We start from the raw sequence: 54,701 nt of genomic DNA, 5'->3' as shown, positions 1-54,701 counted from the left end.
GACGTGACCCAGTCGGAGACTTCGCGACAGACGCGGGCATGAACCTCAGGGTCGCGCACCACCCCGCCCTTACCGACTTCCTCGCGCCCCGCCTCGAACTGCGGCTTGATCAGCGCCATCAACCGGGCGCCCGGCCGGGTGAAACCCAGCGGCACGTCGAGCACCTTGGCCAGACCGATGAAGCTCGCGTCGCACACCACCAGGTCGATCGGGTCGGGGACATGCGCCTGCGTAAGGATACGCGCGCTGGTCTGTTCGTGGACGATCACCCGCGGGTCCTGGCGCAATTTCCAGGCGAGCTGGTTGGTGCCCGAATCGACGGCATAGACCTTCGCCGCGCCCCTGGTCAGCAGGACGTCGGTAAAGCCGCCGGTCGACGAGCCGACATCGATCGCCACCGCGCCGCTCACGTCCCAGCCGAAATGGTCCAGCGCGTGCGCCAGCTTGATCCCGCCGCGCGAGACCCAGGGATGGTCCCGCCCGCGCACCTCGATCGCGACATCCTCGGCCAGCGTCTGGCCCGCCTTCTCGACCTTGCGGTCGCCGGCGAACACCAGCCCGGCCATGATCAGTGCCTGCGCCCGGGTCCGGCTTTCGACAAGCCCGCGATCGACGAGCATCTGGTCTGCGCGCTGCTTGGCCATCGCCGCGCTGTAGCGGATCGGGCGCACGGCGCAATCATCGACCCCCATCTCGTAGCTGAAGTCTCGTAGCTGAAGCCTCGTATCTGCAACGATGTGATGCTATCATCCGCCCACACCCCGGGTCGCGCCGATCATTGACTGTCACGGGGGCACAGCATGCGCGTCTATTTCAAGGACTTCAGCAGCAAGATTTCGCCGGCCGATCCGGCATCGGGGCTCAAGGCGAAATATCTCATCTGGGGCGACTGGCTCGACGTCGATCCCGATCCCGCCAGCGCCGCGCATTACATCGTCAACTGGAAGAGCTTCGACGCGCGTACCAACCGCGTCGGCGTCCAGCACTACCGGATCGAGCGGGCTAGGTGCCAGGACGAGGCGCTGCTGGAGATGATCTTCCTCGACGTCGGCCAGGGCGATGGCTGCATCGTCAGCGTGCCCGATGGCAACCGCCAGCGCACGATCATCGTCGATGCCGGTGAAGGTACCAACATGCACCGCTTCCTGAAGTGGAAGTTCCGCTACACCGGCGCGAGCGCCGACTTTGCCGCAGCGGTGATCACCCATCCCGACAGCGATCATTATCAGGGTTTCCAGCCGCTGTTCGACGATTCCCGGATTCGCTTCGACACCGTCTATCACAACGGCCTGGTCGAACGGGTCTCGACCGCGCGCGACGATGTGCTGGGTCCGCGCCAGTCCGGCTATTGCATACAGCTGTTCCCGGATCGCGCCGGGCTGGAAACCTTCCTGTCCGATCCGGCGACGCGCGGCTCGAAACGCTATCCCAAGCTGCTCTGGACCGCACTCCAGTCACCGGCCCGCTTCGCCGATGTCCACATGGCCGCGATCGGGATGGGAGATATGGGCGCCGACGGCCGCACCTATCTGCCCGGCTTCGCCCCCGGCGCCACCGACGCATCGATCGAGATACTCGGACCAGTGCCGGAGGCGGGCCCGGGCGGCGCCCCCGCGCTTCCGACCTTCGGCGCGGCGCCCGGCGATGGCGGCTATGATGTCGGCAAGACAAAGAACGGCCATTCAGTCATCCTGAAGCTCCAGCACGGCAATCTGCGCGTGATCTTCGGCGGCGATCTCAATCGCCCGGCGGAGGATCGGCTGCTGCGCCACTATGGCGGCATCGCCCCCGGCGCGCCGCTGGGCGATGCCGTCCAGCAGGCACGCGGACGGCTGGGCGCCGACCTGCTCAAATGCTGTCATCACGGATCGGCGGACGTGACCGACGAGTTTCTCGATGCGGTCCACCCCTTCGCCTTCGTCGTCTCCTCGGGCGACGAGGAAAGCCATGTCCATCCCCGGCCCGAGATCCTCGGGCTGCTCGGCAAGAAGGGGCGCGGCGCCCGGCCGCTGATCCTGTGTACCGAGATCCTGCGGTCCACCCCCGAAAGCCGCAAGCTGAGCGCCGCCGAAGTCGCGAAGCAGGCCGAACTGCTCGATGCCGAACGCGACGCCGCAACCCCGGCCGAGCGCAAGGTCGCGCGGCAGCGACTGACCGACTTCTTCAACGAACGGTTCCGCCGCCTGGTCAATGTGTATGGCGCGATCACCATCCGCAGCGACGGCGACCGGATGATGGTGGCATTTCGCAAGGAAGCGGTGGCTTCGGGCTCGCCCTGGCAGTTGTACGACTATCGGTTCGAGGGAGGCGAATGGGTCGGCAAGGAGTTGAAAAACAAGGGTTCGCATTGAACGAAGGACAGGCGCATCGGTCCGGCGCACCGGCTCTGCATTTCGTCGCAGGCCTATTGCCTATCGATCGAGTGGGAATTACTTCAATCCTACCGGCCAAGCCCCTCCACACGGAGAACGGATATGTCCATCTTTACCCCGATCGAAAGCGGTTCGCCGCTGATCCTCACGGTTCCGGGCCTGGGTGGTTCGGGCCCGTCGCACTGGCAGACCCTGTGGGAGCAATCGCGTCCCGATACCAGCCGGGTGGAACTCGGCATGTGGAACACGCCGCATCGCAATGCCTGGGTGACCAAGCTCGACCAGGCGATCCGCAATGCCCAGGCGCCGGTGGTGCTTGCGGCGCATTCGCTGGGCTGTCTCGCGGTCGCCTGGTGGGCCGAACTGACCAACCAGCCCTTCGGCTATCCGGTCGTCGGCGCGCTGCTGGTCGCCCCGGCCGATGTCGAGCGCAGCGACGCGCCCGAGCTCGCCGCCTTTCGCCCGACCCCGCGCAAGGCGCTCCCCTTCCCCTCCATTCTGGTGGCCAGCACCGACGATCCCTGGATCTCGATCGACCGCGCCCGCGCGCTGTCGCGTGACTGGGGAAGCCATTTCGTCGATGCCGGACCGCAGGGTCATTTGAACGCCGCCAGCGGAATCGGCTGGTGGGAGGAAGGCCAGGTGCTGCTCGACCGCGTACTCGATGCCTCGTCGGATCGCGGCGGCGCCCGCCCGCGTTCGGCATCGGAGGCCCGCACCTTGCTCGCGGTCAGCGCGACCGAGGCGGCCCAGTCGCACTATCTCGGTTCGGGCTGAGCCCGCACAAGTTGCCCCTCGGGGGCAGGCCGGATGCTGTACCCTAGAGCAGCATCCGGCCCACCGTCGCCGGGTCAGGCCAGCTTCGTCATCAGCGTGCGCGCCGCGGCCTCGCTGCTGCCCGGATTCTGACCGGTGACCAGCTTTCCGTCGGTCACCACGAATTCGCCCCAATCGGGCCCCTTGCGGTAATCCGCGCCCTGGGCGGTGAACTCGTCCTCGATCAGGAACGGGACCACGTCGGTCAGCTGGACCGCCGCCTCCTCGCTATTGGTGAAGCCGGTGACCGTGCGGCCTTTCACATAGGGGTCGCCATTGGCCGCCTTGACGTGGCGCAGCACGCCCGGGGCGTGGCATACCAGCCCGATCGGCTTGCCGGCGCGGTCGAAGCTTTCCAGCAGCGCGATCGATATGGGGCTTTCGGCGAGGTCCCAGAGCGGGCCGTGGCCGCCGGGATAGAAGACCGTGTCGAAATCCTCCTGCCGCACCGAATCGAGCCGGACCGTGTTGGCCAGCACTGCCTGCGCGTCGGCATCCGCCTTGAACCGCTCGGTCATCTCGGTCTGGGCATCGGGCGCATCGCTCTTGGGATCGAGCGGCGGCTGCCCGCCCTCGGGCGAGGCGACGACGATCTCGGCGCCGGCGTCGAGAAAGGTGTAATAGGGCGCGGCAAATTCCTCCAGCCAGAAGCCGGTCTTCTTGCCGGTATCGCCCAGCTGGTCGTGGCTGGTCAGCACCATCAGGATCTTCATGCTCGTCCTCCTGCGACGGTCATCATGGAAACGATGCCGCACAGATGGGCACCGGGCTGCGATAACGCCAGCCCACCCCCTTCCGGTCCTCTCAGCTGCGGGTTTCGTCGCACCCCCGCCCTGTTCCGCCCCATTGCCCTGACGCCCCCGGCGACGCAGGATGCCAAGATGACACCGGTCGACCGACGCACGCTGCTCGGAGCCGCGCTCACCGCGCCACTCCTCCCGCACCCCGCCAACGCGGGCGCGCCCGCCCATGCCCCCTTTCCCGAGCCCGCATTCAGCGTGAAGCTCTGGCCCGGCGAGGCGCCCGGGCTCACCAACCCGTCGCTGCGCGACGAGGTGCTGGAACGGAGCAAGGATCCCGCGATCCGCGACCGGGCGATGGTCAAGGTCCGCACGCCACGCCTCGACGTCTTCCCGGCCGCCAATCCCAATGGCGCAGCGCTGCTCATCACCCCGGGCGGCGCCTATCACCGGGTGGTGATCGACAAGGAAGGCTATGAGCTCGCCGCCTGGCTGGCCGCGCGCGGGGTCACCGCCTTTGTCTGTTTCTACCGCCTGCCCGATCAGGGCTGGGCCGATCCGCGCAACGTCGCGCTCGCGGATGCGCAGCGGGCGATGCGGCTGATCCGCCACCGCGCAGCCGACTGGAAGATCGACCCGAAACGCGTCGCCGCGCTCGGCTATTCCGCCGGCGGCCATCTGTGCGGCGACCTTGCCACCCGGCATGCGGTCAAGACCTACACGCCGGTCGATGCTGCCGATTCGCTCGACGCCAGACCGCTGGTCGCGGCGCCGCTCTACCCGGCGATCGCCATGGACCCGTTCCTGGCGAAGGGCGTCGCGACCTCCGGCGTCTATGCCAGCAGCGGCACCGACTGGCAGATGCTGGATGCCCAGGTCACCGCCGACACCCCGCCCTGCTTCCTCTGCCACGCCGAGGATGATGCGACCCTGCCGGTCGACTTCACCCTCAGGATGCGCGCGGCGCTTCGCGCGGCAGGCGTCCCGACCGACATGCACCTGTTCGAGGAGGGCGGCCATGGCTTCGGCCTCCGACTCGCGGCGGGCAAGCCGGTCGCCGCCTGGCCTGAGCTGTTCATGGCCTGGGCCGCACGACACGGCTGGCTCGGCTGATCGCGTATCGGCATCGCGTCATTTCGGCTGCGATGTTATGTTGTAACTTCATGCCGGCCGGTCTATATCGCGATTCATGGCGACGACTCTCCCCCTGTCACGCGTCTGGAGCGGACTGGACGGTCGACTCGATCGTATCGCGATCGGGCTCAGCGGCCTGTGTCTTGCGCACTGCGTCGGCACGACGATCCTGTTTGCACTGTTTTCGGCCGCGGGTTCGCTGTTGCACCCGGCGATCCACGAGGTCGGGCTGGTCCTCGCGATCCTGTTCGGCATCATCGCGCTGGGTCGCGGGATCGTCACCCATGGCTATATGATGCCGGCAGCGGTCGGCGCCTTTGGCATCGGCGTCATGGCGGGCGCGCTCAGCATGCCGCATGGCGGGGACGAGATCCTGTGGACGCTGGTCGGCATTTCCTTCGTCGCGCTCGGCCACGACCTCAACCGCCGCGCCACCTACTGATCCGCTTGCGGGGGCGTCCCCGCGCGCCTAAATTGATGTCATGGCCATCCACGATCATCACGAGCACGCGGGCAATGACCTGACGCGCGCAGCCCAGACCACGCTGGAAAAGTCCGGCGAGCAATGGACCAGCATGCGCGAACGCGTGTTCGAGGCGCTGGCCGGATTCGACAAGCCGGCATCCGCCTATGACATCGCCGAGGCGGTATCGAAGGCGGAGGGCCGGCGCGTCGCCGCCAACAGCGTCTATCGTATCCTCGACCTGTTCGTCGGCGCGAATCTGGTGCGGCGGGTGGAAAGCGCCAACGCCTATGTCGCCAACGCGCATCCCGACTGCCTGCACGATTGCATCTTCCTGGTGTGCGACAGCTGCGGCCAGACCACCCATATCGATGACGACGCGATCACCAAGACCGTTCGCTCGGCGGCGAAGAACACCGGATTCTCGCCGGTTCGCCCGGTGATCGAGGTCCGCGGCAAGTGCGCCGACTGCGACTGACGCTACGGCAGGCGAGCCTGGCGGCTGCACCAAATCTGCATCACGGCTGCTGAATCACAATAATCGACTTGGATCAAAGGCTGGTCTATCACCTGCCGATGTCAGAATTTCCTCGAACGCCCCTGCTCGATACGGTCAAGACGCCGCACGATCTCCGCAAGCTGAAGCCTGCCGACCTGCGACAGCTCGCAGATGAACTGCGCGCCGAGACGATTTCGGCGGTCGGCCACACCGGGGGCCATCTGGGTTCGGGTCTGGGCGTGGTCGAACTGACCACCGCGATTCACTATGTCTTCAACACGCCCGAGGATCGTCTGGTCTGGGACGTGGGTCACCAATGCTATCCGCACAAGATCCTGACGGGTCGGCGCGATCGCATCCGCACGCTGCGCCAGGGCGGCGGCCTGTCGGGCTTCACCAAGCGCAGCGAGAGCGAGTATGACCCGTTCGGGGCGGCGCACAGCTCGACCTCGATCTCGGCAGCGCTGGGGTTCGCCATCGCCAACAAGCTGTCGGGCAAGCCCGGCCGCGGCATTGCGGTGATCGGCGACGGATCGATGTCGGCCGGCATGGCCTATGAGGCGATGAACAACGCCGCCGCCGCGGGCAACCGGCTGGTCGTGATCCTCAACGACAACGACATGTCGATCGCACCGCCGGTCGGCGGCCTGTCCGCCTATCTCGCGCGACTGATCTCCTCGTCCGAATATCTCGGCCTGCGCAGCCTGGCCAAGCGCGTGACCCGCAAGCTCTCGCCCCGCCTGACCGCCGCAGCGGGCAAGGCAGAGGAATTCGCGCGCGGCATGGCGACCGGCGGCACGTTGTTCGAGGAACTGGGCTTCTATTATGTCGGCCCGATCGACGGCCATAATCTCGAGCATCTGATCCCGGTGCTGGAGAATGTCCGCGATGCGAAGGAAGGCCCGGTCCTGGTCCATGTCGTAACCAAGAAAGGCAAGGGCTATGCCCCGGCCGAGGCCGCGGCGGACAAATATCACGGCGTCCAGAAGTTCGACGTCATCACCGGCGCCCAGGCCAAGGCCCCGCCGGGACCGCCCGCCTATCAGAATGTCTTCGCCGACCAGCTGATCAAGGATGCGGAAAAGGATCCGCGGATTTGCGCGATCACCGCCGCCATGCCCTCGGGCACCGGGCTCGACCGTTTCGGTAAGGTCTATCCCGACCGCACCTTCGACGTCGGCATTGCCGAACAGCATGCGGTGACCTTCGCCGCCGGCCTGGCCGCGCAGGGCATGCGCCCCTTCTGCGCCATCTATTCGACCTTCCTCCAGCGCGCCTATGACCAGGTGGTCCATGACGTCGCGATCCAGAACCTGCCGGTTCGTTTCGCGATCGACCGCGCCGGGCTGGTCGGTGCCGATGGCGCCACCCATGCCGGCAGCTTCGACGTCACCTATCTCGCCACCCTGCCCAATTTCGTGATCATGGCGGCGGCGGACGAGGCCGAACTGGTCCATATGACGCACACTGCGGCGCTCTACGACGATGGCCCGATCGCGGTCCGCTATCCGCGCGGCAACGGCACCGGTGTCGAACTGCCCGCGGTTCCGCGGCAGCTCGAGATCGGCAAGGGCCGCATCGTGCGCGAGGGCAAGAAGGTCGCGATCCTATCGCTCGGCACCCGCCTGGCCGAGGCGCTCAAGGCAGCAGACGCGCTCGAGGCAAAGGGTCTGTCGACCACCGTCGCCGACCTCCGCTTTGCTAAGCCGCTCGACGAGGACCTGATCCGCCGCCTGCTGACCAGCCACGAGGTTGCGGTCACGGTCGAGGAAGGCGCGGTCGGCGGCATGGGCGCACATGTCCTGACCATGGCCAGCGACCAGGGCCTCACCGATGCCGGCCTGAAGCTGCGCACGATGCGCCTGCCTGACATCTTCCAGGACCAGGACGCACCGCAGAAGCAATATGACGAGGCCGGCCTGAACGCCGAGCAGATCGTCGACACGGTGCTCAAGGCGCTGCGCTGGAACGAGACCACAGTCGAAGGCGAAGCGCGCGCCTGATCGGAGGAGCGCCCTTCCGCCGCCGCCCCGTCATCCCGGCCGTAGTGCCGGGATCCACCGGGAGGCACATCCCGGAGGTTAGGGGCTCGGATCGACCGTTCGTCCGGGCAAGCGTAGCCCTCCTCCCTGAGGGTGGGACGGAGGGAGGGTGGACCCCGGCACTGCGACCGGGGTGACGATGTTTAATCGGGACAGGTGATCTCGCCGGCAACCGCCCGACGGTAGCAAGCCCCTTTCACACATAGCTTTCCGCCCCCCGGCGGAGTAGATCGCTGGCCATGCTTCAGGCGACTCCCCTGCCCGCCAGCGCGCGTCCCCGCGCCATCGCCAACTGGTTGTACGCGGTCGCCGCGCTGATCGTGCTTATGGTCGTGGTCGGCGGCATCACCCGCCTCACCGAATCGGGACTGTCGATCACCGAGTGGAAGCCGATCAGCGGCACCATCCCGCCGCTGACCGATGCCCAGTGGCAGGCCGAATTCGACAATTACAAGCGCATCCCGGAATATCAGCAGCTCAACCAGGGCATGACCCTGGCCGGGTTCAAGGCGATCTTCTTCTGGGAATATACCCACCGCCTGCTCGGTCGGCTGATCGGCGTCGCCTTCGCGCTGCCGCTGCTGTGGTTCGCGGTGAAGAAAGCGATTCCGCGCGGCTATGGCTGGAAGCTGGTCGCGCTGCTCGTCGCCGGCGGGATGCAGGGCGTGGTCGGCTGGTGGATGGTCACCTCGGGCCTCAGCGAGCGCACCGATGTCAGCCATATCCGGCTGGCAACCCATCTGCTGATGGCGCTGGCGATCCTCGCCGCGCTGGTCTGGGTCGCGCTCGACCTGCGCGGGCTCGCCCGCAGCGCGGCGGCCCGCCCCGCCCGGCTGACCGCCATCGGCGTCGCCACGACGGCGATCCTGTTCGTCCAGCTGCTGTTCGGCGCGCTGGTGGCCGGTCTCAACGCCGGGCTCGTCACCGACGAATGGCCGCTGATGAACGGCCGCTTCTTCCCTGGCCTGACGACCGCCGGGGAGAGCGTCGGCTTCGCGATCTTCAACGATCCGGCGATCGTCCATTTCATCCACCGCTGGTGGGCATGGGTCGCCGTCGCCGCGCTGGTGATGCTGTCACGCAAGGTGCGCGCGATCGATCGCCGCGCGTCGATCGCGATCCACAGCGCGTTCGGACTTCAGATCCTGCTCGGCATCGCCACCGTCATGAGCGGGATGAACATCGTGCTCGCCGCACTCCATCAGTTGGTTGGCGCGCTGCTGGTGGTCGCGACCATCCGGGGCGCGCATTCCGCCGGGCGCATCCGGTGAGCGATATCGCGCTGCTGTGGTCGACCTTTGCCGACCGCGACGAGGCGGAACGGATCGCGCGGAGCGTGACCACGGAGAGACTTGCCGCCTGCGTCAACATCCTGGCGCCCTGCACCTCCATCTATCGCTGGGAGGGCGAGGTCGAGCATGGCGAGGAAGTGCCCGCCCTGTTCAAGACGACCACCCTGCTCGCCGCGCGCCTGCGCGACCGCATCGCCGAACTGCACAGCTACGACCTGCCGGTGATCGAAGCCTGGCCCGTATCCGCTTGCGCAAACGTCTGGACCTGGATCGACCGCGAAACGCTCGCGCCGTGACGGTTTCTCCGCCCGAACGGGACGGCAAAAGCCTCATGGTATTCTGATACCCGCCAAGAAACCCGCGCATTTGCTTGACTTTCTGCCCCCTGTGAGTCAGATGCCCATCAACCGCGCTGCCCGAGAGGGTGGCGCGATTGCGTTTCAAATCGAAAGGTCCCCGGCCCCATGAAGGCGCTGATGAAGACCACCAAGTCGGTGAAGCCGGCCGAGGTGGAGAAGAAGTGGCATATCGTCGACGCCCAGAATCTGGTCGTCGGTCGCGCTGCCGTCGTGATCGCGAATGTGCTGCGCGGCAAGCACAAGACCAGCTTCACCCCGCACGTCGATTGCGGTGACAATGTCATCGTCATCAACGCCGACAAGGTGCGCTTCACCGGCAAGAAGCTGGGCCAGAAGGTCTATTACAAGCACACCGGCTATGCCGGCGGCATCAAGGGCATCACCGCCGCCAAGGTCCTCGAAGGCCGCTTCCCGGAGCGCGTCCTCGAAAAGGCTGTCGAGCGCATGATCCCGCGCGGCCCGCTGGGCCGTCAGCAGATGCGCAACCTGCGTATCTATGCGGGTGCGGAGCATCCGCACGAAGCGCAGAACCCCGAGGTCCTCGACATCGCCGGCATGAGCCGCAAGAACAAGGTGGGCGCATAATGTCCGATAACCGCCAGTCCCTCTCCGATCTCGGTGCGATTGCCGGTGGCGCTACTGCCGACGCGCCGACCAGCGCCGACGAGTATCTGAACGCACCGGCCGCGCCCGTCGAAAGCACGATGCCGCTGCGTCAGCAGGAGCTCGACGCCTATGGCCGCGCCTATGCGACCGGCCGCCGCAAGGACGCCGTCGCTCGCGTCTGGCTGAAGCCCGGCACCGGCAAGATCACGATCAACGGTCGCGATCAGGAAGTCTATTTCGCACGTCCGACGCTGCGTCTCGTCATCAACCAGGTGTTCGGCATCACCGAGCGCGACGGTCAGTATGACGTGATCTGCACCGTCAAGGGCGGCGGCCTTTCGGGCCAGGCCGGCGCGGTCAAGCACGGCATCAGCCAGGCGCTGACCAAGTACGAGCCGAAGCTGCGCGCGCCGGTGAAGGCAGCGGGCTTCCTGACCCGCGACAGCCGCGCGGTCGAGCGCAAGAAGTACGGTAAGGCAAAGGCTCGCCGTAGCTTCCAGTTCTCGAAGCGCTAAGCACTTCGCGATGCGATCAAAGGGGCGGTCCGGCAACGGGCCGCCCTTTTTCGTTGCCCCGACCCGCCGGCCGGCCCTAGCATCGCGTAATGAGCTTCAACGATCCGATCGTCGCCCGCATCGTGCCCTTTCTCGAACGCATCGGCATTGCGGTGATCGCCGAGCCGGTGGCGGACGATACGCTGCTTCCCGGCGCGACGGTGCGGCACGGCGCGCTGATCTTCGATCCCGATCGCCTGCCCTGGCCGGGCGACCTGCTGCACGAGGCCGGGCATATCGCGGTGACGGACCCCGCGCATCGCCAATCCCGCCCCGAGGTCGATGGCGACCCCTCCGAAGAGATGGCGGCGATGGCCTGGTCCTATGCCGCGGCAATCGAGATCGGCATCGACCCCGCAATCGTTTTCCACGACGGCGGCTACAAGGGTGGCGGCGCGACCTATCTCAACTCCTATCGCAGCGGCGGCGGCATCGGCGTCCCCATGCTGCAATATTACGGCATGACCGCCGAAACGCATCAGGCGGCATCGCTGGCGCGCCCTGCCTTCCCCGCAATGGCGCGCTGGCTGCGCTAGCCGGTCGTCGGGATCAGCCACCCGGTATAGCGGACGATCATTCCGATCAGCGGAACCCGCACCTCGACCTCGAACCGGAACCGGCCCTCCTGCTGCGATTCGCGCGCATCGATGCGCGGACCGAGCCAGCGCGGCAGGCGGATGCCAAAGACGCTCCAGCGGACGAATTCCATCCGCAATCCCGCGGCATCCGACGGCAGTGCGAAACCGAAGCGAAGCGGCCCGAACCGCTCGGCCAGCACCCCGCCCCAGTCGCTCAATTCGCTGCGAAAGCGATGCCCGCCGAAATCCCGCGTCCAGGTTTCGCGCCCGTCGCGTACGTCGAAATGGACATGGACCGGATACGCACCCGCGGGCGGCATCCGCATGATCGCGCCGATCAGCCGCGCGATGCGGCCGCGGCCGCGCTCGACCCGCCCCTCGCCCGCTGACCCCTGATCCGCCTGCACCGAATGCATCGCCTGCAGCGTCTGCGGCAACTCAGCGAAGCGCCAGCCCATCAGCCGGATGTACAGCGGGGAAGGCGCCGGACGCTCGACCGCCTCGTGACGGATCGACAGCGCGGCGAACAGCGGCTGGAACCGGTCCAGCGTCAGCGCGTCCCAGGCATCCCGCGCACCCGGGGCGACCTTTCCGGCAAGCATGTCCTCGGCCAGCAATTGTGCGGCCAGCACCGGGATTTCCGGACCATCGCCGTCGCTCGCAACCAGCGTCCAGCGCCGTTCGACCCCGTCGCCCTCGACGGTCACGCGCATCGCCGAACAATCGCTGCCCAGCCCCAGCGTAATCCGGTAGAGCGGCATCAGCCACCGCTCCCAGCGTAAAAGCGACGGGACCCAGCCCCAGCGCACCGCCCAGCCCAACAGCCACAGCGCCACCATCTGGAAGCCGAGTTCGGTCCCTGCGCGAAACACGACCGACGGGCGCCCCGGCAGCCGCTCGGGCACCAGCGCCGGGTCGGGCACGTCCGCAAGCGCGACCAGCCGCGGCCCCAATCCGCTCCCGTCCGCCAGCCTGAAATCCTCGCGCCGCATCTCGTGCCAGCCACACCCGCTCGTCCAGCGTCCGCCGCGCCACAGCCTTACCGGGAGTCCGACATAGGACAGGATCGCTACCGCCACCGACACCCCGGCGCTGGCGCGGTTCGACGCGCTGATCGCCATCTCCACCCGCTCGACCCGTTCCATCCCCCGGGCCAATTCTCGCACGACCGCGCCCGACAGCGCCGGCACGCTCGACGCCCCCGCGATCACCGCGATTCCGCCAGCCCGAGCATCCCGGTCGAGCGCGCCGATCCCTGCAACGAAGTCGCGACCATCGGCCAGGTCGAGATAAGGGATGCGCATCGCGATGCACGCTTCGGGCACGGTCAGCCCGCCGGTCTGGAACGGTCCGGCGGCGTCGATCACCAGATCGGGCCGTTGCCGTGCCAGCACCATGCCGATCCCTTGGGCGCGGTCCGCCACCACCGGCTCGGCGCGATCGATCCCGACGCAAAAGGCCGCCGCCTTCTCCATGCTCCGCCCGGCCACCAGCACCTCATGCCCCGCGGCCAATAGCCGCCGGCTCAACCGCGCCCCGAACCCGCCATAGCCGCCGATGACCAGAACGCGGCTCATCGCGCCGATAGCTCAGCAGCGACGCTGACCCCGGTCATGCGTGCTTCTGCGGCGTGGGCTGCCGGGATCAGGTTCACAACAGCCGCTCCCGCTGTTCGGCCGTCGGCATCCAGCACTGCTCGCTCCGCCCGAACAGCCGATAGCGATTGCGCGCCACCCAGCGATAGACCGGATCGCGAAGCCCGCGCGGCACGAGGGTCATCACCCCCGCCGCGCGCCACGGCCATCCCAGTCCGCGCCACACCGCCAGGACCGCGTCGCTGTCGCGAAAGACCCGGTCGCCCTCGACCACGAGCATCGTGTCCGGATCCGCCGGGTCGATCCCGAACCGCCGGTACAGCGCCGCGCCCGCCTCGCCCTGCATCGACGCCAGCCGGAAACGCCCGCTCCGGTCGTTCGCCAGCACGAACCGGGCATGGGCTGAGCACAACACGCATTGCGCATCGAACAGGATGATCGGGTGGGTTTCAGTCATGTGCCGTCTCCGCAACCGCGTCCGCGAACACCGCGACCTGCCGCACCATCCGTCCCATCAGCGGGTGATCGAGGTCGAGGGTGAAGGCAAACCGGCCGCCGCCCAGATCGACATGGCCGATCGTCAGCCGCCCGATCGTCCAGTCGGGAATGCGCACCCGCACTACGCCCGCGCGCAGGAAATAATGGTCGCTCTCGAACAGCAGCGCGCCGCCCTCCACTCTCAGGCGCAGCGCGATGCCCATCCCCAGCCCCAGATATTCCTCCAGTCCGGTCGGGCCGGCAAACTGCTTGGCGCTGTGGATAACCTGTGGAAAACCGCTGCGCCGGCCATATTGCCGCGTCCAATATTGCCCGCGCCCCTCGACATCGCCGGTCACGCTGACGCTGGCGGCAACGCCGGTGTCGCGCGTCAGCGGCAGCGGGCCGCCGACCAGGCGGGCAAGCTGCGCCAGCACCCAGCCGGTCCGGCTCATCCGGCATTCGACCACTTCGCCGACATAGGCGACGCAGGCGCCGGCGCCGATATGCCGGGCGAAACGAGTCCGAACGGCGGCGGGAAGCTCGTGCCAGGCATCCCCCAGCAGCCGGCGGAACGGCCCCTGCGGCTCCGCCGCGGCCTCGGTGCGGCGCCACCCGGCACAGCGCCGCCGGACCCGTTCATCCCGCCATGCCAGTGCCTGAGCCGTCATCGCCGCCTCCTATTTCCCGATCTTGCCCTTGGGGAGAAACGCCAGCACCCGCTTGCCCATCGCCACCAGCATGGCCAGCCGGCCGGGCGGGATCGCGATCATCTGCTGATACCAGTCGTCCATCGTCCGGACGAAATCGTGCATCGAATCGATCCGCCCGCGCGCAGTCTCTGAAATGCGCGGATCCTGCTTCGCCTCCGCAGCACAGACCTGAAGCGCGGCGACCGCGGGATCGATCTCGCGCGCCTTGCGGCCTTGGGCAATCCGCGTCAGCATCTGCCACAGATCCACCTCAGCCTCATAATGGTCGCGCCGGTCGCCCATTACCGGCGCGCGACGGATCAGTTTCCACGCAAGCAGTTCCTTCAGGCTGTTGGACGTGTTGCTCCGCGCGATCCGCAGCGTATCGCTGATCTCCTCAGCGTGCAGCGGCCGGTCGCTCAGGTACAGAAGCGCATGAATCTGCGCGACCGAGCGGTTGACGCCCCATTGCCCGCCCATCTCGCCCCAGTGCAGCACGAATTGCTGAACCGCCGTCGGGAGCATATTCGTATGATCCGTAATTTCTGTCATGACAGAAATATAGGAATGCGCCTGTCCGGTGTCAATCCGCCGCGAACCGGCCTTGTCCTTGCCATAACCGGCTGTCATCACTGCGCCGTGCCCGTGGGAAGGCACGCCAACGCGTTCGAGGGGACGGCGTAATGAAGTTGATCGTCCGGGGCAGCCTGCCTGAAGGCCGGCCTTTCGCGCGCGCAAATCCCATCAGCATCATCGTATCCGCGTCTGCGCGCTGCCGCAGCGCCTGGGGAAAGACCATCCATGACGTCGCGTGAACTGACTTCCTTCCTTCCCCTTGCCGATGACGGCGCCTGGCCGGCCGATGCGCGACGCTCGGTTTCCGACATCCTCCACGTCATGGCCTATGGTGCGATCGGCTGGCCGTGGCTGCTGCGCAGCCTGTCGGGCGGATCGCGCGAGGAAAAGCTGCGGCTGACGCAGCGGCTCGGCCTGGCCCACGACGCCCTGCCCTATCTCGGCAGCTGGAAGGCGGACACCGGCTTTCTCAATCTGCTGGTCGATCATATCGAGGCACGCCGTCCCGGCGTCGTCGTCGAATTCGGCGCCGGTGCCTCCAGCCTCGTCGTCGCCCGCGCGCTCCAGCTCAACGGCGGCGGCACCCAGATCAGCTGCGACCAGCATGCCGGCTTCGTCCGCGACACGCGCCAGTGGCTACGCGACAATGGCGTCGATGCCGATCTGCGCGCCACGCCCTTCCGACCCTCGCCCAATGGCTGGCCTGGCGTGTGGTACGACCATGGGGCGCTCCCGGCCGAAATCGACCTGCTGATCGTCGATGGCCCGCCCTGGGCGATCCACCCCTATGTCCGCGGCGCCGCCGACAGCCTGTTCGATCGCATCTCGGTCGGCGGCACGATCATGCTCGACGATGCCGCCCGCCCGGGCGAACGGGTCATCGCCCGCAAGTGGCGGAAGCGCTGGCCGAATTTCGAATTCGACCTGATCCATCCCGGCACCAAGGGCACGCTGGTCGGCACGCGCCTGCGGTGAGTCGGCGTAGCGTTGCCGCGGCGCAACATCCTGACATAAATCGTCGCCGAAGCTGCCGCGATCCTGCTTGTTATCCCCATTTGGGCGCAATAGCCTGTCCCCCTGACCTGGTTTCGTCATCATGACGTTCCGCATCAGGGGGACATTGTTCATGCTCATTTCTCGCAATTCGCGGGCCGTACGCGCGTCTCTGCTCGTCTCGGCAGCCTTCGGCCTGTCGACGCTGGCGGGCATCGCCCACGCCCAGAATGTGTCGGCGATCAATGGCGGGCCCAGCGCTGATGATGCGCTGATCGAGGCACAATATACCGGCGTCGTCGATCGCTCGATGTTCGAAGCGCCCGAGGCGACGCCGCAGATCGTGATCGGCTATCCGGGCACCCCGACCACGGCGCAGGATCCGAACAACATCACCGGCATCGGCCAGATGATCGTCGACAATAATGACGGCACGATCGGCCTGTGCACCGGTACGCTGATCAACCCGCGCACGGTCATCTTCGCTGCGCACTGCGTGAACACCCGTCCGCAGGAGGCCTATGGCGCCAATACCGGGGGCACCGCGATCGGCTTCGGCTTCAACCAGAACAACAACCAGGCGGGCTCCAGCGCGTTCGGCGGCTGGCTGAACGGGGTCGCCGGCGGTGCCGAGTATCAGACCAACACCGGACGCTACATGTACAATGTCAGCGCCGTGGCCTGGCACCCGGATTCGGTCGAGGGCGCGTCGGGCGGCTTCCGCCAGGCCGACGTCGCGATCGCGACGCTCGACACCCCGGCCAAGGACATTCCGACCTGGGCGATGCTGTTCTCGGCACTGCCGCCGCAGGGTGGCGGCGCGGCCGGCACCGGCTATCACGTCAACCTGGCCGGCTATGGCCGCAACGGCACAGGCGACACGGGCTCGATCAACGGCGTCGACTATCGCCGCCGCCTGGCCGAGAACATGCTCGGCGCGCTCGTCTCGCTCGACGATTTCACCGGCTTCCTGTTCGGCAGCAGCACCGGCGCGCTGCCGCAGGATCTGTACTGGATCGATTTCGACGATCCCCGCCGCGGCACTGCGGGCGCCGATCCGCGCGACTTCAACGCATGGCGCGACAATCCCACGCCGCGCGAAGGCACCACCGCCAGCGGCGATTCGGGCGGCCCGCTGATCCTCGACAGCGCCTATGCCAAGCAGTTGGTGATCGGCGTCCTGTCGGGCGGCTACACCCGCTTCTTCAACGGCGCCCCGGCCAACGGCTATGGCACCGTGTCCTTCTATCAGCCGCTCTATCTCTATTGGGACTGGATCGCGGCGAACAATCCCTATCGCTACGTTTCCAGCGTGGCGGGCGACGGCAACTGGACCGATGCCAATCACTGGGTCACCAATGTCGACCCGAACTATCAGATCATCGGGCCGAATGGCGAACTGGTGAACGGCGTGCCGACCGCACCCGGCACCGGCATCGCGCCGGTCGAAGGCGGCAAGTTCGGCGAGGCCTGCTTCGAATCCGGCGGCACGGCGGAATGCTATAATTACGGCACCGGCCAGGCGACCGTCGCGGTCCGTCCGATCGGCACCGACACGACCACGGGCCAGCCGACCGCCGGTGCGCTCGCCAATGGCAGCGACACCGTCGCCGCCGGCTCGCTGAGCAACGGCACCGCCACGGCCCAGGCCGCCGGTCTGGTCCAGACCCAGCCGACCGCCCAGGCGGACGTGACCGCCAACGCCCTGCCCGCGGCGACGATCGCCAACGGCCTGCCGGGCGCGACCAACTTCGTGCCGAACAACATCGATCCCAACCCGGGTCAGGGCGTGATCGGCCGCTATTTCGACGTCACGCTGGCGGCGACCGGCACCACCACGCTCGGCAGTGCGGTGACGGTCGATCGCTTCGCCATCGCCGGCGGCGGCGCGCGGCTGAACATCGCGGCGGGCGGGTCGCTGACCAGCCTGATCGACATCACCCAGGCGACGGGCACGATGCAGGTCAACGGCACGCTGACCTCGCCCGGCGACTATCTGATGATGACCGGCGGCCTCAACGGCACCGGCACGATCACCGTGCCCTTCTTCACCAGCATGGCCGGCGTCATCGCGCCGGGTACGGCGGGCACCACCGGCACGCTCACCTTCCGCGGTAATGTCGTACTTGCCTCGGGCACCCGCTACATGGTCGACCTCGGCGCCAACGGCGTGTCGGACCGGATCGCGGTCCAGGCCAATGGGGCCGGCACCGGCCTCGCCAATCTGGGCGGTACGCTGGCGCTCAACTTCGTGAGCCCCGGCGCGATCCGCAACGGCGACAGCTACACGATCGTCACCGCCCAGGGCGGTGTCAGCGGGCGGTTCAATGCGCTGGGCGCGCTCAGCGCCATCCTGACCCCGACGCTGACCTATGGCACCAATGCGGTCACCCTGCGCATCGTCGCGGGCAATTATGCCAATGTCGTCGATGCGTCGAACCGCAACCAGGTCGCCTTCGCCACGCTGCTCGACCGCAATCGTGGCCAGCAGTCGCGCTATGACGGCATCTACGGCCCGCTCGATCTCGGCGACACCGCCCAGATCCGCGCCTCGCTGAACAGCTGGACCCCGGCGGCGGAGACCACCGGCCAGTCGCTGGCGCTCGTCGGCGCGGCCAACATCGCCAACCTGCTGCGCGACCGCATCACCTCGCTCGACCCCGCCTCGTCGGGCGGCACCGTCGCCCGCTACGGCGCGGTCGGCCAGGTCGCGGAGAACCTGACCTCGACCCGCGGCGTCGCGGGCATCTCCGGCATGGGCTTTGGCGGCGTCGCCACCTCCGCCTCGATGGCGCCGATGGTTCAGGAAAACGCGCTTCCCGAGGATGTCAGTGCCTTCTTCGCCGGCGGCTATCTCAACGGCGACTCCGCGCCGATGAGCGGCATCGACGGGCGTGACGACTATGACGGCTGGTACGGCGCCGCGGGTGTCGAGAAGCTGGTGGGCAACCACGGCGTCATCGGCTTCGCGCTCTCCTATACCCGCCTCGACGGCACCTCGGCCTTTGTCGGCAACAGCGCGCGGGCGAACCTCTATCAGGGTTCGCTCTACGGCAAGCTGAAGACCACCTCGGGCGTCACTTTCGACGCCACGCTGACCGCGGGCCTGCTGGACCTCAACACCGTTCGCAATGTCAGCATCATCGGCAACAGCTACCGCCTGACGGGATCGAACAACTCGCTCGTCGTCGTCGGCGACATCGGCCTGGGCAAGGACTTCGACCTGGGGGCCGCCCGGATCACCCCGCGCCTGTCGGCGCGCGGGACCCATATCGGCTTTTCGCGCGGTCTGGAGGAAGGCGGTCCCAACGCCCTGATGATCGACCGCGAAAAGGTCGAGAGCCTGCAGGGTCGCGCCGGCCTGACGCTGGCCGGCACCGGCACTTTCCGCCCGTTCCTGACCGGCACCTATGTCCATGAGTTCAACGACCGCCCCGGCGTGTTCGGCGCGAACTTCGTCGGCGGCGTCGGCGACAACGTGCTGTTCGCGCTCAATGGCCAGGACAAGGACTGGGCCGAGCTGACCGGCGGCGTCACCTTCTCGACCGGTGCCGTCGATCTCTCGCTCTCGGCCGAAACCACGATCGAACGCAGCGACGTGAAGGGCCAGGCCTATCGCGGCGCGATCTCGTTCAAGTTCTGATCGCCGCTTCCGGACCAGGAAAGGGCCGTCCCTCGCGGGCGGCCCTTTTCCTTTGAGCCCGCGCATTGCGCCGTCCCCGGCCGCCTCTATCGTGCGGCGCCATGAAGACCATCGGCCTGATCGGCGGCATGAGCTGGGAAAGCTCCGCCGAATATTATCGTATCCTCAACCAGGGCGTGCGCGACCGGCGCGGCCCGACCGCCTCGGCGAAATGCCTGCTCTGGTCATTCGACTTTTCCGAGATCGAGCGGCTGCAGCATGACGGCGATTGGCCGGCACTGACCGATCGCATGACCGACGCCGCCCGACGGCTGGAGGGCGCCGGGGCGGACCTGCTGCTGATCTGCACCAACACGATGCACCTGATGGCGGACGCGATCCAGGCCGCCGTTGCCGTCCCCCTGCTCCACATTGCCGATCCGACCGCGAAGGCGATCCGCGCCGCCGGCCTTAGCCGGGTCGGCCTGCTCGGCACCGCCTTCACCATGGAGCGCGACTTTTATCGCGGGCGCCTGGCCGAGAAGCACGGCCTCGACGTCATCGTGCCGGAGGCGGAGGATCGCACCACCGTCCACCGCATCATCTATGACGAGCTCGTCGCCGGCCGCATCGAGCCTGCCTCGCGCGAGGCCTATCGCGCGATCATCGCCCGGCTGGTCGATCGCGGCGCGCAGGCGGTGATTCTCGGCTGTACCGAGATCATGCTGCTGATCGGACCGGACGACAGCCCGGTCCCGCTGTTCGACACGACCGCCCTCCACGCCGCGGCGGCGGTGCGGATCGCATTGGAGGACTGAAGCCCGCCGCGGCGCCGATACCCTTCAGAACGGCCGGGATTTGATTTGCCGCGGCCCCGCCCCCGTCCGAAGCTCGCGTCTCGCACCGCGCGGAGTCGCTGCGGACGGTCAAGGGAGGGAGCGGATGACGACGGTCAGCGCGCGGGTCGAGGCAGTGATCGAGGATCTGAAGACGGCGCGGGTGGAACTTGCGTCCGACACGGACAAGATCAGCGCGATCGCCTCCAGCATGGTCCAGCTGTCCTATTTCGCCTATAACGAGCCGATCGACCAGATCGCGATCGACGTCGCGAACCCGGACATGGTCTTCCCCGCCGTTCCCGACAGCTATTGGCGCTGCGTCTGGGGACCGGTCACCGACCCTGAAAAGGGCAATCTCCTATACGGCGCCGGCCTGTTCGCCGGCAGCCCGGACGATGCGGTCCAGCCCTCGCCCTTCCTGGTCGCGGTGGTCAGCCGCGGCACCGCCGATCCCGATACGACCGGCCTGTTGAAGGACCTGTACGAGGATGCGACGCCGGTTCCGCAATGCCAGTGGCTCGACGTCCCCAACGCCTGGATCGCCACCGGCAGTCTGGACGCGCTGACGACCGTCACCGCGCTCCGCTGGAACGGCGAGACCATGTTGGAGTATCTTTCGGCATTGCCCGAACAGGACGGCTACGAACCCATCATCCTCGTCACCGGACACAGCCTGGGCGGATGCATCGCCAGCATGCTCGCGCCCTGGCTGGCCGCAAAGCTTCCACCGGCGAAGACCGCCTGGCTCACGCCAATCACCTTCGCCGGCCCGACCGCGGGGACGCAGGGCTTCGTAAACACCCTGATCGACGCCTGTCCGCTGCGCCAAATCTACGTCAACCCGATGGACGTCGTTCCCCGCGCCTGGTGGGACATCACCTCGATCCCCGACATTTACGGATGGAAGTATTTCGATCCGGTCGTCGAAACCTGGGCGTTGACGACGGCCGGGCTGCTTGAGGTGCTGGACGATCCCTATGTTCCGGTGCCCAGCCCGATCCCGGCGCTGCCGGGCATTTTCATCGATCTCGGCGATCCGCACTTCGGCATCGAGTGGTTCCAGGAGGCGCTCGCCCAGCACAGCTGCGCCAACTACATGCTGCTGATGGGCCTGCCAGCACCCTACGCCTTCTCACCCGGCGCCCATCCGCTCCAGCGGCTGGAGGAGTCGCAACGGTCGGCGCCGAGCCAGGGTCAGGGCGCCGGGCAGCGGTGGCAAACGCCGCGGTCATAGCTCGGGATCATCTGCGCCTTGAATCCGTCGGCCGGGCCGCCGCCGCCCGCCGAGCCCGCGCTCGCGGCCGACATGAACTGCCCGATCAGCAAGGCGATCTGGGGTTCGGCCCGCTGCAACGTCTCCTGGTAGCATCGATCGTAGCGCGCCGCGATGCCGCCAACCCCGCTCAACTGGCAGACATCGCGGGCAGCGCGTCGCACCCTGGTTCGCAGGACGCGCTGGTCGCGCTCTCTCGCGAGGTCGAGGTCATTGGCCGATACGACGACCCGCGCCCTTTCGGCCGGTTGCGACGGATCGGAAACGATTCGGCCATCGGCGGCATAGGCATTGCTGCACCACGCGAAAACGAGGGCAAAAGCAGTTGGCAGGGTTCGGGGAAAACGCATCGTCGAGCTCCTTGTTGGTACACCCCGTATTTGCGGGGGCGGAGCTTCAGGATGGCTGCACGACCGCCGGGCACGGTTACGCAAGTAGCGCGGGAAAGCCGGTTCGCTGACGACGCGTGTCGGACCATCTGCCTCCTTTTCCCCGACGATATCCGTGCTTTGCCTGCTGCGTTCTACACCATTCGCGCCAGGCAGAGTTCGAGGATCGCCGTAGCGTAAAAGCGCTCCGACCCTTCGCTGGCCTCGCTGCCGCACCACTCGGCATAGTCGCGGCGCAGGCAGTCGCCGTCGACGACCCCCAATTCGGCAAGAAGCGGTGCGGCGAACAGGCGATCGAGCAGCGGACGCGCCGCGAAACGCATGCTGCGGACCAGCGCCGGCGACAGGTCGTCGCCATAGGCCGGATCCGTCACGACGCTGGACACGCCGAGGCGCGTGAGCAGCGCCCGCTGGGTGGTGCGGCCGGCGCGCAGGGGGGCCGGCAGCCGCGCGCAGAAATGCACCAGTTCGGGCGTGCACAGCGGGTGAACTGGCCAGATGCCGTGCCTCAGATATCGCGCGGCGCTGAGCGCGGCGACCGCGACCGATGATCCGGACATCGCGGCGCGCGGCGGCAGGTCACCCGGCTCAGCAAGTGTTGCGCTGGCGGCGGCTGTCAGGAAGGCGGGCCCACCGGGCGGCGACAACGGCTCGTCGTCCATCGGCTCCAGCCCAAGCGCCTGTCGCTCGACCGCGCGCAACATGCTCAGCTCGTCGCCGCCGAACCCGGTCAGCATCACGCGCGTGCCATTCGCATAGGCACATTCCAGCAGGCGATCCATCGCCTCGTAATAACCCTCGTCCCAGGGGAGTGCGGACGCGGTCCCGTCGACTCTCTTGCTGCCGGGGCCAAGCGGCAGAAAGTCCGCCATCGGTATCTCGATGTCGCTCAAGCCCAGCGACGCCACCAGATCGACGCGTCGGGCCCGCTGGTCGGCGACGGCGTCGGCGCCGCCGGTGACGGCAAGGCCATAGCTTGGCAGCGGCCGGTCCGCATCGCGTGCGGCCATCGCCGCCACAAGCGCCGAGTCGAGTCCGCCGCTCAATTCGACGCCCAGCGTGTCTCCCGCCTGCCGGGTCCAGCGCCGCATCGACGTGCGCAGGATGCGTTTCCAAGCCGCGATCGGGTCGGCCCCTTCGCGCAGCGTGCCCGCGACCGGTCGCGGCCAGGGTTCGGGATAGGCGATCTCGAGGCGGTGCCCACCCTGCGGCACCGGCGCCCACTGCGCGACTCCGCGCTCGGTCAACAGCGTCAGTCCGGCGAACAGCGTCTGCCGCGCATAGGGCAGGTCATACTCGGCGATCCACAGCGCCGCGCGGCCATGATCCAGGCTGGCGCGCTTCAGGCCAGGCATCAGCCGATCGGCATCCCAGTCGCCATCCAGCTGCGCCGCCGCTGCCCCATCGGCAGCCCCGGCTACCAGGAACACCGGCGCCGTACCCCACAGGCCGGCCTCGATCCGCACGCTGGTGCCCGCGACGATCAACAGATGCCATTGCAGGGGCCAGTCGCGACACTGTCCCACAAGGCGATCGAACCCCTCGGCACCGATCGATGAAAGCGCCGCCGCCGCTGCCGGTCTGCTTCCCGGCCCGGTCCGACCGTCGTTCTTCTCCCGCACACAGACAAGCAGCCGATCCCCGTCGACTGCGATCACCTCGTCGAGGGCTGCGTGGCGATAAGGATCGATACGGCTCGACCCGCGGGCAAATCCGGTGGCCGTTCGACGCCAGTTCAGCGCCGCGTCGTCAGCCCGAACATGAAAGGAAAGCACCGATCACATGGAGCGGCGCATCTGAGCGTCCTTTCCGCCTGTTCCCTTGCCGTCCGACCGCCTGCCCTGTGAGTCGGTCCCGCCGGGGGGCTTGTTCGCCACCTCATCATCGCTTGCCATGACGGCCGGCTGAGCGAACAATTCGTCCCCATTCGGGATGATGTTGTCGTCGTTCTTCATTTCAGGCTCCCGGGATTCTCTATCGTTGAAGCAGGCCTATCATGCGCAGCACGAAACAAACGACCTCTTTCTTCGCACGATCGTGTGCCCGCCCGAAATTGGCGAGGCGGGTCCGCCACTATCGTCTTTTCGGGACAGCGCCGGCCGGCTGAATAGTTGCCGCCGGTTTCTCGAGCGCCAATTCTTGAGTTTATCCTCGCAGTTGCCGCATGGAACGCTTCAATGGAGTGACCCGATCTAGAATTGCGGCTTTGGCGTCTTGTCGCGATTGCGGCGGTCGGCAATGTAGCTCTGGCCCGTCTCCTCCGCCTTCACGATCTCGAACAGGCCGACGGCTTCGAACAATTTGGGAAAGTTGCGAGCGCCATAGTTGCGCGGATCGATCGGGGCCTGCCGCCGGGCGGCGCTGCCGGCCGCATCCAGCGGCGCCCAGCCATCGTCGCCCGCCGTCGCCTCCACCGCTCCACGCAGCACGGCGACCAGCTTGGCATCCTGGCTCAGCGGTGTCTTTGAAGGCTTGGCGTCCGCGCTTTCCGGCCGTGCCGCCTTCTTTCTGGACGCCCCCTTGGGTTCGGGCGCTTCGTTCAACGTCGGCGCTTCGGCCTTCGCCGTCCCGCCACCCTCTTCCCCCAGCCTGTCCAGATACAGGAACGTCGTGCACGCATTGACGAACGGATCCGGGGTCTTCCGTTCGCCAAAGCCATAGACATCATGGCCGTTCGCCCGCAGCTGCATCACCAGCGGCGTGAAATCGGCATCGCTCGACGCGATGCAGAACGCGTCCAGCTTCTGCGTGTACATCAGCTCCATCGCATCGATCACCAGCGCCATATCCGTGGCGTTCTTGCCCTTGGAATAGCTGAATTGCTGGACCGGCCGGATGGCATGTTCGTGCAGCCGCGCGGTCCAGCCCTTCATGCTCGGGCTCGCCCAGTTGGCATAGGCGCGACGAATATTCGCCACCCCGTATTTGGACAGTTCCGCCAGCATCGCGGCGATCTTGCCGTGAGACACATTGTCGGCATCGATCAGCAGTGCGATGCGTCGGGCCGGCGTCGAACCGCCGGTCTGATCTAGGTCCATGCGCATTCCCCTTTCCAGGGGCAATGGCAGCCAAAGCCCCTCCGTACCACTCCGATAACGCGCTTTCCCGCCACGATCAGCCGTTCGGATCGATCATCCGCTCGGCCAGAGGAGCGATACCCTGCCCCTCGAACCGCTCGAGTTGAACACCGTCGATCGTGACCGGTCGTTCCAGCATGAGGATCGCATTGTCCTTTGCCGGCTGATCGAGCTGCTGCCATGTCCGGACGGCGTCGCGAAGATTGGTGACTTCGGGCATCTGCTGGCCCCCGCGCGGGACATTCTCCAGCGACACGCTCATCGTCCAGTCGGGCGCCGGGTTCTGCGCATCCCGACCCCAGCTCACTGGTCGAGATCGTTTTCGCTGACGACGATGATCGGCACGTCGCTGTTGCGCGACAATGCGTTCAGCGCGGCATCGCGAAGGACGTCGATGAACTCGTTGAATCGAAGCTCCGCGTCGTCTTCAGGCGCTTCGCCGCTCAGGGCTTCGAGGACGCCATATTTCACCGCGAACTCATACTCGTCGCCATCGACCTCGCCGGTGAATTCAACCTGGCGTTCGTCGATATTGTCGAAAATGGTCGAAAGATCGATGTCGAGCTGCTGGGCCATGGGTCGTCCTATCCTGTTCAACCGTGCAAACCGTCGCGCAGGCCAGCTGTTCCCGAAGCTCATGCGCGACGGCGAAACCACGAACGAAAGCTCGGGGTCATTCTCCGGCATGGCGAGAAGCCGGTGCCATCTATCGGAGTCATTTCTCTGAAAACCTGTCCTTAACCGCAGCGATATATCAGGGCGCGGTGCCCCGGATCAGTTCGACAAGCCTGCCCCGCATGCCGACAGGTTCTTGGTCCGCTTATGTGCGGGGCCAGCGGCCGTTCGATCGGCGCGCTGCGCAATGCTATCGCCTGCTGGCGATCCAGGGGATGGCGATCGTGGCGCTGATCTGGGCGCTTGGATTCGGCTATCGCGGCCAGGACATCGATCCGGTGCTTGCCGTGCTCGCGGGTATCGTCGCGACCGCGCTACTGCTGCGTTGGCGCGGCCTTGCACACCTTGCCGCCGGCTTGGAGGCGTCGGCGCTGGTGCTGGCGGCGAGCATGGCGGTGGCCTGCCTCAGCGTCCTCGTCGCGGCGCTGGGCGCACCCTATCAGGACAATCTGCTTGCCGGGGCGGACCGGTTGCTGTTCCCGTTTCTCTCCTGGCCCGCCCTGGCGCGTGCCGCAGGCGCCGATGCCCGGCTAATGGCGGCGATGTGCTGGGTCTATTCGACGCTGTTGTGGCAGCCTTTCCTGCTGATCGCGCTGCTGGCTGCCCTGGGTCGCTTCGACCGGGTCTGGCATTTCGTTCGCGCCTGGATGCTCGCCCTGGTCCTGAGCGTCGCGATCTTCGCGCTGATGCCCGCCGTCACCGCCTATGTGCATTACGGGTTGAGCCCGGCAGACTCGCCCTTTCTCACGGTCAACGCCGGATGGCGCCCGGCACAGATCATCGCCGACCTGCGCAGCGGCGCCATTCGCGAGCTGGGCGTCGGGCAGATGGCCGGGCTGATCACCTTTCCCAGCTTCCATGCCGCCGGCGCGGTCCTGCTCGGATGGGGCTTTCGCCGCGTTCCGCTGATCGGCATCCCGTTCCTGTTGCTGAACGCTGCGATGCTTCCGACCATCCCGGTGATCGGCAGCCATTATTTCGTCGACGTGCTGGGCGGGATCGCCATCGCATTGCTGGCGATCGTCGGATCGGATCGAGACGACGGTCGCAGGTGGCGATACCTGAAAAGAGCCACGAGCGGGCTTCGACGAACTGAACCCCGAACGGACGGCTGACTAGCGTCCCCATACCGTTCGCCCTCGTCGAAGGGCAATGGTGCTCCTATTCAAGCACCCGCGCCACGGTAACAAAGTTGCGTCCCTCTACGCGGATCTCGTTGAACGAGGGGGGATGAAGCCGGACCCGCTCGGACAGGGTGCCGGCGCCGATCATGCGGATCGTCCGCCCCCCGACCTGATGGGCGATGTCGAACGGGTCGTGGACATGGCCCGTGAGCACCGCATCCGCGCCCGCATCGGCCAGCGCCTCCAGCGCGCGGCGGCCCCCGCGGGTGCTGGACGAGGTGCGCGTGCCCGCCTCCACCAGCGGATGGTGGCAGACGATGAACTTCAGGTCGTCGGCCGGTGTCGCCTCGACCAGCGCCAGCGACTTCTGCAGCGACCGCAGCGACACATGGCCCTTCGACCAGTTCAGCCTGAACTGGAATCGCGCGGTGGTCTTCAACGGGATGATGCTGAGCCCCTTGATGTCCAGCGGGCGCTCGATCATCCGCTCCAGCCTGCCATAGCGCTTGTAGGGCGTCACGAAGCGCGACCAGGGATTGAAATAGGGCAGGTCGTGATTGCCGACCTCGACGGTGACCGGTCGTCCCAGCCCCTCCAGCCATTTCGCCGCGGCGGCAAATTCGTGCGAGCGCGCCTGCATCGTCAGGTCGCCGGTCATGATGATCGCGTCGGGCTGTTCCTCGGCCACTACCCGGTCGAACCAGGAGAGAGCAGCACGGTCCTCGGCGCCGAAATGGACGTCGCTGACATGGAAGAGTCGAATCATTTCGGGTCTTGCTTGGTCCTGATGAAGGTCTTGCGGCTCACGCCCGCCTCGATCCGGGTTGCGGGGTCGAGCATGACGGACTCTCCATCGAACAATGCCTGGACGCCGCGGTTCCCGCGCAGCCGCAATTCGGTGGCCCGGGTGCGATCGACCGCATGCGCCGCGATCCAGTCGCCGGTCAGCCATTCCCAGCCCAGTTCGGCGATCGACCGCCAGTCGCGCGCGTCGACTGCCGCGACTTCCAGCCCGTCGGGATTGGGGAAGACGAACACCGCCTGATAGCGGCTGCGCAGTCCGCGCGCGCCGCGGATGCGGATGCCGCGCGCGAACGTGTTGGTCCAGGCGATGCGGGCGGCGCGGAACATCCGCCCGATCTTGCCCACGCGCGCCGCCTCGCGCGCCCGCGCCCAGCTCGCGACGGGGCCCAGGATCAGGCCAACAAAGGCGCGGTGCGGCCCGGCCTCGACATAGGGCAGCGCCACGCGGCGCGACTCCTCATGTGCGGCATGGATGATCTTGGCCGGGTCCATCTCGTCGTGCAGCGCCTTGGCCAGCAGGTTCATCGTTCCGCCTGGCAGGATCAGGAAGCCTCCGCCCCAGTCGCCCAGCGCGCACAGCGCGGCGTTGATCGTCCCGTCGCCGGCGAACAGGATCACGGTATCGACGCCCTTCGCATCGAGATCCGCACCCTGGGGAATGGATTGTTCGGGGAAATCGGTGCGCCCGGCCAGTGTGAGGCCGCGTTCGCTGAAGACCGCCTCCAGCGCCTCGCACTTGGCGCTGGTGGTCGATCCCGATCCGGGGTTGGTGATGAACCAGAGTGTCTTCATGTCGCGCCCGTAACGCATCAAAGCGGTTTTGGGCTCAGTTGACGTGGAATTGCATCGTCGCGAGATGGGAAAGGCCAGGAACCTTGGGACGGCGAAAGGCTTGATCAGCCGATTTTGAACGAAGCGGAGACCCTGATGTTTGACCTTGCCGAACAGCGCGACAGGATCGGGGACGAGATAATGGCGCAGGCCTCGGAATGAGCCGCTTCGCCGTCGATCGCCTCGTCTTCTTCCCTACCGACGTCGATCTCTCCCGATCGCCGCTGGCCGGGCATCTGGGAGTCGAAACCTATGTGCTGGGCGCGTTCAACCCGGCGCTGACGCGGCTGCCGGGCGGCAACCTGCTGATGATGGTGCGGGTGGCCGAGGCGCTGCGCAAGCCGGTGTTCGACGAGCATGTCCATGCGATCCGCTGGGACGCGGGCCGGTTCGTGCTCGACGCCTGGCCGCTCGAGCTGGTCGACACTTCCGATCCGCGCAAGTTCATGCTGAACGGCGGCGGGTGGAAGGTCATGGCGCTCACCTCGCTGTCCTGGCTGCTGCCGGTCGAGCTGAGCCCGGACGGGCTGGAGGTGGTCGAGGTCCATTACGACCGCGCGATCGCGCCGCATGCCAGCTTCCAATGCTATGGGCTGGAAGATGCGCGGATCAGCAAGGTCGGGGAGCGCTGGCTGATGACGACCTGCTCGGTCAGTCCCGAGCGGCATTCAACGACCTTGTACAGCTCCGGCAATGGCCTGGACTGGACGTTCGAGGGGATCGTTCTGGATCACCAGAACAAGGACATGCTGATCTTCGAGGGGCTGGTCGGCGGGCAATATTGGGCGCAGACGCGGCCGCTGGGCGACCTGTATTTCGCCTATCCGCCGGGCAGCGAATGGCGCGCGGGACCGTCGATCAACCTGGCGACCTCACCCGATGCGCTGCACTGGCGGCCGCATGTCGAGCCCGGCATCCGGCCGCATTCGGCCACCGTCGCGACCGCGCGGATGGGGGGCGGGACGCCGCCGATCCTGACCGACCAGGGCTGGCTGACCCTGTGGCATGGGGTGGAGCCCAAGGAGATCGTCGGCATCTATCGCACCTACTGGTCGCTGCTGGACCGCGACGATCCGTCGAAGGTGGTGCGGACCGATCACACGCCGCTGCTGGAGGCGAATCCGGCGCTGACCGCGCCGATCGACGACCTCATGTACCTGCGCGACGTGGTGTTCACGACCGGGATCGCCGAACATGGCGAGGTCTATGTCGTCGCTTCGGGCGAGGCGGATCTGGCGTGCCGGATCACCCATGTGCCCAGGGAAACCTTCGCCTAGCTGTTTAGTCCCCAAAAGTGGCGCTACGGGTTGATCTGGGCATCGACGCGGGTCGCCTGTCCAGACGCGTGCGGCGTATTGATAGGGTGTAAGGCGGCGAAGCGTCTTGAACCTGCTGACGTGACTGCAGGCGTCGATGAACAGCTTGAGGTGCCGCCGAAGCTGGTCGTTGCTCGACCTGACCGCTGGTCCAGGGATGGGTCGGCTTGGTAAGCCGATCTCGTGTCGCCAGCAGGCGCGGCCGAGGGGGTGGCCGGGCCAGCGCGCGGTGAGCCCGTCGTGGTTCTTTGGCAGGTCAGGTGCCTGAAATCGGGCGCGCTCTGGGGCGTGCAACCGTTGCACCGTTTGGCGACCGACGCTGCAACTGCTCGCAACCCCGTGGGACGGCTAGGGGCCCCGCATCGATCCGGCAGCGACGCCGGACGAACCGGATAGAGGATAGCCCCCAATGTCGAAGACCCTGATCATCGCCGCCGCCTTTTCGGCCCTCGTCATCGCCGGCCCTGCCCTTGCGCAGGATCAGGGCAAGCCCGCAGGCAGCGGCGGCTTTGGCGGCATGAACGGCTCCGCCACCGATCTGCGCGACGCCCCGCGCCCCGGCGAGCAGGCCAGGCCAGCGAAGCGCGGAACCGGCACGCGCGCTGCGCCGAAGCCGCGCCCGAGCAAGGACCGGCCGGCGCGGACCCAGAGCACCAACAACCTGAAGCAGATGGGCCTCGCCAACCGCTGAGCGGTTTGACCGTATGCGGCGTCCTCCTCGCGAGAGAAGGGCGCCGCATTTGCGTCAGGTCCGGCTCGCGTCACTTCCAGTCATAGGTCAGTGGCGCCTCGCGGAATGCGAACCGGTCGAGATGGCGTTCGACCGCGCCCTTCAGGCCGTCGAGCTGCTCCTGGCTCGTGGCGTCGATGCGCAGGTCGAGGCCGTCCTCGACGGCGTTGAACGTCACCACCGCGTCGCCGGGATGGTCGGAACCGCGGGCGTCCTTCGGAAAGATCACCGTGCCGTTTTCGGGGGTGAATTCGACCTGGAGGTTATGCTGCCAGTGCTTGCACAGCTGCTGGAGATACTTGCTGGCGCTGTCGGTGGGGACGCGCGCGGCGCTGCTGACGGTTGCGAGGGTCATGTCGGGTTCTTTCAAAGGTGACGCAGGCGCCGGGCCGGGGCCGCGGCACCTGCGCCGGGATCTGGAGATGCGGCGGACGGCTTACAACCGCTCGATCCGGCGCACGGCCTCGTCGAGGATCTCGGCGATCTCGTGCAGCGTCTCCGGGTTCGGATCGCCATTGGCGAGCCGGTCGTGGAGCGCGGTGCGCAGATTGCCCATCGCGCGGCGGACCGGGCCGCCATTGGCGCGTTCGCGCATCGAGCCGAGTTCGGCGAGGCGATCGAACAGTGCCTGGACCTCGTCCGCACGCTCCTCGAGATGGGCGGTGCCGGCGGCGGTGATGCCGAACTGCTTCTTGGCGCCCTCGGCCTTGTGCTCCTCGATCAGATCCATCTCGTCGAGCAGGCTGAGCGTCGGATAGACGACGCCGGGGCTGGGCGCATAGGCGCCGCCCGAGCGCTCCTCGATCTCGCGGATCAGGTCATAGCCGTGACGCGGCTGTTCGCCGATCAGCTTGAGCAGGATCAGGCGCAGTTCGGTGCCGTCGAACATCCGGCGCCGGCCGCGGCCGCCGCCCTGTTCCATGGCCTGTGCCATCTGGTCGAAAAAGGCGCGGTTCCAGCCGCCGCCGCGCGGGCCGCAGCCCCGTTCGCCGCGACCGCCCGGGCCCTCGCCCCCGCCATGGCGGCGGTGGTGGTGATTGTGATGATGGAAACCCCATCCCATGGTCAAATATCCTCTAAAACGACTCACGATACGCTTAAGATATATCTTGAATGGGTTTTGACAAGAGGTGACATCGAAAGCTTCGCAGTTTTCGCGGCATCGACTATCTAGGCCAGTCCATGGCCGACCTCTTCGCATCGCAAGCCCCCCCGCCCCCGCCCGACGAACCGGGCGAAGACGCGCCGCTTGCCGACCGGCTGCGCCCGCGCCGGCTGGAGGATGTCGTCGGGCAGGAGCATCTGACCGGGCCCGAGGGCGCGATCGGGCGAATGGTGGCGGCCGGGCGGCTGTCGTCGATCGTCTTCTGGGGGCCGCCGGGCACCGGCAAGACGACGATGTCGCGGCTGCTGGCGGATGCGGTGGGGCTGCGCTTCGTCGCGATCTCGGCGGTGTTCTCGGGCGTGGCCGAGCTGAAGAAGGTGTTCGCCGAGGCGAAGGAGCATGCGCGGATCGGGCGCAAGACCTTGTTGTTCGTGGACGAGATCCACCGGTTCAACCGATCGCAACAGGACGGATTCCTGCCGTTCGTGGAAAATGGCACGGTCACGCTGGTCGGGGCGACGACCGAGAATCCGAGCTTCGAGCTGAACGCGGCGCTGCTCAGCCGGGCACAGGTGCTGATCCTCCACCGGCTGGACGCGGCGGCGCTCGACAAGTTGCTGGCGCGGGCGGAGGAGACCGAGGGGCGGCCGCTGCCGCTGGACGCGGAGGCGCGCGCGGCGCTGATCGCCAGCGCGGACGGCGACGGACGGTTCCTGCTGAACCAGGCGGAGACGCTGTTCTCGATCCGGCTCGACGCGCCGCTGGACCCCGCCGGGCTGTCGGCGCTGCTGCAGCGGCGGGTGGCGGTCTATGACAAGGACCGCGAGGGCCATTACAACATCATCTCGGCGCTGCATAAGTCGATCCGCGGATCGGACCCGCAGGCAGCGCTCTATTATCTGGCGCGGATGCTGACCGCGGGCGAGCAGCCGCTGTTCGTGCTGCGGCGGCTGGTGCGCGCGGCGGTGGAGGATATCGGACTGGCCGACCCGCAGGCGCTGGTCCAGTGCATCGCCGCCAAGGACACGTACGACTTTCTCGGGTCGCCCGAGGGGGAGCTGGCGATCGTGCAGGCATGCCTGTACCTGGCGACCGCGCCCAAATCGAACGCGGCCTATATGGCGCAGAAGGCGGCATGGCGCAGCGCGAAGGAGACCGGATCGCTGATGCCGCCGCAGAACATCCTGAACGCGCCGACGAAGCTGATGAAGGATGTCGGATACGGGAAGAACTACCAGTACGACCATGACGCCGAGGACGGGTTTTCTGGTGCGAACTACTGGCCGGACGAGATGCGGCCGCAGACCTTCTATACGCCGACCGATCGCGGCGTCGAGAAGCGGATCGCCGAGCGCATGGCGTGGTGGGACGAGATGCGGGCACGGAAGCAGGGGGACGAATGAGAATCGCGACGGTTGCCGCCCGGGCGGGCATGACGCTGGCATTCGGGATGGCAGCCGCCCTGCCCGCTTCTGCCCAGTCGAACCCGGCCACGCCCTATGAGCGCAGCATCGCCGCGGGGTACAAGGCGCTCACCCTGTGCGGGGCGATGTTCAACGGCGGACGCACGCAGGGACAGGCCGAGGCGCTGGAGCTGACCGGCATCTATGCCGATTATCAGCCGCTGATGCCGATGCTGTCGGCCAGCATCAGCCGCTTCATGACCAAGCCGAAGGACGGGAGCGCGCCGCAGCTATGGGGCGCCAGCGTGTCGGTGCGGTTCGACCAGATGCTGCCGCCGCGCCGGGCCGACTGGCGACAGGATCGCGGCTGCACCATCCTGCCGCCGGGATCGACCGCGCCCTCGCCCGCCGCATCGCTGCCGGCGGCGCGCTTCACGCCCTTTGCGGGGAGCATGGACGCGCAGCCCTGGCCGATGGGCCAGGCGGGGCTGACGGTGAAGGTCGACCCGAGGCTGGAGCGCGCCTTCGCCCGCGCGCTGTCGGGCGGCTATTCGGGACGGACCACGTCGGTGCTGGTGGTCAAGGACGGGCAGATTGTCGGCGAGCGCTATGCCGCCGGCTTCGGCCCCAATTCGACGCAGCGGACCTGGTCGGTCGCCAAGAGCATCGCGGGGACGATGATCGGCATCGGCCAGCGCGACGGCTTCGTCCGGGTGGGGCAGCGCGCCGGACTGTGGCGCGGGGACACGCGGGCGAGCATCACGCTCGACAATCTGATCCGCATGGCGAGCGGGCTGCACACCGCCTATGCCGGCAACCGCACCGACGCGCTGTATTTCGGCGGGACGACGGTCGATGAGGAAGTCGGATACTGGCCGATCGAGGCGGCGCCGGGATCGCGCTTCCGCTATGCCAATGTCGATATCGTCGCGGCGATCCGCGTGCTTCGCGCCGGCATGAAGAACGATGTGCGCTATGCCGCCTATCCGCGCACCGAATTGTTCGCGAAGCTGGGCATGACGCGGACGGTCGCGGAGCTGGACGCGGGCGGCAACCTCGTGCTGTCGAGCCAGGTGTGGTCGAACGCGCGCGACTTTGCCCGGCTGGGCATGTTCTGGCTGAACGACGGCGTGTGGCAGGGCAAAAGGATCCTGCCGGTCGGCTGGATGAAGGCGATGACGACGCCCAGCGGACCGCAGCCGGCGACCGGCGCGGGCTATGGCGCGACATTATGGCTGTTCGGGCCGGCGCAGGGGCTGCCCGCCGGTACCTTCGCCGCGCAGGGCAATCGCGGCCAGGTGATCTTCGTCGTGCCGTCGCGCAAGCTGGTGGTGGTGCGCCGCGGCGAGGACGGGACGGGCACCGCGTTCGACGCGAACAAGTTCGTCGCCGACGTGATCGCCGCGCTGGAGTAGGTCAGGCGGCGACAGGCGCCCGCTTCGCCCGGTCGAAGGCGAAGAAGGGCAGCGCGTGGTGCACGACCCAGCCGATGCTGACCGCATAAAGCACCGTGCCCAGGCCGACGGTGCCGCCGAGCAGCCAGCCGATCGCGAGCACCGCGACCTCGATCACGGTGCGCACGATCTTCACCGGCAGGCCGGTCCGCGCACAGAAGCCGGTCATCAGCCCGTCGCGCGGCCCCGGCCCCAGCCCCGCGCCGATATAGGCGCCGCCGGCGATGCCGTTCAGCACGATGCCGAAGCCGAGCAGCGCGAAGCGCGGGCCATAGCCCTCCGGCGCGGGCATGAGCCCGAGCGCGATGTCGGTCACCGTGCCGATGACGATGATGTTGAGCACCGTGCCGATCCCCGGCCGCTGGCGCAGCGGCAGCCACAGCAGCAGCACGACCAGCCCGACGACATTGACCGTCATGCCGAAGCTGAGCCCGATCCGCGGCGCGAGCCCCTGATGCAGCACGTCCCACGGGTCGAGCCCGAGACTGGCGCGGATCATCATCGCCATCGACACCCCGTAGAGGGTCAGGCCGCCGATCAGCTGGGCGAGGCGGGCGGGGAAGCGGTCCGGAAGCGTCATGAGTGCCAGATGCGCGCAACTGGCCCTGTCGCAAAGGGCCAGTTGGATGATATTGGCATTGCATGACGATGATCCCGCTCAAGGCCGGCTCGCTCTCGCGCCTGCTCGGCGCGTGGCGTGCAGACGGCAGCGCCGAGCCGACCTACCGCCTGCTCGCCCGTGCGCTGCGGCTGCTGATCCTTGACGGGCGCGTCGCGCTGGGCGTGCGGATGCCGGGCGAGCGCGAGCTGGCGCAGGCGCTGGGCGTCAGCCGCACCACGCTGACCGCCGCCTATGGCCAGCTGCGCGACGAGGGCTATCTGGTCAGCCGTCGCGGATCGGGCAGCATCACCCATTTGCCCGGCGGCGGCGCCCTGTCCGCGCGACCGCAGGACGACCCGACCGAGCCGGCCGAGATCGACTGGACCGCTGCCGCCCTGCCCGCCCCGCCGGGCCTGTGGCAGGCCTATGAGGAAGCGCTGCGCCGCCTGCCCGGCTGGCTCTCCGGCATCGGCTATGAACTGCTGGGACTGCCCGAGTTGCGCGCGGCGATCGCGCGCGATTACGAGCGGCGCGGATGCCCGACCCGGCCCGAGCAGATCATGGTGACGAGCGGCGCGCAGAACGGGCTGACGCTGGTGCTGCGCGCGATGGCCGGGCCCGGCGACCGGATCGCGGTGGACCATCCGACCTATCGCACCGCGATCGACGCGATCCTGCGCAACAATTGCCAGCCCGTGCCGGTTGCGCTGCCCGAGCAAGGCTGGGACCTGGAGGCGCTGGAGGCCAGCTTTCGCCAGGCCGGTCCGCGCTTCGCCTATCTGCTGCCCGACCATCACAACCCGACCGGACGCCTGATGGACGCGGCCGACCGCGCGGATCTGGTGGCGCTCGCGGCGCGCAGCCGCACCCCGCTGCTGATCGACGAGACGATGGCGTTCAGCGGCTTCGGCACGGCGATGCCCGCCCCGGTCGCCGCGCACGATCCCGAGGGGCAGTTCGTCCTCAGCCTGGGGTCGGCCAGCAAGCGCTGGTGGGGCGGGCTGCGCATCGGCTGGGTCCGCGCGAGCGAGCAGCGCATCGCCGAACTGGCGCGGTTGCGCGCGGTGCTCGACATGGGGACGCCGGTGCTCGAGCAACTGGCGGTGACGGTGCTGTTCGAACGCGATGAAGGCGCAGCCGCGCGAGCCGCCGACCTGCGCGCCCGCTGCGAGCGGCTGCGCGCTCTGCTGGCCGAGGCGCTGCCGCACTGGCGTATCCCGATGCCCGAAGGCGGCCTGGCGCTCTGGGCCGAACTTCCCCGCCCCGAAGCCTCTGCGCTGGCGGCGATGGCGCAAGGCCTGGGCCTGCGTATCGTGCCGGGCCCGCGCTTCGCGGTGGACGGCGCGTTCGAACGCTTCGTCCGCCTGCCCTTCACGCTGGCGGAGACGGACATGACGCGCGCGGTCGAGCGGCTGGCGCAGGCCGAGGCACGGCTGCACCGGCGCGGATCGACGGCGCAGACGGCGTGGCGATCGGTCGAGGCGGAGCGGGTGATCTAGGCGCGGACCGGATCCTTGCCATTCAGCCCTGTGGCACTCATGCTCGCCGGGGTGCCGCTCCATTTGCGAGAGATCATGACAACCCAAGGCATCGACCCGGCAATTTTGAAGGCATGGCTTTCCGCTAGGTCCATCGCGCGCGGGCTGCCCCTGCCGGTCCCCGACCATGGCGGGTTTCGTGTTGATACCCAGTCAGAGGCCGAGGTCGCTCGCTGGGTCTTTTCCCAGGCTGGGCCCGGTCTCGAAACGCTTGCCCGTGCCATCCGCAAGCCTCGCCATCTTCTCAAGCTCTGCGGAACGGGGGAGGCATTGCTTGCCGCGCTGCCTGCCGGCTGGACGCTTCACCCGCCCGCCTATTTCATGCGCGCCACCGGCGAGCCCGATCCACGACGTCTGGCTGACGGGTACCGGATCGAGGCCAGGCGCGTCGGCATGGTATTGGAGGCGCGGATAATCTCAGAAACAGGCGCGCTCGCGGCAAGCGGGTATGCAGCGGAAACGCAGGACGTCTTCATCTACGATCGGATCGTCACGGAGCCAGCCCATCGCCGGAAAGGACTGGGCCACTTGCTAATGCTGACGCTGCATGCCGCTCGTCAGCGATCCGGTAACCCGCAACTGCTCGTCGCCACGGAGGACGGCCGAGCCCTGTATTCGACGTTGGGATGGGAGACGATCTCGCCCTATTCCACGGCGTCGATCGTCGCTCCGTAACGTCGGGTCTCATGCTGGCCCGATGAGCGGTTGCAGGTTTCGACAGAGCGTCGAAGTTCGTTCGATGACGAGCAAGCCCTGGACTTACGAAGATCGCAAATGGCGCCGGCTGAAGCGGGATAAGCGCGATGTACGCCTCACCAAATTTGCTTCAGAGCTGATCTGGTCGAAATCGGCGAGATCGGGCGGCTTATGAAACGTCACGGTTTCCAAGTCACGATCCCCAAGCGCGAGTCGGCGGAACACTGGTCGATCCAGGCAATCGCTCCCGACACCTTGAGCGAGGATCGCTTGCTGAGGCTGTCCAACCTGATCGATCGGTCGATGGCGCTTGCATTGCTGACGAGCGTCAATGTCCGCGCTTTCCGATGGTTGGGCCGCGATCGGTGGCAACCTGCACTATTCTATAGGCTGGGGCGCCGCCGGTGACGCTTTGGCAGAGTGCGTCCTCGCAGACTATCTTCGCCCGCCAACCAATCCATGATCGAACAGAAGTTTATCAATTTGATCGGAGCGATCGGCCCGAATCGTGAAACCTTCATTGGCATCGTTGCAGAATAGCAACCAGAAACCCGCGCGCTCAAACTCGCCCTGCTTGATTAGATTGTAACACATTTCACTCGAAAACGCGTACCCGGGCAATGCTGGCACATTAGAATGAGCCTCACTAGACGTTCTAAAATTCTAGACTAATTGACTTTGCCGCCTGGTCGAATGCCCAAGGTCATCGAGAACTAGATCAAATACTCCAGCATATTCAACTTTTTCATATGCGGATTCAACCGACCCTTGATATCCACCGAGACATTGCCTTACGACGCGAGGCATCAATTGATGAAGTGCCACAAAATTTGGATTGAACCTAACGAATCGCACAGATCTCAATATCGCATCAGGAAATGAAGCGCAGTTGTCTGGAAGACGGCTTTCCAGGAGGCACTTCCACGCCTTTTCGGCGTAGAGGTTGTGAGGTTCGCCATATTCCTTGCCGCGGACGAGGCATTTGTCGGAAAACACCTCGATCTTCACGATAGTCTGAAACACGGACCCGATTACGCCGTCGAAAATCGATTCCGGTCCGCCACTGCCTAGCCGATCTGAAGAGGGCGGCGCGGTCGCCGGCAGGTCAGCGAGCAGCGCCAGCGCCGCCCCGCCTTCACGCAGGCTATGGATCAGGGCGCCGGCATTAATCGGAACCGACGAAACCGTTCCGTTGGGCTGAGGCACGTGCATTACCCGTCTGTCGCCCCTCTCGGCTTCCGCCGCCATGTAGAGATCGCCAGAAAAGCTGTTCGGTGACCGCCGACCAACTGAGGCAGGCGCGCTCGGCCCCAGATTTACCGGGATCGTCTGCACTGACCCATTTGATTGAGGGATGAACATCATGTTGGCGACAGCAGCCGCGCGATAGCGCGTTTCACCGCGTTCGCCCTCCGCACGTGCTGATATGGCTAACGCTGGTGTGTCCGCTGCGATCGCCACTGGCTCAGTTGGTACACCCGCCTGCGTCATCGACGCACCGCCTCCCACGGCGATCGGGAAAATCGTGAATGCAACCGGGACCGTCCAGCCCGCCAACCGACCAATTAAATTCGCCCAGATCACCACATTCCCCCGACGCATCTCGTCTCTGCATCCCTGGCAATATGCCAATCACCAAGTCCAATCGAGGGTCTGAATTGTTGGGACGCCTTCGCGTCTTTCACAGCAGATGGTTTTCACGCTGACCCGTCTGGACAGTATTGCCGCGGATTGTCATGCTGAACCGGTTCGCGAGGAAACTCCATATGCCGGTTGCATGGCGGTCCCTGGCAGGATGAGCGAGCGGGCGCTGCTGGGAGAGCGGAGTCTTGGATAGCACCACCCGCATCGTGGCAGTGACGCTGCTGGACCTCACGGTGTTGGCGGTGGCCGGATGGTGGCTGATCCTTCCGCGACACCATATTCAAGGGGTCAAGGTCCAGGGTGTGGAAGCGGTCGCTTCGGGTCGGCAGATCGTTGTCACCTTCTCGACTCCGGAAGACCTGGCCAATCTGCGCACACGTTTGAAAGCGGGCTTCATCGTGGCGACGCTGTTTGCATGCGATGATCGCGATGCGGCCACGCGAGAGGTGGTCAGCCAAGGCGACGGCTATTTCACGGACGCTCAGCGGGTACGAAAGGCACAGGACGCCCGCGGCTCGGCCGCAGGCGCTTCGTACATAGCGACGTTCGACGACCGACTGGCCAAGACCATCGATAGCCGCTTGCAGATGATCCCCGCCGCTTCGGCGAAGGGCGGCCTGTGCTTCGCGCTGGACGGCGGCAACATGTTTGGCGGAAAGATCTGGTCGGATCCCATCCGGGTAGATGTGCCTGGCCAGGGCTGAGACTCACAACCACCAGGCGACGATTGCGGCGAGGCCGATGGCGGCGGCGCTGCCGCACTGGCGGCGACGGCGCAGGGGCTTGGCCTGCGCATCGTGCCTGGGCAGCGCTTCGCGGTCGAGGCGGAGCAGATGATCTGATCGAGACCATGGCACCGGCAGCCGGCTGCTCATTTATCGGCACGCCCCCGTCGGTGTCGATCTGCCCTTCGCGAAAGGCGAAGCGGATGGACCGCGATGACGCCGCCCATCCCACCTCGCTTAGAGACTGTTTGGAAAATCGCGAAAGAGCGATTTTCAAGGCGGCACCGGCCCGCTGGGGCGCTCGATGCGACTGCGGCGTCGAACTGGGCCTGGCTCATGTTGATGAAGACGCCCTGGGCGTTGATGCCGAACCCGTTGATCGGCACCCGGACCTCGCGGCTGCCGGCGGTCAGCACGACATTGTCACCGTCCAGCGCCTTCACCGTGGCGAGAACGGCGCCCGCCGATCCATGGACCTGCGTTCCCGGCTTCAACTGAGCCCGGAGTTGCTCGGCTCCCGCCGCCGCAGCCTGGGCTGCCGCCGCGTCAAGTTCGGCCTTGGTCAGCGCGAGCGTCGGACCCTTGGGACTGGCACCGAATTTCGACAGCGGGATCGAGGCGCGGTTGGTCCCCGTGAACACGACGGCGTTTCCGTCCGCGACGCTTTCGATCTTGCCGATTTCCAGGCCCTGATTGTCATAGACCGTGGCGCCGACGGCAGGCGCGGCGGCAACCTGCGCGGGTGCCGGGGCTGCCTGAGCCGGTGCGGGGGCAGCATCCTGCGCAAGCGCCGCGCCTGCGGGAAACATCGTCAGGGCGAATGCGAAGACTGAAATCGAACGAAATTTTTGCATGCGTGTCTCCTTTTTGGCTCCGCCCCTCTTGACGCATTCGAGCCGCGAACGGTCCGTCGGCGAGGCGAATGGTGGCAAAGGCGGGGCTGGTCGATCCACAGCGCGGCGGGAATGCGCCGCGGGCTCGATCCGGTTCGGATGCGCAGTCGCACCTCGCCAACAGGCGACTGGAACCGGGAAGACTCGACTTCAGGACATCGCCAGCAAAACACACCCGAACGGCGTCAAGCGCCCGAGCGTGACCGATCAGGCCGATAAGCGCGTCGATCAGGCCGTACGCCGCAGGTCAGATCGCGACGTGTGGAGGCCAGACTCTGACGACATCGAGCAACGGACAGCGAGGACCAATCCCCCCGCCGACGGGCCGAGAATCAGACAGATCACGCCACCTGTTAAGAGCGTGGCGAGGACGGCCCATGATTGTTCAAGTCAGCCGCGCCGCCGTTCAAGACATGACGCGAAGCAGGTTAGCCATGCCGCACCATCCCGTAACGCCGGTGAACATCAGCCCCGCGCCGACCAACGCCGGCAAGGCGAAAAAGCCTGGGGCGACGAAAAGGCCGAGGAGCATTCCGATCAACACCCGCGTGCCGGCGATGATCTGCACCGTTGCGCCGCATTGCCAGCAATGCGCACCGCCGACTTGCAATGGAACATGCTCTGGCGTCGGTCGCGCGGCAGGTCCCCGACCCCGGTCGAGCGGAATATTGATCGCGCCGGGAATATGATGCTGCAATGCCCATTTGAGGATGAGCACGCCGGGTGCGGCGATGGGACAGGTTCCGGCTCGAAACGGACAGTCGCAGGCTCACGTCACGCCGTCGGATCCCTGAACCAATAGGCCGGATAGCCGATCACCTCGCGCGCGATCGAGTAGAGGTCGCGCGATTCGAGGTAGGCCGGATGCGCCGACCTGGCGTCTTCGACACCGAACCGGGCGAGCGCCAGGCGGGTTCGGGGGATGTGGAAATACTGGCTGATCACCATCACCGTGCGCCAGTTCCGGGCGCGCATGATGGCGGCGGTGTTGCGCGCGGTCTCCCAGGTGGTCGCGCCCTTGGGATCGACGACGATCGCAGCATCCGGGACCCTGCGAGCGACGAGGTAGCGCCGCATCGCCGCAGCCTCGTCGGTGCCGTTGCGGTCGACGCCGCCGCTGACGATGATCGCCCCCACCCGGCGGTCGACCCACACCGTCACCGCCGCATCGAGCCTGGCGGCCAGCCGCGGCGACGGGCTTCCGTCCCGGGATACCGCATTGCCGAGCACCACGGCGACGTCGCTCTGGCGCAGATCGTCGCTGGCCCCGCTGATGCACAGCAGGGCCGCCGCGAGCAGGAACAGCGCCGCTCCGCCCATCAATAGCCATTTCACGACGCGGAGAAGGACCGTGAGGCGTTGACGGGAAGCGATCGGATCCATCGACACCTCGTTTCGAATGCCGGCCAAGACTAGGTGTCCCCGCGACGGCCAGCAAGCCGACGTCCTACACGGGTGACGATTGCAAGCTACGCTTCGACATTATCCCGCTTTTCGCAACATCACATACCGCTTTGACCCGATTATCGGGAGTAATCGGAATCGCTAGATCTGCTTCGTCCCTTCAAGGAGCCAAGCAATGTCGATCACATTACCAAAGCCCGTCGCCGACTATGTCGCGGCGAACGCCCGTCTCGACCTGCAGGGGATGCTGGAGCCCTTCAGCCCGGACGCATTCATTCTGGACAATGGCCAGCGGTTCGAGGGCCGCGCCGGAATCCGGAAGCTGTTCGAGGAGGCGGTGATCCCCGTGAAGGCGATCTTTACGCCGGACAGCGTTCGGCAGGAGAAGGATCAGCTGGTGGTCGAGGGGCCGGCGCACGGCGATTTCCCGGGCAGCCCGCTGCGCTTCACCTATCGGTTCACGCTCGGAAACGACGCGATCCGCGCGGTGGAGATCACGGCATGAGCGCGGCCATCGATCCGGGCGAATTCGCCGGAAAGCGGGTGCTCGTCAGCGGCGGCACAAAGGGTCTGGGGCGCGCTACCGTCGAGCGCTTCGTGGCCGGCGGCGCGCAGGTCATCACCGCTGCGCGCGGGCCGGCCGAGCCGATCGACGGCGTCACGTTCGTGCAGAGCGACCTGACGACGCCCGAGGGCGGCGAAGCCTTCGCGAAAGCGGCGCTGGAACAGATGGGCGGGGTCGATATCCTGGCACATGTGATCGGCGGGTCGTCCTCGCCGGGTGGCGGCTTCGTCGCGCTGACGGACGATCACTGGCTGGCCGAACTCAACCTGAATCTTCCGGCGACGGTCCGGCTGGATCGGCTGCTCATTCCGCAGATGATCGAACGCGGTGCCGGCACGGTGGTGCACGTGACGTCGATCCAGGCGATCCTGCCACTGCCTGAATCGACGACCGGCTATGCCGCCGCCAAGGCCGCGCTCAGGACCTACAGCAAGTCGATCTCGAAGGAGTTGGGTCCGAAGGGCGTGCGGGTCAACGCCGTTTCCCCCGGCTGGATCATGACCGAGTCTACGGACGCGTTCCTGAAACGCCTGCAGGCAGCGAATGGCGGAACGATCGAGGACGCTCGGCAGATCGTCCTCGACACTCTGGGCGGCATTTCGATCGGGCGCGGGGCCGAACCGCACGAGGTTGCCGACCTGATCGCCTATCTCGCCTCCGATCGCGCCGCTGCGATCCACGGCGCGGAGTTCGTCATCGACGGCGGGACCGTCCGGACCGTCTGAAACCCCGGGCCGGGACATCCCCGCCCATCGGCGCCCGGGCCGCATCACCAGGAGACCATCATGTCCGAACTGATCGTATTCGCGCGCCTGAAGGCCCGGCCGGGCCGGGCCGAGGCGCTGGAGATCGCCCTCCGCGCGCTTGTGGCGCCGACCCGCGCCGAGACTGGATCGCTCGACTATATGCTGCATCGCGAGGTCGACTCGCCCGACACATGGCTGCTCTATGAGCGCTGGGCGTCGCGGAGCGATTTCGATGCCCATTTCGAACAGCCGCATATGAAGGCGATCCGGGCGCGCGTGCCCGAACTGGTCGACGGCGAAGTCGAGATGACCTTTGCGACAAGGGTCGACGCGTGACCGAGGCCTGTCGATCGTCCCCGGTCCCCGCCTCCCCCGGCCAGGCCCGGGATTGACCCGATCCGGGCAATCGCGACACTGACGCGGCGGGGACGGCGTCCCGCAGCGGGAGGGCCGGATGGAAGACTGGGACGATGTCGTCGCGTTCGCCTGCGCGCTGCCCGAGGTGCGGATGGAGCGCTATTACGGCACCCCCTGCCCCAAGCTGAACGGCAAGCCGATCGCGTCGCCGTCGCGCGAGGCCGACAGCTTTCACCTGCCGGTCGGGCATGACGACAAGGCAGTGTTGATGGAGACCGACCCCGAGACCTTCTGGCAGACACCGCATTATGAGGGCTGGCCCGGCGTGCTGGTACGTTATGGCCGGGCGCGGGACCGGGTGGAGGTGTATCTGCAGCGCCGCTGGTGGGACCTGGCGAAGAAGGCGCAGCGGACCGCGGCTGGGATGGCGGAGCGGCCTTCAGGAAGGCGATGTGCTCACGCCCGGAACTGCTGTTTAGATGCGCACCACGCAAAGGCTTAGCGGATAGGGTAGACAGGCAAGGCCGGGAACCATTACGGTGGTCCCCGGCATGGTAGGTAGCAGGCAACCATCAGCGACGCTGGTGGGGCCTGATATATGGCCTAACTATTTTCTTACGTCTAATCCGGACGTGATCCGGCAATGGTGGAATGCGAAGCCGCATGTCCATCCTCCCTTGATTTTTCAGCCGGACCGTGCCACAAAACACATGCTATCGTTGCAGTCGCATGGTCGGCTACAATGTGAAATGGGCGGTCTTCGGATCGCCCGTTTTACTTTCTATATCACATTGGCCGCCTTCCTTCCTGTGAGATCTCGGAGCTTGCTCCCGTCACGCTCGATTAGTCCAGCTTTGACCATCTTACTAATGCGAGCAGCATAAGAAGGCTCAGCAAGAGGCTCAGCACGGCGTGCATTTATGTAAGAAAGAACGTCTGACCTCTCAGCGAGACCACCGTACTTCCTTATTCCGTCTATGACATTACGGAAATTAGTCGGAAGACCTGTTCCACCGCGTAGACGGAGGGATTTCATACCTCGCGCCGGCTCGGCTGGATGCGTCCCTGCAATTTTGCGCAATACCCTTTCCGCGGTCTCATACTCTTTATCCTCTAAGTCGAGCTGCTTCCGCTGCTCGGCAATTTTGGCACGCGCCGCCAATATCTTTTCCAGCTCGCTCATACCCAATAGATATACCCTTTTCAACCAAGGCGCAATAGGGTAGGGAACTGCAGGAAATTTCCGGGCAGAATGCTGCTTGGCCAGGCTTATTGTAGCCCCGTATCCGGCCGCCGTTACACGCCGAATGCACCTTCCGGGCAGGTGCGAAGCGTCCGCTGGTGATTTGAATGGCATCGCTGATTGGCGTCCGCACCGATTTCCGCTGCCGTCGGAGAGCATACGTTGCAGCTGTTGAAGACCTTCGCCGGTTGAGCGAAGGTGGACATGCGCCAGAAGCTATTCGAAAAAATTGCGAAATCAGGCCGCTACTCCCATTTGCGCAGTCCCGCCATGAACCCCGCCCCCGCCTTTGCCAGCTTCATCGCGATCGACTGGTCGGGCCAGGCGGTCGAGCGGCCCAGGGGGTTGGCGGTGGCGCGGTGCGGTCCGGGAGAGGCGGCGCCGGTGCTGGTCGAGGCGGAGCGCGGCTGGTCCCGGGAAGGGATCCTTGCCTGGATCGAGGGACTGGCGGAGACGGGCCAGCGGGCGCTGGTCGGGCTGGATCTGTCGATGGCGTTCCCCTTTGCCGATGCGGGCGGCTATTTTCCGGGATGGGACCGGAGCCCGGCCGATGCGCGGGACTTGTGGGCGCTGGTCGACGGGATGTGCGAGCGCGATCCGTTTCTGGGCGCGTCCGGCTTCCTCGCCGATCCCGAGGCGCGGCGGCATTTCCGGCAGCAGCGCGATTGCGGCGACCTGTTCCCCGGCGGGCGCGGGCGGTTCCGGGTGTGCGAGCATGGCCAGGCGGCGGCGGGGTTGCTGCCCTATAGCTGCTTCAACCTGGTCGGCGCGGCGCAGGTCGGCAAGTCGAGCCTGACGGGGATGCGCGTGCTGCACCGGCTTGGCGGGCGGGTGCCCGTCTGGCCGTTCGACCCGGTGCCGGAAACGGGACCGGTGATCGTCGAGATCTATACCACGCTGGCGGCGCGGACGGCGGGCATGCGCCGGGGCCTGTCGAAGATCCGCGACGGCGAAACGCTGGACCGGATGCTGGCGGCGCTGGGATCGGCGCCGCACGATCCGCTGGCGCGCTATGACGATCATGCCACCGATGCGGTGCTCAGCGCCGCGTGGCTGCGCCAGGTAAGCGGGCGGGCGGCGCTGTGGTCGCCCCCCGGCCTGACGCCAGAACTGGCGCGGACCGAGGGGTGGACGTTCGGGATCGCCGGCGATGGCGCCGGCGCGGTTACTTCGCCGAGTTCTTCGCAAGCTCGCGGTTGAGGCCGAGCGCGACCAGGGTCGCGAGCGCACCCGACAGGAGATAGGCGCCCGAGGCGAGCAGGCCGAAATGAGTCGACAGGTACAGGGCGACCAGCGGCGCGAAGCCAGCGCCGAACAGCCAGGCGAGATCCGAGGTCAGCGCCGATCCGGTATAGCGGTGGCGCGGATCGAAGGTGGCCGACAGCGTGCCCGAGGACTGGCCGAACGACAGGCCGAGCAGGATGAAGCCGAGGATCATGAAGATCGTCTCGCCCACGCCGCCCGCATCGAGCAGCTGCGGCGCGAAACCGCTGAACATCGCGATGCCAACGGCGCAGGCGCCCAGCATCGTGCGGCGGCCGTAGCGGTCGGCGAGATAGCCCGAGGCGATGATCGCACCGATGCCGAACACCGCCGCCACCGCCTCGATCAGCAGGAAGCGGACCGGGCTTTCGTCGGTGTAGAGGAACACCCAGGACAGCGGAAACACGGTGACCATGTGGAACAGCGCGAAGCTGGCGAGCGGGGCGAAGGCGCCCATCGCGATCGTGCGCCAGCCGGTGCGCACCGTCTCGAGGATCGGGCTGGGCTCGAGCTCGCGATGTTCGAACGACTGGCTGTACGCCTCGGTCACGACGATGCGCAGCCGGGCGAACAGCGCCACGACGTTGATCGCGAAGGCGACGAAGAAGGGATAGCGCCAGCCCCAGCTGAGGAAATCCTCCGCCGGAAGCGTCGAGACGAGGAAGGTGAACAACAGGCTGGCGACGATCAGGCCGAGCGGCGCACCGAGCTGGGGCAGCATCGCCCACCAGCCGCGGCGATTGTCGGGCGCATGGACGGCCAGCAGCGAGGACAGGCCGTCCCACGTGCCGCCCAGTGCGAAGCCCTGGCCCATGCGGAACAGCGCCAGCAGCACCGCAGCGCCGATGCCGATCGTCTCGTATCCGGGGACGAAGGCGATCGCCGCGGTCGAGCCGCCGAGCAGGAACAGCGCGATCGTCAGCTTCGCGCCGCGGCCATAGGCGCGGTCGATCGCGGTGAAGACGAAGGTGCCGAACGGCCGGGCAAGGAAGGCGAGCGCGAAGATCGCAAAGGAATAGAGCGTGCCGGTCAGCGGCGAGACATTGGGAAAGATCAGCTTCGGAAAGACCAGCACCGAGGCGATCGCATAGACGAAGAAGTCGAAGAATTCGGACGTCCGGCCGACGATCACGCCGATTGCGATCTCGCCCGGCGTCACTTCATGCCCGCCATCCTTGGCGTGCAGCGTGCGGACATCTTCTTCGGCGGTCTTCGTCGTCATGATCGGCCTTGCACCACGTTATCCGTTTCCCGCAGCGGCTCATGTGATATGAACGCATAGCGGATCCCGGCGCCGGACGCACCAAGGGAACATACGCTTGTGACCAAGGTTGGATGCAAAGGGGATTGGACAAAATGTCCTATGGGCGGTTCCGCCCAGCGGGCGTAGGCGCGCACCATGCAGCAGACCCATCGACCGATCCGGCGGCTAGCCCGGCTCTCCTTGGCCCTCCTTGCGCTTCCGCTGATCGGCGGATGCAGCAGCCTGGTGGTCCTCGACCCCGCCGGCGACGTCGCGCGCCAGCAGGGCAATCTCGTGCTTGCGTCGACCGGGCTGATGCTGATCATCATCCTGCCGGTGATGGCGCTGACCATCCTGTTCGCGTGGCGGTATCGCGCCGCGAACCGCGAGGCGCGTTACGAGCCGGACTGGGATCACTCGACGCAGCTCGAGCTGGTCATCTGGGGCGCGCCGCTGCTGATCATCATTTGCCTGGGCGCGCTGACCTGGGTCGGCACGCACCTGCTCGATCCCTATCGCCCGCTGGCGCGGACCGCGCCGGGCAAGGCGATCGCCGCGGCCGACAAGCCGCTGGAGGTGCAGGTCGTCGCGCTCGACTGGAAATGGCTGTTCATCTATCCCGAGCAGGGCATCGCGACGGTCAACGAACTGGCGCTGCCCGTCGATCGCCAGGTCCGCTTCCGCATCTCCGCCTCGTCGGTGATGAACTCCTTCTACATCCCGGCGCTCGCGGGGCAGATCTATGCCATGCCGGGCATGGAGACGAAGCTGCACGCCGTGCTGAACAATCCCGGCGAATATCAGGGGCTGTCGTCCAACTATAGCGGCGCCGGCTTCTCCAACATGCGCTTCAAGGTCACCGGCCTGCCCGCCGACCAGTTCGACGCCTGGGTCGCCGGCGCCAAGGCACAGCAGCAGGGCGGCGCGCTGGACCGCGCCAATTACCTTCAGCTGGAACGCCCGAGCGAGAAGGAGCCGGCGCGCCGCTTCGCCTCGGTCGAGCCCGGCCTGTTCGACATGGTCGTCAACATGTGCGTCGACCCGCGCAAGATGTGCATGAACGAGATGATGAGCATCGACGCGCGCGGCGGCATGGGCATCGCCAGCGCCCAGGTCATGCAGAGGCTGTCCTATGACAAGCATGGCGGCCGCGGCACCGACGCGCCGATGTCGCGCGCCTATATCGCGGCATTGTGCGCCACCCCGCAGGGGGTTCAGAACATGGTCGCGCTGACCGATCCGCGTCCGGTCGACCAGGCGCCGCTGACCGGCGTCGGCCTGAAACGCGGCGCGTCCGCGCCGAAGCCGACCCCCACCCCGTCCCTTACCGCCGCCAACGAAGCCCCGGCTTCGTCGCGCCCGGCCTCCTGACAGGCACATACAGATGTCCTCCGAACCCGTCGCCCAGTCTGCCCTGTTCGGCAAGCTGACCTTCGCCGCGCTGCCGTTCCACGAGCCGATCCTGATCGCCACCTTCGCGGGTGTCGTCCTGGGCGGGCTCGCGGTGGTCGGGCTGCTGACCAAATATCGCCTGTGGGGCTATCTGTGGACGGAGTGGTTCACCACCGTCGACCACAAGAAGATCGGGATCATGTACATGATCCTGGGCCTGATCATGCTGCTGCGCGGCTTTGCCGACGCGATCATGATGCGGCTGCAGCAGGCGCTCGCCTTCAACGGGTCCGAAGGCTATCTGCCCGCGCATCACTATGACCAGGTGTTCACCGCCCACGGCGTGATCATGATCTTCTTCGTGGCGATGCCGCTGGTCACCGGGCTGATGAACTATATCGTCCCGCTCCAGATCGGCGCGCGCGACGTGTCGTTCCCGTTCCTGAACAATTTCAGCTTCTGGATGACCACCGCGGGCGCGGTTCTGATCATGGCGTCGCTGTTCATCGGCGAGTTCGCCGCGACCGGCTGGCTGGCCTACCCGCCCTTGTCGGGAATCGCCTACAGTCCAAGCGTCGGCGTCGATTACTATATATGGGCGCTGCAGATCGCGGGCGTCGGCACGACCTTGTCGGGCATCAACCTGATCGTGACGATCCTGAAGCTGCGCGCGCCGGGCATGGGCCTGATGAAGATGCCGATCTTCACCTGGACCAGCCTGTGCACCAACGTGCTGATCGTCGCGTCCTTCCCGGTGCTGACCGCGGTGCTCGCGCTGCTCGGCCTCGACCGCTACGCGCACACCAACTTCTTCACGAACGACTTCGGCGGCAGCCCGATGATGTACGTGAACCTGATCTGGATCTGGGGCCATCCCGAGGTCTACATCCTGATCCTGCCGCTGTTCGGCGTCTTCTCCGAGGTCACCTCGACCTTCTCGGGCAAGAAGCTGTTCGGCTACAGCTCGATGGTCTACGCCACGATCGTCATCACGATCCTGAGCTACCTGGTGTGGCTGCACCATTTCTTCACCATGGGATCGGGCGCCAGCGTCAACAGCTTCTTCGGCATCACCACCATGGTGATCTCGATCCCGACGGGCGCGAAGCTCTTCAACTGGCTGTTCACCATGTATCGCGGCCGGATCCGGTTCGAGCTGCCGATGATGTGGACGGTCGCGTTCATGCTCACCTTCGTGGTGGGCGGGATGACCGGCGTGCTGCTGGCGGTGCCGCCGGCCGACTTCGTGCTGCACAATTCGCTGTTCCTGATCGCGCACTTCCACAACGTGATCATCGGCGGCGTGCTGTTCGGCCTGTTCGCGGCGATCAACTACTGGTGGCCCAAGGCGTTCGGCTTCAAGCTGGACGTGTTCTGGGGCAAGATCTCGTTCTGGTGCTGGGTCGTGGGCTTCTGGGTGGCGTTCATGCCGCTCTACATCCTGGGCCTGATGGGCGTGACGCGCCGCATGCGGGTGTTCGACGATCCCTCGCTCCAGATCTGGTTCGTGATCGCGGGCATCGGCGCGGCGATCATCGCCGTGGGCATCGGCGCGATGCTGATCCAGTTCGCGGTGAGCATCTGGCGCCGCGAGGAGCTGCGCGACGAGACCGGCGATCCTTGGAACGGCCGCACACTGGAATGGGCGACCTCGTCGCCGCCGCCCGACTATAATTTCGCGTTCACCCCGGTCATCCACTCGCTGGACGCCTGGCACGACATGAAGGACCGTCAGGCCGAGCGTCCGCTGAAGGGCTTCCGCGCGATCCACATGCCGAGCAACACCGGCGCGGGCGTGATCCTGTCGGGCATCAGCCTGGTGTGCGGCTTCGCCCTGGTGTGGCACATCTGGTGGCTGGTCGGCGCGAGCTTCCTCGCGCTCATCGGCACCGCGATCGCCCATACGTTCAACTACAAGCGCGACTTCCACATCCCGGTCGAGACGGTGATCGAGACCGAGGAAAAGCGCACCCGCCAGCTCTCCGCTGCCGCGGCCGCCGGAGCCTGACCCGATGAGCACGACAACGCTTGCCACCGCCGGCGCGCCGGACGAGCCGCTGCGCTTCTACGACCTGGACGAGCATGACCATCCCGAGGGTGGCAGCACGATGCTGGGTTTCTGGATCTACCTGATGAGCGACTGCCTCATCTTCGCGATCCTGTTCGCCTGCTACGCCGTGCTGGGCGGCAACTACGCCGCCGGCCCGTCGCCCCGGGACCTGTTCGACCTGCCGCTGGTCGCGCTGAACACGGCGATGCTGCTGTTCTCGTCGATCACCTACGGCTTCGCCATGCTGGCGGTGCAGCGCGGTCAGGTGAAGCCCACGCTGATCTGGCTGGCGATCACCGGCCTGTTCGGTGCCGCCTTCCTGTCGATCGAGCTCTACGAGTTCGCGCACCTGATCCACGAAGGCGCGACGCCGCAGCGCAGCGCTTTCCTGTCGGCCTTCTTCACGCTGGTCGGCACGCACGGGCTGCACGTGACCTTCGGCACGATCTGGCTGATCACGCTGATGGTCCAGGTCGGCCGCCGCGGGCTGATCCAGGCCAACAAGCGCCGGCTGATGTGCCTCAGCCTGTTCTGGCACTTCCTCGACGTCATCTGGATCGGCGTCTTCACCTTCGTCTACCTCATGGGAATGCTGCGATGAGCCACGATCCTCACACGGCCGATACCGAGCCGCATGGCTCGATGCGCGACTATGTCATCGGCTTCCTGCTGTCGGTGGTGCTGACGGCGATCCCGTTCTGGCTGGTGATGACCCAGCCGCTTCAGCCCGGCGTGACCGCCGCGATCATCATGGTGTTCGCGGGCGTGCAGATGGTCGTCCACATGATCTACTTCCTGCACATGAACGGGAAGTCGGAGGGCGGCTGGACGATGACCGCGCTGCTGTTCACGATCATCATCGTGGTGATCATGTTCTCCGGGTCGCTATGGGTCATGTACCACCTCAACACCAACATGATGCCCATGCCGCACGACATGAGCCAGATGCCGTGACCCACACCGGCCAGCGCCCCCCGCGCCGCCCGGCGGCGCGGATGGCGATGGCCGGGGCGGCGATGCTCCTCGTCGCCCTGTTCCTCGCGCTTGGGGTCTGGCAGGTCCAGCGCCGCGCGTGGAAGCACGAGCTGATCGCCGCTGTCGAGACGCGGATCCATACCGATCCCGTCCCCGCCCCGGGCCCGGATCGCTGGGCCACGATCACCGCCGGCGCCGATGCCTATCGCCGGGTCGAGGCAAGCGGTCGATTGCTGTACGACCGTACAACGCTGGTCCGGGCGGTATCCGATCTGGGCGCCGGCTACTGGGTGATGACTCCGCTGATGTCAGCCGACGGCACCGCCATCCTGGTCAATCGCGGGTTCGTGTCGCAGGCCGACCGGCCCCGCCTGGCCGCCGGTCCCGCCGGCACGGTGCGCGTCACCGGACTGCTGCGCATCACCGAGCCCGAGGGCGGGTTCCTGCGCAGCAACGATCCCGCCACCGGCAACTGGTATTCGCGCGACGTCACGGCGATCGCGCGGGCGCAGCGGCTGGACAAGACCGCACCCTATTTCATCGACGCGGATCGTGCCATGAACGCCCCCGGCCAACCGGTCGGAGGACTTACCGTGGTGCGCTTTTCCGACAATCACCTGCTCTACGCGCTGACCTGGTTCGTGATGGCGCTGCTGTCGGCCTGGGGCGCGTGGTGGATCATGCGCGGCGACCGACGGGGTGCGCGCGGCTGATGGCGGTGACGCCCGCCCTGCCCGATACCGACGCCGGCCGGCGCAACATGAGCCTGCTCATCCAGCTGCGCTGGATCGCGGTGGGCGGACAGCTGGCGACGATCGGACTGGTCCACGGGTTGATGGGCATCCGCCTGTCGCTGCCGGTGCTGCTGATCGCGCCCGCGCTGCTGGTCGCTTTCAACTTCGCCAGCCTGTTGCTCGTCCGTCATCGGCGCGAGGTGACCAACAGCGAGCTGACCGCGGCGCTGCTGCTCGACGTGGCGGCGCTCGCCTGGCTGCTCTACTGGACGGGTGGGTCGACCAATCCCTTCACCTCGCTGTTCCTGTTGCAGGTGGTGATGGGCGCGGTGCTGCTGCGGCCGGCGACCTCGTGGCTGCTGATGGGCGCGGCGCTGGTCGCGCTGGGCTGGCTGAGTATCGACTCGCGCCCGCTTGCCCTGCCCCCTGCCTATCGCGACGATGTGTTCGGCCTGTACCTGCTGGGCAGCTTCGTCAGCCTGACGCTGATCGCGGTGCTGCTGGTCGCGTTCGTCACCCGCATCTCGCGCAACCTGCGCGACCGCGACGCCTCGCTGGCCGCGATCCGCCAGCGCGCGATCGAGGAGGACCATATCGTCCGGATCGGCCTGCTCGCCTCGGGCGCGGCGCACGAGCTGGGCACGCCCCTGTCCTCGCTGTCGGTGCTGATCGGCGACTGGAAGTCGATGCCGCGACTGGCCGGCGACCGCGAGTTGCAGGAGGACCTGGCCGACATGGATGCGGCGGTCAGGCGCTGCAAGACGATCGTCAGCGGCATCCTGAATTCGGCCGGCGAGGCGCGCGGGATCGCGCCCCAGGTGACGACGATGCGCGGCTTCCTGAACGCGATCGTCACCGAATGGAGCGCCAGCCGCCTGCCCGGCGCAGTCCATTATGAGGACCGGTTCGGCGAGGATATCGCGATCGTGTCGGACCCCGCGCTGCGCCAGGTGATCGCCAACGTCGTCGACAATGCCGGCGAGGTCTCGCCCAACTGGGTCGGCATCACCGCCGCGCGCGAGGAAGATGCGCTGATCCTCGAGATCGCCGACCGCGGGCCCGGTTTCTCTCAGGAGATGCTCGAGTCCTTCGGCAAGCCCTATCGCTCTACCAAGGGCAAGCCGGGCGGCGGGCTCGGCATCTTCCTGCTGGTCAACGTGCTGCGCAAGCTGGGCGGCACCGCATCGGCGGCCAATCGCGAGGAAGGTGGCGCGGTGGTGCGCATCCGCCTGCCGCTGTCCGCCCTCGCCTATCGCAAGGAGACGCAGCGATGAGCGACACGAAGCTGCTGGTGATCGTCGAGGACGATGCCGATCTGGCGCGCACGCTGCGCCGGTCGTTCGAGCGGCGCGGCTATCAGGTGATCACCGCGGCGAGTCCCGAGGAACTGGATGCGCTGCTGACGACGCACAGTCCCGATTTCGCGGTGGTCGATCTCAAGCTGGGCAATGCGTCGGGCCTGGTCTGCGTGCCGCGGCTGCGCGCGATCGACGATGCGATGAAGATCGTCGTGCTGACCGGCTTCGCCAGCATCGCCACCGCAGTCGAGGCGATCAAGCTGGGCGCCGACTATTACCTCGCCAAGCCGTCGAACACCGACGATATCGAGGCGGCCTTCTCGCGCAGCGAGGGCAATGTCGAGGTGCCGGTGGACGGGCGGCAATCGTCGATCAAGACGGTGGAATGGGAGCATATCCACCAGACCCTGGTCGAGACCGACTTCAACATCTCCGAGACCGCGCGGCGGCTGGGGATGCACCGGCGGACACTCGCGCGGAAGCTGGAGAAGCGGCAGTTGCGGTAGGGGCGGGAATGGCGAAATCGAAACGCATAGACGCGAGCTTCCTGTGTCAGGATCAGCTCCCGCCCGGCACAGTGATCGAGGTGATTGCCCGCATCTTGTGGGTGAAGGAAAGCGACATCTCGATGTACGACCAAGATCGGCATGAGGTTCTACAGGAAGGACTTTCCGGGCTTAGTCCGGCATCTTGCCAGTATATGAGGATCGCCGGGGATTTTAAACTCGCTGTCACCGTGGGCCTGTCAGGATTTCCGTGTGCGGGCGGGCATAATGGTTAGGAAGGAGATCCCCTATGTCCCGACGCAAAGAGCCTGCGATCCCGAACGAGCTTCTCGACCAGCTACTGGCGGGCGGCGCGGCGAGTGCCGCCTTTGAGCAGGGTGGTCTGCTCGATTCGCTGA

58 protein-coding genes (1 of these 58 running past the window's edge) are annotated in these 54,701 nt (G+C 66.7%); 35 read left to right on the top strand and 23 right to left on the bottom strand.

Annotation, left to right across the window (positions count from 1 at the left end; all coding sequences use genetic code 11):
- Positions 1-644, bottom strand: the 5' portion of a protein-coding gene (locus TPR58_RS05875) for a TlyA family RNA methyltransferase (protein ID WP_346246041.1). 97 nt of this gene lie to the left of the window's left edge; 644 of the gene's 741 nt are visible here — the first part of the coding sequence; it begins with the start codon at positions 642-644; the stop codon falls past the left edge of the window.
- A 156-nt stretch (positions 645-800) separates the two neighbouring features.
- Here TPR58_RS05875 and TPR58_RS05870 point away from each other — a divergent pair, with 156 nt between their 5' ends.
- Positions 801-2,351 carry a ComEC/Rec2 family competence protein gene (locus TPR58_RS05870; protein WP_346245695.1) on the top strand — a complete coding sequence of 517 codons (1,551 nt, stop codon included), beginning with the start codon at positions 801-803 and terminating at the stop codon, positions 2,349-2,351.
- A gap of 123 nt (positions 2,352-2,474) precedes the next feature.
- A complete protein-coding gene (locus tag TPR58_RS05865) occupies positions 2,475-3,149 on the top strand; it encodes an RBBP9/YdeN family alpha/beta hydrolase (protein ID WP_346245694.1) in 675 nt (224 codons plus the stop codon).
- A gap of 74 nt (positions 3,150-3,223) precedes the next feature.
- On the opposite strand, the gene TPR58_RS05860 is transcribed toward TPR58_RS05865, so the two are convergent.
- Complete coding sequence (locus TPR58_RS05860) at positions 3,224-3,901, bottom strand: type 1 glutamine amidotransferase domain-containing protein (protein WP_346245693.1); 678 nt, start codon at positions 3,899-3,901, stop codon at positions 3,224-3,226.
- Between the two features lie 168 nt (positions 3,902-4,069).
- Here TPR58_RS05860 and TPR58_RS05855 point away from each other — a divergent pair, with 168 nt between their 5' ends.
- The 9 genes from TPR58_RS05855 to TPR58_RS05815 all read left to right on the top strand — a co-directional run bounded on the left by TPR58_RS05855 (position 4,070) and on the right by TPR58_RS05815 (position 11,413).
- Complete coding sequence (locus tag TPR58_RS05855) at positions 4,070-5,041, top strand: alpha/beta hydrolase (protein ID WP_346245692.1); 972 nt, start codon at positions 4,070-4,072, stop codon at positions 5,039-5,041.
- Between the two features lie 76 nt (positions 5,042-5,117).
- On the top strand, positions 5,118-5,504 hold the full coding sequence (locus TPR58_RS05850) for a MerC domain-containing protein (RefSeq protein WP_346245691.1): 387 nt from the start codon (positions 5,118-5,120) through the stop codon (positions 5,502-5,504).
- Between the two features lie 40 nt (positions 5,505-5,544).
- Positions 5,545-6,003, top strand: a complete 459-nt coding sequence (locus TPR58_RS05845; protein ID WP_346245690.1) for a Fur family transcriptional regulator — start codon at positions 5,545-5,547, stop codon at positions 6,001-6,003.
- A 98-nt stretch (positions 6,004-6,101) separates the two neighbouring features.
- Positions 6,102-8,027 (top strand): 1-deoxy-D-xylulose-5-phosphate synthase, encoded by a 1,926-nt coding sequence (gene dxs, locus TPR58_RS05840; RefSeq protein ID WP_346245689.1) that lies wholly within the window; start codon positions 6,102-6,104, stop codon positions 8,025-8,027.
- A gap of 278 nt (positions 8,028-8,305) precedes the next feature.
- Positions 8,306-9,337, top strand: a complete 1,032-nt coding sequence (locus TPR58_RS05835; protein ID WP_346245688.1) for a COX15/CtaA family protein — start codon at positions 8,306-8,308, stop codon at positions 9,335-9,337.
- Positions 9,334-9,654 carry a divalent-cation tolerance protein CutA gene (gene cutA / locus TPR58_RS05830; protein WP_346245687.1) on the top strand — a complete coding sequence of 107 codons (321 nt, stop codon included), beginning with the start codon at positions 9,334-9,336 and terminating at the stop codon, positions 9,652-9,654. Before TPR58_RS05835 ends, cutA begins: the two co-directional genes overlap by 4 nt.
- 168 nt (positions 9,655-9,822) lie before the next feature.
- Positions 9,823-10,302, top strand: a complete 480-nt coding sequence (gene rplM, locus TPR58_RS05825) for a 50S ribosomal protein L13 (RefSeq protein WP_110153515.1) — start codon at positions 9,823-9,825, stop codon at positions 10,300-10,302.
- Complete coding sequence (gene rpsI, locus TPR58_RS05820; protein ID WP_346245686.1) at positions 10,302-10,838, top strand: 30S ribosomal protein S9; 537 nt, start codon at positions 10,302-10,304, stop codon at positions 10,836-10,838. Before rplM ends, rpsI begins: the two co-directional genes overlap by 1 nt.
- 89 nt (positions 10,839-10,927) lie before the next feature.
- Positions 10,928-11,413, top strand: a complete 486-nt coding sequence (locus tag TPR58_RS05815) for a hypothetical protein (RefSeq protein ID WP_346245685.1) — start codon at positions 10,928-10,930, stop codon at positions 11,411-11,413.
- Here TPR58_RS05815 and TPR58_RS05810 read toward each other — a convergent pair.
- From TPR58_RS05810 to TPR58_RS05795, 4 genes are all read right to left on the bottom strand, one after another.
- Positions 11,410-13,032, bottom strand: a complete 1,623-nt coding sequence (locus TPR58_RS05810) for a saccharopine dehydrogenase family protein (protein WP_346245684.1) — start codon at positions 13,030-13,032, stop codon at positions 11,410-11,412. The genes TPR58_RS05815 and TPR58_RS05810 overlap by 4 nt on opposite strands.
- A gap of 73 nt (positions 13,033-13,105) precedes the next feature.
- Positions 13,106-13,507 carry a thiol-disulfide oxidoreductase DCC family protein gene (locus TPR58_RS05805; protein ID WP_346245683.1) on the bottom strand — a complete coding sequence of 134 codons (402 nt, stop codon included), beginning with the start codon at positions 13,505-13,507 and terminating at the stop codon, positions 13,106-13,108.
- The gene (locus tag TPR58_RS05800; protein ID WP_346245682.1) at positions 13,500-14,198 is read right to left on the bottom strand and encodes a DUF4166 domain-containing protein; all 699 of its coding nucleotides are present in this window, start codon (positions 14,196-14,198) and stop codon (positions 13,500-13,502) included. Before TPR58_RS05800 ends, TPR58_RS05805 begins: the two co-directional genes overlap by 8 nt.
- Before the next feature lie 9 nt (positions 14,199-14,207).
- On the bottom strand, positions 14,208-14,744 hold the full coding sequence (locus tag TPR58_RS05795) for a GbsR/MarR family transcriptional regulator (RefSeq protein WP_346245681.1): 537 nt from the start codon (positions 14,742-14,744) through the stop codon (positions 14,208-14,210).
- A gap of 276 nt (positions 14,745-15,020) precedes the next feature.
- Between TPR58_RS05795 and TPR58_RS05790 the strand changes: the two genes are divergently transcribed.
- The 4 genes from TPR58_RS05790 (at position 15,021) to TPR58_RS05775 (ending at position 21,483) form a co-directional block, all read left to right on the top strand.
- Positions 15,021-15,770 carry a class I SAM-dependent methyltransferase gene (locus TPR58_RS05790; RefSeq protein WP_346245680.1) on the top strand — a complete coding sequence of 250 codons (750 nt, stop codon included), beginning with the start codon at positions 15,021-15,023 and terminating at the stop codon, positions 15,768-15,770.
- A gap of 151 nt (positions 15,771-15,921) precedes the next feature.
- On the top strand, positions 15,922-19,431 hold the full coding sequence (locus TPR58_RS05785; protein WP_346245679.1) for an autotransporter domain-containing protein: 3,510 nt from the start codon (positions 15,922-15,924) through the stop codon (positions 19,429-19,431).
- Between the two features lie 101 nt (positions 19,432-19,532).
- Positions 19,533-20,228: an aspartate/glutamate racemase family protein gene (locus TPR58_RS05780; protein ID WP_346245678.1), complete on the top strand. Its 696-nt coding sequence runs from the start codon at positions 19,533-19,535 to the stop codon at positions 20,226-20,228.
- A gap of 124 nt (positions 20,229-20,352) precedes the next feature.
- Positions 20,353-21,483 (top strand): lipase family protein, encoded by a 1,131-nt coding sequence (locus tag TPR58_RS05775; RefSeq protein ID WP_346245677.1) that lies wholly within the window; start codon positions 20,353-20,355, stop codon positions 21,481-21,483.
- On the opposite strand, the gene TPR58_RS05770 is transcribed toward TPR58_RS05775, so the two are convergent.
- From TPR58_RS05770 to TPR58_RS05745, 6 genes are all read right to left on the bottom strand, one after another.
- Complete coding sequence (locus TPR58_RS05770; RefSeq protein WP_346245676.1) at positions 21,444-21,872, bottom strand: UrcA family protein; 429 nt, start codon at positions 21,870-21,872, stop codon at positions 21,444-21,446. The genes TPR58_RS05775 and TPR58_RS05770 overlap by 40 nt on opposite strands.
- Positions 21,873-22,045: 173 nt before the next feature.
- The gene (locus TPR58_RS05765; RefSeq protein ID WP_346245675.1) at positions 22,046-23,686 is read right to left on the bottom strand and encodes an asparagine synthase-related protein; all 1,641 of its coding nucleotides are present in this window, start codon (positions 23,684-23,686) and stop codon (positions 22,046-22,048) included.
- A gap of 3 nt (positions 23,687-23,689) precedes the next feature.
- The gene (locus tag TPR58_RS05760) at positions 23,690-23,866 is read right to left on the bottom strand and encodes a hypothetical protein (protein ID WP_346245674.1); all 177 of its coding nucleotides are present in this window, start codon (positions 23,864-23,866) and stop codon (positions 23,690-23,692) included.
- A 237-nt stretch (positions 23,867-24,103) separates the two neighbouring features.
- On the bottom strand, positions 24,104-24,949 hold the full coding sequence (locus TPR58_RS05755; RefSeq protein WP_346245673.1) for an NYN domain-containing protein: 846 nt from the start codon (positions 24,947-24,949) through the stop codon (positions 24,104-24,106).
- 76 nt (positions 24,950-25,025) lie between these two features.
- A complete protein-coding gene (locus TPR58_RS05750) occupies positions 25,026-25,295 on the bottom strand; it encodes a hypothetical protein (protein WP_346245672.1) in 270 nt (89 codons plus the stop codon).
- A complete protein-coding gene (locus TPR58_RS05745) occupies positions 25,292-25,564 on the bottom strand; it encodes a DUF1488 family protein (RefSeq protein ID WP_346245671.1) in 273 nt (90 codons plus the stop codon). The genes TPR58_RS05750 and TPR58_RS05745 overlap by 4 nt, the downstream gene beginning before the upstream one ends.
- Before the next feature lie 221 nt (positions 25,565-25,785).
- On the opposite strand from TPR58_RS05745, the gene TPR58_RS05740 reads away from it, so the two are divergent.
- Positions 25,786-26,778, top strand: coding sequence for a phosphatase PAP2 family protein (locus TPR58_RS05740; RefSeq protein ID WP_346245670.1), 993 nt, complete (start codon positions 25,786-25,788; stop codon positions 26,776-26,778).
- Between the two features lie 46 nt (positions 26,779-26,824).
- Here the strand turns inward: TPR58_RS05740 and TPR58_RS05735 are convergent, their stop codons facing one another.
- The gene (locus TPR58_RS05735) at positions 26,825-27,553 is read right to left on the bottom strand and encodes a metallophosphoesterase family protein (protein WP_346245669.1); all 729 of its coding nucleotides are present in this window, start codon (positions 27,551-27,553) and stop codon (positions 26,825-26,827) included.
- Complete coding sequence (locus TPR58_RS05730; RefSeq protein WP_346245668.1) at positions 27,550-28,383, bottom strand: diacylglycerol/lipid kinase family protein; 834 nt, start codon at positions 28,381-28,383, stop codon at positions 27,550-27,552. The genes TPR58_RS05735 and TPR58_RS05730 overlap by 4 nt, the downstream gene beginning before the upstream one ends.
- Before the next feature lie 197 nt (positions 28,384-28,580).
- On the opposite strand from TPR58_RS05730, the gene TPR58_RS05725 reads away from it, so the two are divergent.
- Together TPR58_RS05725 and TPR58_RS05715 are read left to right on the top strand one after the other, a co-directional pair.
- Positions 28,581-29,699 (top strand): glycoside hydrolase family 130 protein, encoded by a 1,119-nt coding sequence (locus tag TPR58_RS05725; RefSeq protein ID WP_346245667.1) that lies wholly within the window; start codon positions 28,581-28,583, stop codon positions 29,697-29,699.
- A gap of 448 nt (positions 29,700-30,147) precedes the next feature.
- Positions 30,148-30,429: a hypothetical protein gene (locus TPR58_RS05715; RefSeq protein ID WP_346245666.1), complete on the top strand. Its 282-nt coding sequence runs from the start codon at positions 30,148-30,150 to the stop codon at positions 30,427-30,429.
- A gap of 70 nt (positions 30,430-30,499) precedes the next feature.
- On the opposite strand, the gene TPR58_RS05710 is transcribed toward TPR58_RS05715, so the two are convergent.
- Complete coding sequence (locus tag TPR58_RS05710) at positions 30,500-30,823, bottom strand: DUF2218 domain-containing protein (RefSeq protein ID WP_346245665.1); 324 nt, start codon at positions 30,821-30,823, stop codon at positions 30,500-30,502.
- An 81-nt stretch (positions 30,824-30,904) separates the two neighbouring features.
- A complete protein-coding gene (locus TPR58_RS05705) occupies positions 30,905-31,531 on the bottom strand; it encodes a PadR family transcriptional regulator (protein ID WP_346245664.1) in 627 nt (208 codons plus the stop codon).
- A gap of 119 nt (positions 31,532-31,650) precedes the next feature.
- On the opposite strand from TPR58_RS05705, the gene TPR58_RS05700 reads away from it, so the two are divergent.
- Positions 31,651-32,976 carry a replication-associated recombination protein A gene (locus tag TPR58_RS05700; protein ID WP_346245663.1) on the top strand — a complete coding sequence of 442 codons (1,326 nt, stop codon included), beginning with the start codon at positions 31,651-31,653 and terminating at the stop codon, positions 32,974-32,976.
- Positions 32,973-34,391 (top strand): serine hydrolase domain-containing protein, encoded by a 1,419-nt coding sequence (locus TPR58_RS05695; protein ID WP_346245662.1) that lies wholly within the window; start codon positions 32,973-32,975, stop codon positions 34,389-34,391. The genes TPR58_RS05700 and TPR58_RS05695 overlap by 4 nt, the downstream gene beginning before the upstream one ends.
- A gap of 1 nt (position 34,392) precedes the next feature.
- On the opposite strand, the gene yczE is transcribed toward TPR58_RS05695, so the two are convergent.
- A complete protein-coding gene (gene yczE / locus TPR58_RS05690) occupies positions 34,393-35,010 on the bottom strand; it encodes a membrane protein YczE (protein WP_346245661.1) in 618 nt (205 codons plus the stop codon).
- A 62-nt stretch (positions 35,011-35,072) separates the two neighbouring features.
- On the opposite strand from yczE, the gene yczR reads away from it, so the two are divergent.
- Positions 35,073-36,530: a MocR-like transcription factor YczR gene (gene yczR / locus TPR58_RS05685; protein ID WP_346245660.1), complete on the top strand. Its 1,458-nt coding sequence runs from the start codon at positions 35,073-35,075 to the stop codon at positions 36,528-36,530.
- Positions 36,531-36,569: 39 nt separating this feature from the next.
- Positions 36,570-37,244 carry a GNAT family N-acetyltransferase gene (locus TPR58_RS05680; RefSeq protein WP_346246040.1) on the top strand — a complete coding sequence of 225 codons (675 nt, stop codon included), beginning with the start codon at positions 36,570-36,572 and terminating at the stop codon, positions 37,242-37,244.
- A gap of 684 nt (positions 37,245-37,928) precedes the next feature.
- On the opposite strand, the gene TPR58_RS05675 is transcribed toward TPR58_RS05680, so the two are convergent.
- On the bottom strand, positions 37,929-38,867 hold the full coding sequence (locus tag TPR58_RS05675) for a hypothetical protein (RefSeq protein WP_346245659.1): 939 nt from the start codon (positions 38,865-38,867) through the stop codon (positions 37,929-37,931).
- 227 nt (positions 38,868-39,094) lie between these two features.
- Here TPR58_RS05675 and TPR58_RS05670 point away from each other — a divergent pair, with 227 nt between their 5' ends.
- Positions 39,095-39,613, top strand: a complete 519-nt coding sequence (locus TPR58_RS05670; protein WP_346245658.1) for a hypothetical protein — start codon at positions 39,095-39,097, stop codon at positions 39,611-39,613.
- A gap of 3 nt (positions 39,614-39,616) precedes the next feature.
- Here TPR58_RS05670 and TPR58_RS05665 read toward each other — a convergent pair whose 3' ends face one another.
- From TPR58_RS05665 to TPR58_RS05650, 4 genes are all read right to left on the bottom strand, one after another.
- A complete protein-coding gene (locus tag TPR58_RS05665) occupies positions 39,617-39,784 on the bottom strand; it encodes a hypothetical protein (protein WP_346245657.1) in 168 nt (55 codons plus the stop codon).
- A complete protein-coding gene (locus TPR58_RS05660; RefSeq protein WP_346245656.1) occupies positions 39,781-40,488 on the bottom strand; it encodes a hypothetical protein in 708 nt (235 codons plus the stop codon). Before TPR58_RS05660 ends, TPR58_RS05665 begins: the two co-directional genes overlap by 4 nt.
- 445 nt (positions 40,489-40,933) lie before the next feature.
- Positions 40,934-41,245, bottom strand: coding sequence for a rhodanese family protein (locus TPR58_RS05655; protein WP_346245655.1), 312 nt, complete (start codon positions 41,243-41,245; stop codon positions 40,934-40,936).
- Between the two features lie 56 nt (positions 41,246-41,301).
- Positions 41,302-41,910, bottom strand: a complete 609-nt coding sequence (locus TPR58_RS05650) for a YdcF family protein (protein WP_346245654.1) — start codon at positions 41,908-41,910, stop codon at positions 41,302-41,304.
- A 196-nt stretch (positions 41,911-42,106) separates the two neighbouring features.
- Between TPR58_RS05650 and TPR58_RS05645 the strand changes: the two genes are divergently transcribed.
- From TPR58_RS05645 to TPR58_RS05625, 5 genes are all read left to right on the top strand, one after another.
- Positions 42,107-42,436 carry a nuclear transport factor 2 family protein gene (locus TPR58_RS05645; RefSeq protein WP_346245653.1) on the top strand — a complete coding sequence of 110 codons (330 nt, stop codon included), beginning with the start codon at positions 42,107-42,109 and terminating at the stop codon, positions 42,434-42,436.
- A complete protein-coding gene (locus TPR58_RS05640) occupies positions 42,433-43,221 on the top strand; it encodes an SDR family oxidoreductase (protein ID WP_346245652.1) in 789 nt (262 codons plus the stop codon). Before TPR58_RS05645 ends, TPR58_RS05640 begins: the two co-directional genes overlap by 4 nt.
- A 60-nt stretch (positions 43,222-43,281) precedes the next feature.
- Complete coding sequence (locus TPR58_RS05635; protein WP_346245651.1) at positions 43,282-43,578, top strand: putative quinol monooxygenase; 297 nt, start codon at positions 43,282-43,284, stop codon at positions 43,576-43,578.
- A gap of 118 nt (positions 43,579-43,696) precedes the next feature.
- Complete coding sequence (locus tag TPR58_RS05630; RefSeq protein WP_346245650.1) at positions 43,697-44,101, top strand: hypothetical protein; 405 nt, start codon at positions 43,697-43,699, stop codon at positions 44,099-44,101.
- Between the two features lie 1,011 nt (positions 44,102-45,112).
- Positions 45,113-46,042, top strand: a complete 930-nt coding sequence (locus TPR58_RS05625; protein WP_346245649.1) for a hypothetical protein — start codon at positions 45,113-45,115, stop codon at positions 46,040-46,042.
- Here TPR58_RS05625 and TPR58_RS05620 read toward each other — a convergent pair.
- Entirely contained in the window at positions 46,008-47,327 is a 1,320-nt protein-coding gene (locus TPR58_RS05620; protein ID WP_346245648.1) for an MFS transporter, read from the bottom strand. The genes TPR58_RS05625 and TPR58_RS05620 overlap by 35 nt on opposite strands.
- 177 nt (positions 47,328-47,504) lie before the next feature.
- Here TPR58_RS05620 and cyoA point away from each other — a divergent pair, with 177 nt between their 5' ends.
- From cyoA to TPR58_RS05585, 7 genes are read left to right on the top strand one after another with little or no spacing between them, the layout of a single operon-like run.
- Positions 47,505-48,719, top strand: coding sequence for a ubiquinol oxidase subunit II (gene cyoA, locus TPR58_RS05615; RefSeq protein ID WP_346245647.1), 1,215 nt, complete (start codon positions 47,505-47,507; stop codon positions 48,717-48,719).
- A 13-nt stretch (positions 48,720-48,732) separates the two neighbouring features.
- Positions 48,733-50,748, top strand: a complete 2,016-nt coding sequence (gene cyoB / locus TPR58_RS05610) for a cytochrome o ubiquinol oxidase subunit I (protein WP_346245646.1) — start codon at positions 48,733-48,735, stop codon at positions 50,746-50,748.
- 4 nt (positions 50,749-50,752) lie between these two features.
- Complete coding sequence (gene cyoC / locus TPR58_RS05605) at positions 50,753-51,391, top strand: cytochrome o ubiquinol oxidase subunit III (protein ID WP_346245645.1); 639 nt, start codon at positions 50,753-50,755, stop codon at positions 51,389-51,391.
- Complete coding sequence (gene cyoD / locus TPR58_RS05600; protein ID WP_346245644.1) at positions 51,388-51,744, top strand: cytochrome o ubiquinol oxidase subunit IV; 357 nt, start codon at positions 51,388-51,390, stop codon at positions 51,742-51,744. The genes cyoC and cyoD overlap by 4 nt, the downstream gene beginning before the upstream one ends.
- 41 nt (positions 51,745-51,785) lie before the next feature.
- Positions 51,786-52,478, top strand: coding sequence for an SURF1 family protein (locus TPR58_RS05595; RefSeq protein ID WP_428835700.1), 693 nt, complete (start codon positions 51,786-51,788; stop codon positions 52,476-52,478).
- Positions 52,478-53,773, top strand: coding sequence for an ATP-binding protein (locus tag TPR58_RS05590; RefSeq protein ID WP_346245642.1), 1,296 nt, complete (start codon positions 52,478-52,480; stop codon positions 53,771-53,773). Before TPR58_RS05595 ends, TPR58_RS05590 begins: the two co-directional genes overlap by 1 nt.
- Positions 53,770-54,303 (top strand): response regulator transcription factor, encoded by a 534-nt coding sequence (locus TPR58_RS05585; RefSeq protein ID WP_346245641.1) that lies wholly within the window; start codon positions 53,770-53,772, stop codon positions 54,301-54,303. Before TPR58_RS05590 ends, TPR58_RS05585 begins: the two co-directional genes overlap by 4 nt.
- The last annotated feature ends 398 nt before the right edge of the window (positions 54,304-54,701 follow it).

Origin of the sequence: Sphingomonas rustica (genome assembly GCF_039652585.1) — a bacterium.
GTDB lineage: Bacteria > Pseudomonadota > Alphaproteobacteria > Sphingomonadales > Sphingomonadaceae > Sphingomonas > Sphingomonas rustica.
The sequence above is the reverse complement of the archived record's forward strand: the minus strand, read 5'-3'. Positions and strand labels throughout refer to the sequence as shown.

Bases quoted from the DNA above. Each gene is read 5' to 3' on its own strand.
- TPR58_RS05870 (WP_346245695.1), top strand. From the start codon at position 801: ATGCGCGTCTATTTCAAGGACTTCAGCAGCAAGATTTCGCCGGCCGAT.
- TPR58_RS05865 (WP_346245694.1), top strand. From the start codon at position 2,475: ATGTCCATCTTTACCCCGATCGAAAGCGGTTCGCCGCTGATCCTCACG.
- TPR58_RS05860 (WP_346245693.1), bottom strand. From the start codon at position 3,901: ATGAAGATCCTGATGGTGCTGACCAGCCACGACCAGCTGGGCGATACC.
- TPR58_RS05855 (WP_346245692.1), top strand. From the start codon at position 4,070: ATGACACCGGTCGACCGACGCACGCTGCTCGGAGCCGCGCTCACCGCG.
- TPR58_RS05850 (WP_346245691.1), top strand. From the start codon at position 5,118: ATGGCGACGACTCTCCCCCTGTCACGCGTCTGGAGCGGACTGGACGGT.
- TPR58_RS05845 (WP_346245690.1), top strand. From the start codon at position 5,545: ATGGCCATCCACGATCATCACGAGCACGCGGGCAATGACCTGACGCGC.
- dxs (WP_346245689.1), top strand. From the start codon at position 6,102: ATGTCAGAATTTCCTCGAACGCCCCTGCTCGATACGGTCAAGACGCCG.
- TPR58_RS05835 (WP_346245688.1), top strand. From the start codon at position 8,306: ATGCTTCAGGCGACTCCCCTGCCCGCCAGCGCGCGTCCCCGCGCCATC.
- rplM (WP_110153515.1), top strand. From the start codon at position 9,823: ATGAAGGCGCTGATGAAGACCACCAAGTCGGTGAAGCCGGCCGAGGTG.
- rpsI (WP_346245686.1), top strand. From the start codon at position 10,302: ATGTCCGATAACCGCCAGTCCCTCTCCGATCTCGGTGCGATTGCCGGT.
- TPR58_RS05815 (WP_346245685.1), top strand. From the start codon at position 10,928: ATGAGCTTCAACGATCCGATCGTCGCCCGCATCGTGCCCTTTCTCGAA.
- TPR58_RS05810 (WP_346245684.1), bottom strand. From the start codon at position 13,032: ATGAGCCGCGTTCTGGTCATCGGCGGCTATGGCGGGTTCGGGGCGCGG.
- TPR58_RS05805 (WP_346245683.1), bottom strand. From the start codon at position 13,507: ATGACTGAAACCCACCCGATCATCCTGTTCGATGCGCAATGCGTGTTG.
- TPR58_RS05800 (WP_346245682.1), bottom strand. From the start codon at position 14,198: ATGACGGCTCAGGCACTGGCATGGCGGGATGAACGGGTCCGGCGGCGC.
- TPR58_RS05795 (WP_346245681.1), bottom strand. From the start codon at position 14,744: ATGCTCCCGACGGCGGTTCAGCAATTCGTGCTGCACTGGGGCGAGATG.
- TPR58_RS05790 (WP_346245680.1), top strand. From the start codon at position 15,021: ATGACGTCGCGTGAACTGACTTCCTTCCTTCCCCTTGCCGATGACGGC.
- TPR58_RS05785 (WP_346245679.1), top strand. From the start codon at position 15,922: ATGCTCATTTCTCGCAATTCGCGGGCCGTACGCGCGTCTCTGCTCGTC.
- TPR58_RS05780 (WP_346245678.1), top strand. From the start codon at position 19,533: ATGAAGACCATCGGCCTGATCGGCGGCATGAGCTGGGAAAGCTCCGCC.
- TPR58_RS05775 (WP_346245677.1), top strand. From the start codon at position 20,353: ATGACGACGGTCAGCGCGCGGGTCGAGGCAGTGATCGAGGATCTGAAG.
- TPR58_RS05770 (WP_346245676.1), bottom strand. From the start codon at position 21,872: ATGCGTTTTCCCCGAACCCTGCCAACTGCTTTTGCCCTCGTTTTCGCG.
- TPR58_RS05760 (WP_346245674.1), bottom strand. From the start codon at position 23,866: ATGAAGAACGACGACAACATCATCCCGAATGGGGACGAATTGTTCGCT.
- TPR58_RS05755 (WP_346245673.1), bottom strand. From the start codon at position 24,949: ATGGACCTAGATCAGACCGGCGGTTCGACGCCGGCCCGACGCATCGCA.
- TPR58_RS05745 (WP_346245671.1), bottom strand. From the start codon at position 25,564: ATGGCCCAGCAGCTCGACATCGATCTTTCGACCATTTTCGACAATATC.
- TPR58_RS05740 (WP_346245670.1), top strand. From the start codon at position 25,786: ATGCCGACAGGTTCTTGGTCCGCTTATGTGCGGGGCCAGCGGCCGTTC.
- TPR58_RS05735 (WP_346245669.1), bottom strand. From the start codon at position 27,553: ATGATTCGACTCTTCCATGTCAGCGACGTCCATTTCGGCGCCGAGGAC.
- TPR58_RS05730 (WP_346245668.1), bottom strand. From the start codon at position 28,383: ATGAAGACACTCTGGTTCATCACCAACCCCGGATCGGGATCGACCACC.
- TPR58_RS05725 (WP_346245667.1), top strand. From the start codon at position 28,581: ATGAGCCGCTTCGCCGTCGATCGCCTCGTCTTCTTCCCTACCGACGTC.
- TPR58_RS05715 (WP_346245666.1), top strand. From the start codon at position 30,148: ATGTCGAAGACCCTGATCATCGCCGCCGCCTTTTCGGCCCTCGTCATC.
- TPR58_RS05710 (WP_346245665.1), bottom strand. From the start codon at position 30,823: ATGACCCTCGCAACCGTCAGCAGCGCCGCGCGCGTCCCCACCGACAGC.
- TPR58_RS05705 (WP_346245664.1), bottom strand. From the start codon at position 31,531: ATGGGATGGGGTTTCCATCATCACAATCACCACCACCGCCGCCATGGC.
- TPR58_RS05700 (WP_346245663.1), top strand. From the start codon at position 31,651: ATGGCCGACCTCTTCGCATCGCAAGCCCCCCCGCCCCCGCCCGACGAA.
- TPR58_RS05695 (WP_346245662.1), top strand. From the start codon at position 32,973: ATGAGAATCGCGACGGTTGCCGCCCGGGCGGGCATGACGCTGGCATTC.
- yczE (WP_346245661.1), bottom strand. From the start codon at position 35,010: ATGACGCTTCCGGACCGCTTCCCCGCCCGCCTCGCCCAGCTGATCGGC.
- yczR (WP_346245660.1), top strand. From the start codon at position 35,073: ATGACGATGATCCCGCTCAAGGCCGGCTCGCTCTCGCGCCTGCTCGGC.
- TPR58_RS05680 (WP_346246040.1), top strand. From the start codon at position 36,570: ATGCTCGCCGGGGTGCCGCTCCATTTGCGAGAGATCATGACAACCCAA.
- TPR58_RS05675 (WP_346245659.1), bottom strand. From the start codon at position 38,867: ATGCGTCGGGGGAATGTGGTGATCTGGGCGAATTTAATTGGTCGGTTG.
- TPR58_RS05665 (WP_346245657.1), bottom strand. From the start codon at position 39,784: ATGAGCAGCCGGCTGCCGGTGCCATGGTCTCGATCAGATCATCTGCTC.
- TPR58_RS05660 (WP_346245656.1), bottom strand. From the start codon at position 40,488: ATGCAAAAATTTCGTTCGATTTCAGTCTTCGCATTCGCCCTGACGATG.
- TPR58_RS05650 (WP_346245654.1), bottom strand. From the start codon at position 41,910: ATGGATCCGATCGCTTCCCGTCAACGCCTCACGGTCCTTCTCCGCGTC.
- TPR58_RS05645 (WP_346245653.1), top strand. From the start codon at position 42,107: ATGTCGATCACATTACCAAAGCCCGTCGCCGACTATGTCGCGGCGAAC.
- TPR58_RS05640 (WP_346245652.1), top strand. From the start codon at position 42,433: ATGAGCGCGGCCATCGATCCGGGCGAATTCGCCGGAAAGCGGGTGCTC.
- TPR58_RS05635 (WP_346245651.1), top strand. From the start codon at position 43,282: ATGTCCGAACTGATCGTATTCGCGCGCCTGAAGGCCCGGCCGGGCCGG.
- TPR58_RS05630 (WP_346245650.1), top strand. From the start codon at position 43,697: ATGGAAGACTGGGACGATGTCGTCGCGTTCGCCTGCGCGCTGCCCGAG.
- TPR58_RS05625 (WP_346245649.1), top strand. From the start codon at position 45,113: ATGAACCCCGCCCCCGCCTTTGCCAGCTTCATCGCGATCGACTGGTCG.
- TPR58_RS05620 (WP_346245648.1), bottom strand. From the start codon at position 47,327: ATGACGACGAAGACCGCCGAAGAAGATGTCCGCACGCTGCACGCCAAG.
- cyoA (WP_346245647.1), top strand. From the start codon at position 47,505: ATGCAGCAGACCCATCGACCGATCCGGCGGCTAGCCCGGCTCTCCTTG.
- cyoB (WP_346245646.1), top strand. From the start codon at position 48,733: ATGTCCTCCGAACCCGTCGCCCAGTCTGCCCTGTTCGGCAAGCTGACC.
- cyoC (WP_346245645.1), top strand. From the start codon at position 50,753: ATGAGCACGACAACGCTTGCCACCGCCGGCGCGCCGGACGAGCCGCTG.
- cyoD (WP_346245644.1), top strand. From the start codon at position 51,388: ATGAGCCACGATCCTCACACGGCCGATACCGAGCCGCATGGCTCGATG.
- TPR58_RS05595 (WP_428835700.1), top strand. From the start codon at position 51,786: ATGGCGATGGCCGGGGCGGCGATGCTCCTCGTCGCCCTGTTCCTCGCG.
- TPR58_RS05590 (WP_346245642.1), top strand. From the start codon at position 52,478: ATGGCGGTGACGCCCGCCCTGCCCGATACCGACGCCGGCCGGCGCAAC.
- TPR58_RS05585 (WP_346245641.1), top strand. From the start codon at position 53,770: ATGAGCGACACGAAGCTGCTGGTGATCGTCGAGGACGATGCCGATCTG.